Source organism: Chryseobacterium sp. HNCC26DJ241, from assembly GCF_057180505.1.
Genome location: NZ_JBXUGL010000003.1, coordinates 1 through 57,671, shown reverse-complemented (window position 1 = coordinate 57,671; position 57,671 = coordinate 1). Strand labels below are relative to the sequence as shown.

Below are 57,671 nucleotides of genomic sequence, written 5' to 3'. Positions count from 1 at the left end.
GTGTTTCAAGAACATCCAAATATTCTTCTTCCGTTAAGAATTCCATTTCATCGAAATCGGAACCGTCTGCTTTTTTAGCAATACCTTGCTGAACAACCACATATCTTTCGTAGTAGATAATCATATCCAATTTCTTGGAAGGTAATCCTAAAAGATATCCGATTTTGTTTGGCAAAGAACGGAAATACCAAATGTGTGCAACCGGAACTACAAGATTGATGTGTCCGATTCTTTCACGACGCACTTTTTTCTCTGTAACTTCCACACCACAACGGTCGCAAACAATACCTTTATAACGGATTCTCTTATATTTTCCGCAGGCGCATTCGTAATCTTTTACCGGACCGAAGATTTTTTCACAGAACAAACCGTCTCTTTCAGGTTTGTGCGTTCTGTAGTTAATGGTTTCAGGTTTCAACACCTCACCTCTGGATTCCTGAAGAATGGATTCCGGCGAAGCTAACCCGATTGAGATTTTACTAAATCTACTTGATTTATTTTTATTTGACATTTGTTAGATTTTAAATTTTAGATTTTAGATTTTAGATTAATTTCCGAATGTTTCCATTCAACATTTATAATTTAAAATTTAAAATTATTCCTCTAGTCTTACGTCTAATCCAAGACCTTGCAATTCGTGAAGTAATACATTGAAAGATTCCGGAATACCAGGTTCTGGCATTGCTTCACCTTTTGCGATTGCTTCATACGTTTTCGCTCTACCAATCACGTCATCTGACTTCACAGTCAAGATTTCTCTCAAGATATTGGACGCTCCGAATGCTTCAAGAGCCCAAACCTCCATCTCTCCAAATCTCTGACCTCCGAATTGTGCTTTACCTCCTAATGGTTGCTGTGTAATCAATGAATATGGGCCGATAGAACGTGCATGCATTTTATCATCAACCATGTGTCCTAATTTCAACATATAGATTACCCCAACAGTTGCAGGCTGAGTAAATCTCTCTCCTGTTCCACCATCATAAAGGTGGGTATTTCCAAATTTTGGAAGACCTGCCTGATCTGTGTACTCCGTGATTTGCTCTAAACTTGCTCCATCAAAGATTGGCGTTGCAAACTTCAATCCTAACTGTTTACCTGCCCATCCAAGAACAGTTTCATAAATCTGACCGATGTTCATACGGGAAGGTACACCAAGCGGATTCAGTACGATATCTACCGGAGTTCCGTCTTCCAAGAATGGCATATCTTCTTCACGAACGATTCTTGAAACGATACCTTTATTACCGTGACGACCCGCCATTTTATCTCCTACATTTAGTTTACGTTTTTTAGCAATGTAAACTTTAGCCAATTTCATAATTCCGGCTGGAAGCTCGTCTCCAATAGAAACCGCAAATTTTTCACGATTTTTGATACCGGCAAGATCGTTATACTTGATTTTATAATTATGAATCAATTGCTTGATCAATTCATTTTTATCATTATCAACTGTCCAGTCAGAACCATTGATATTTACATAATCTTCTACAGACTGAAGCAACTTCAATGTAAACTTAGCACCTTTACTGATTACTTCTTCTTCAAGGTCATTTTGTACACCTTGAGAAGTTTTACCGTTTACTAACGTATTCAGCTTTTCAATCAAAGTATTACGAAGATCATCGAATTTTGCTTTATAATTATTCTCGATTTCTTCCAGCTTCAGTTTTTCTTCTGCTCTCTTCTTTTTATCTTTAATATTTCTTGAGAATAATTTTTTGTCGATAACAACCCCTCTCAATGAAGAGTCTGCCTTCAATGAAGCATCTTTCACATCACCGGCTTTGTCACCGAAAATTGCACGAAGAAGTTTTTCTTCAGGAGTAGGATCAGATTCACCTTTTGGAGTAATTTTTCCGATCATGATATCTCCAGGCTTCACTTCAGCACCAACTCTGATCATACCGTTTTCATCCAAATCTTTTGTAGCTTCTTCAGAAACGTTTGGAATATCTGCTGTCAATTCTTCCATACCTAATTTGGTATCACGAACTTCAAGAGAATATTCATCTACGTGAATGGAAGTAAACCAGTCTTCACGAACTACTTTTTCGTTGATTACAATTGCATCCTCAAAGTTGTATCCTTTCCAAGGCATGAACGCAACCACAAGATTTCTACCAAGAGCCAATTCTCCATTTTCAGTAGCATAACCTTCACAAAGAACCTGACCTTTTTCTACAACATCTCCAACTCTTACAATTGGCTTTAAAGTAATGGTCGTACTCTGGTTTGTTTTTCTGAATTTTGGAAGTTTATACGTTTTAGTAGCAGATTCAAATTGTACTAAATCTTCATCTTCGCTTCTATCATATTTAATTGTAATTTTAGAAGCATCCACATATTCTACAACTCCGGAACCTTCTGCATTGATCAAAATTCTAGAATCAGCCGCAACTTGTTTTTCAAGACCAGTTCCTACAATCGGAGCCTGAGCTTTCAACAATGGAACAGCCTGACGCATCATGTTGGATCCCATCAATGCACGGTTCGCATCATCATGTTCCAAGAACGGAATCAAAGAAGCGGAAATACCGGAAATCTGGTTTGGAGCTACATCGATAAGGTCTACCTGATTTGGTTCAACTACAGGATAATCTCCATCTAATCTTGCAATAATTCTGTCTGTTTCAAATTCTCCGTTATCACTCAATTCAACGTTTGCCTGAGCAATTACTTTGTATTCCTCATCTTCAGCATTTAAGTAAATTGGATCAGCAGTTAAATCTACTTTTCCATCGGTTACTTTTCTATATGGAGTTTCAATGAAACCTAACGTATTGATTTTTGCATAAATTCCTAAAGAAGAGATCAAACCGATGTTTGGACCTTCCGGAGTTTCGATCGGACAAATTCTTCCGTAGTGTGTGTGGTGAACGTCTCGAACTTCAAAACCTGCTCTTTCTCTGGAAAGACCACCAGGTCCTAAAGCGGATAATCTTCTTTTATGCGTGATCTCAGAAAGTGGATTGGTTTGATCCATGAACTGAGAAAGCTGGTTGGTTCCGAAGAATGAATTGATAACGGAAGTCAATGTTTTAGCATTCACCAAATCTACCGGAGTAAAGATTTCGTTATCACGAACGTTCATTCTTTCACGAATCGTTCTTGCAATTCTTGAAAGACCAACTCCAAATTGTCCTGCCAATTGCTCACCAACTGTTTTGATTCTTCTGTTAGAAAGGTGATCGATATCATCAACCTCTGCTTTAGAATTTGCTAATTCAATAAGGTGTCTTACAATTGCAATAATATCTTCTTTTGTTAAAACCTGAATATCTTCAGTGATGTTAAGGTTTAACTTTTTGTTCAATCTATAACGTCCTACTTCACCAAGAGAATATCTTTGCTCTGAGAAGAATAATTTTTCGATAATTCCTCTTGCTGTTTCTTCATCTGGTGGATCTGCGTTTCTTAACTGACGATAGATATATTCTACCGCTTCTTTTTCAGAATTGGTAGGGTCTTTTTGTAATGTATTTTGGATGATAGAGAATTCATTTGAATTTTCTTTGTGAATCAAGATTGATTTCACACCTGCATCCAAAATCATATCAATATGTTCTTTTTCAAGAACAGTTTCTCTATCCAAGATGATTTCATTTCTCTCGATAGAAACTACTTCACCTGTATCTTCGTCTACGAAATCTTCGAACCAAGTGTTCAAAACTCTCGCAGCCAAAGTTCTTCCTTCTACTTTCTTCAATGCTGCTTTAGAAACTTTCACTTCTTCCGCAAGGTCAAAAATCTGAAGGATATCTTTATCGGATTCGTAACCGATAGCTCTCAACAATGTTGTTAAAGGTAATTTTTTCTTACGGTCGATATACGCATACATCACGTTATTGATATCCGTAGTAAATTCCATCCAAGATCCTTTGAAAGGGATAATTCTGGAATAATACAATTTGGTACCGTTTGCGTGATACGTTTGTCCGAAGAATACACCCGGAGATCTGTGCAACTGAGTTACGATAACTCTTTCTGCACCGTTGATAATGAATGATCCACTTGGAGTCATATAAGGAACCGGACCTAAATATACATCCTGAATTACAGTCTGAAAATCTTCATGTTCAGGATCCGTACAATACAATTTAAGTCTGGCTTTAAGAGGAACCGAATACGTCAATCCTCTTTCCACACACTCATCGATGGAGTAACGTGGAGAATCCACCAAATAGTCTAAAAATTCCAAAACGAACTGATTTCTGGAGTCCGTAATTGGGAAATTTTCCTGGAAGGTCTTGTAAAGCGCTTCCTTTTTTCTGTCTTCCGGCAAAGTGTCTAACTGGAAAAACTCTTTGAATGATTCTAACTGAACATCCAAAAAGTCCGGCGAAACTACTTTCCCTTTTGCAGACGAGAAGTTAATTCTTTGATTTTCTTGAGCTTTTGTTTTTGTACTCATAAAATGTTTAGAAAAGGGTTAAAAAATATTTTGATTTCTAAAAAATATCAGAAAGAAGAAAAAGAAAAGAATAAAAAAGAAGACTTTCGATTTTTGGCGCTATCAGAAGTAGTCTTAATCTTTGATTCTTGATTCTAAAATCTAATTTCTAACTGCAACGCCGGTATATCTTTTCACGGAGTAGTGCAAAATATCTTTTATATTTCTTTGACAATAAAATTACTTATACAGATATAAACACGAAATCCCTTTCAAACTTTGAAAGAGTTGATATTCAATATTTTACTGATTTACAAACAATTATTAGCGCCAAAAGAGCGGCAAATGTACGAATTTTATATTTTAAATGCAACAAAAGTTATGAATTAAAGAGTTAAATTACTCTTAAAAAAACTATTACATAGTTTGATTTGAAAAAAGCTAAAAGTTTGTGATTTGTCTTAATAAAAACACCTATCTATTTCTTCAGCAGGCTTTCTATCAGTTTATTTTGCATTTCTATAAGCCTTGAGATCTGTTCTTGATTTTGTACTAAATTTTCTAAAATATCTTCTGAAACATTATTATTTATAGTAACCCCATACATATTTCCGATTGCAGAGTTATGACTAGTTTCAATATCGTTGATTACAGTTTCCCCTCCTAAAAAATAATCAGAATCCACTTTAAAATAATCACAAATTTTCTGCATAAAAAGAAAATCTATTTTTTCTATTGTTCCGTTTTCTATTTTGCTGAGATTGCTTTGTGAAGTATCTAAATGAAATGCAAGTTCTTCCTGAGAAATTTTTCTTTCTTCTCTAAGTCTTTTTATTTTATAGCCGATACTGTTATTCATAATACTAAATTGAGTATGTAAAGATAATTTTTTTTGGAATAAAATAGTATTTAATTTTTATTCCAAAAGGAATATTATTTTATTCTTTTTGGAATTGTTGGCATAGAGATGATTTCACATTTTTGTGAAAAGTTTTTGCAAAAACGTAAATGTGTATTAAAATTTTATTAATTTTAAAAATTTAAAAAAAATGAAAAAGTTAAATGTATCGCAAATGGAGAATTTGCAAGGTGGAAGTAATAGACAATGTTTAATTGATGGACTACTTGGTGTTCTTGGAATGGCAGTAGGAGCTGCAACGGCTGGACCTTGGGGAGCAGCTGGAGGTTTAGGAGCTGCAATTGGGGCAGCAAACTCAAATGGTTGTTTCAGTTAATCTTAAAAATTAGTTATGAAAAAATTAGATAGCAATAATATGCAAAATATAAATGCAGGATCAAGTGGAGGTAGATGTTTTGCTACAGGACTTTTATTTGGTGCAGCTTTGGGATCTGGGCAAGTTCTATTGGCGAGCACTATGATAGGATATGTTGCAGATTGTTGGAATACGTAGATTTAAGATATATGAGATTACTGTACGACAAAAGTTATAAGTACATTTTAGTAATGTCGCTTTTAATATTAGGTGTCGATATTATTTTCAATATATTAGGAGATCTGTCAAAAAAGTATCTGTTTTATTTTATTTTATTTTCGACAATAGTATATGTAATGAATAAAAAAATAATTAAGAATGTTTAATTAAAGAGAGGCTTAAAAACCTCTCTTTAGTCTATAATTTAATAAAAATTACAATTATGAAAACCATGACATTAATAAAAGATAAAAGAAGTTTAGCAATTCTTCCATATATTGCTGCTATTTATGCGGCATACTCTGTAAATATGTTATCTGATATAGCAATACCCTTATTATTAATTGTAAGTTCTTTCTATGGATTCTTTTTACTTCTATCGAAAGATACAAATTATAAAAACATTGCAATGTCATTAATTTTAGTTTTATCAATGTTCTTTTTTGGCTTTTTCCTTTACGGCCTATAATCGATATAGAGAGTATTAACCTCAATTTTTTACTGTATAAATACAAAAATGAAAAATTTTGCATTTTTCATAGGTATTGTCTTGTGCTATATCGGGCTTACCTATTTAGATAAATCATTCATTACCACAGATTCTAAAATCTTTGATTTCCTTGCTAAAGAATATCCCAATGAAGTGGTGCAAAACTATATGGAAAGCCAGAAAAAATGGTGGTGGATTTCATACGCTGTAATGCCGCTGCTTATTGGTATAAAGATACTTTTAGTGGCTTTTTGTCTTAATTTTGTAAAACTTTTGGATTTGGCAGGCTTGGAGAAGGTAAAATATTCGGATTTTATATTTCTTGCTCTTATTGCAGAATGTATATTCATCATAGCAGGATTCTATAAGTTTGTCAATTTTCATTGGATCAATACAGATTATACATTAGAGGATATTCAAACCTATTATCCAATTTCTCTTATCAACCTTCGGGAATCTATTTCTACGGAAAAATGGTTGGCTTATCCGCTTCAACTGGTCAATCTTTTCGAATTTTTTTATTTTGGAATCTTAGCTTGGGGAGTTTGGGAACTTTCTGATAATAAAGTAAAATTTCTAAAATCTTTTGGATTGGTAATGCTTACTTATGGAATTGGGCTGTCGTTTTGGGTAAGTATTGTAAGTTTTTTAATTCTTAATGCTCAATATTAAATGTAAAGTTTGTCATTCCGTAGGAATCTAAATTTTGTAGAGATTCCTACGGAATGACAAGCATACTGTTAAATAATTTCATCCATGAAAAACAAAAAATTGTTGAAAATATCAATTGTTATTGCCCCAACCTTATTGATAGGAATTATCATTTATCTGTTCTTCAATTTCCAGAAAAAGAAAGAAAAAATTAAGGCTTTAGAAAACATTCCTTCTTTTTCTGTAAAAGACATCAATGGAAATACTATTACCAATGATAATTTGTCAAAAGGAAATAAGTTCTTGGTTTATTTCAATCCCGAATGCGAATATTGTCAAGCGGAAATGGAAGAGCTTTCCAAAATTAACGACGGATTTAAAAACATTCAATGGATTATGTTCACCGATAAATCTTTGGAAGAGATACGAAAATTTGCAAAAAAATATCACCTCGAAAATGAGAATAATATAAAATGGTGTAATGATCCTGAATCTAAGGTTTATATAAAATTTGCAATGACAGGAATCCCTTACTTTCTTGGATATAATTCTAAAAATGAATTGGTACACAGAAGTACAGGAGCAATAAAGATTGAAAAATTAGTAAAAGATTTTGATGAAAAGCAATAAGCTCATAAAAAAAACATTTTCTTTACAAAAAGACCTCACGGATTGTGGAGTTGGTTGTCTCCAATCTTTAGTAAGATATTATGGCGGAGATATTTCTTTAGAAAATTTACGAAAAAAAAGCGGAACTTCTAAAACAGGTACTACATTACTCGGTCTATATCAATGTGCTAAAGATATTGGCTTCGATGCAGAAGGATGTGAAGCGGATATTCCTGCTTTAATAGAACATAAAGAGCCTGCAATTTTGCATGTAATTATTGACCAAAAACATGAACATTATGTCATTTGTTATTCTTATCATAATTCTAAATTTATTATTGGAGATCCTGCAACAGGTATAGAAAACTGGTCAAAAGAAGATTTGGAAAAAGTATGGATTTCCAAAACCTGTCTTACTCTGAAACCGAACGAAAATTTCAAAAAAACATCACAAACCAACAAAGAAAAAACAAAGTGGTTGAAAGTTTTGATTCAGGAAGACAAAGAATCTATTTATATTGTAATTGTTTTAGGATTGATTTTTACATTGTTGGGAATGTCAATGTCTATTTTTTCTCAAAAGCTAATTGATGATATTTTGCCGAAAAGAAAATTGAATGTCTTACTTCTAAGTATTGCTTTTCTTGGATTGCTTTTGTTAGGAAGAGTTGTAATTCAGGCATTACGGGAATTATACATTATTAAGCAAACCAAAACTTTTAATGAAAGGATAAACCAAAAGTTCTATTCTTCTTTGCTACATCTTCCGAAATTATTTTTTGACAGCAGAAAAACAGGAGATTTTGTGGCAAGATTGAACGATACACAAAGAATTCAAAATGTTATAAAACATTTAATCACTACTACTTCTACTGATATTTTGGGAGTAGTAATTTCAATTGGATTCCTTTTTTATTATTCATGGAAATTAGCATTATTATGCATTATTGTTTCACCGATTATTTTTTATTTAATTCTCAGATTCAATAAACAAATTATTGACTCCCAAAAAAATGTAATGCAGGCATATAGCATTAATGAAGCTAATTACATCGACAGTATCAGAGGAATTGATGCAGTGAAAGGATTTTCAAAGCAAAATTTATTTTTGAAAAAAAATAAAATCATATTCGAGAATTTTCAAAATAAAATATTTGAATTAGGAAAGCTCAATTTGAAAATAACTTTATATTCAGGAGCTTTACTGGTTTTTGTGCTACTTGGAATTTTAAGTTTTTCTTCCTATAATGTTTTGAATGACCAAATAAAAATTGGAGAACTTATGGGAATTATAGGAATTTCAAGTTCGTTATTTTCTTCCATCACTAATTTAGGATTAGCAGCTATTCCTATTCAAGAAGCGAGAGTAGCTTTTGACAGAATGTTTGAATACTCTTCACTAGAAAAAGAAAAAACTGATGGAGAATATATATCGGAATTAAACTCTGTTGAAATTCACAATCTTGATTTTAGGTTCAATGGAAGAAGCCTTCTGTTGCATAATGTATCTCTAAGTTTTGAGACAGGAAAAATAGTCTGTATGCTTGGAGAAAGTGGGAGTGGAAAAACAACTTTAACCGAAATTTTACAAAAAAATTATTTCCCCGAAAATGGCCAAATCATTATTAATAAGAATATAGATTTAAGAGAAATTTCTATTGTCAATTGGAGAAAATATATTGGAGTACTTCCGCAACACATTCAACTTTTTAATGGAAGTGTTTTAGAGAACATAGTTTTGGATGAACAGATTGATGAACAAAAATGGCAAGATATTCTTTCTTTAGGATTTAATCATTTTATTTCTTCCTTACCACAAGGTTTCATGACATTAGTAGGAGAAGAAGGAATTAATTTATCCGGCGGACAGAAACAACTCCTCGGTTGGATGAGAGTTTTATATCATAATCCGAAATTTTTAATTTTGGATGAACCCACCTCTTCGCTTGACAAAACTAATCGAGATTTTATTTATACATTGATAAGAAAATTAAAATCAGACAAAATTATCTTTATTATCAGCCATCACTCAGAAGATATAAAAGAAATTTCAGATGAATTAGTAGTATTAGAAAAAGGCAGAATACAGGATTTACATTTGTACAGATAAAAAAATGAAAGAGACTCTTAGAGAAACAAAAAGGAGGCTGTCTCAAAAAGACAGTCTCTTTTTTGTTGATTTAATTCTTTTATAATAATTAGCATACATGCAGTTATCACGCTGTTTGTCATTAAAAATATAACGCTTATACGGAGCGCATTCACAATAGCAAAATTGTATTCTCCCCAAAAAAAGTCCATTTTATTTCAATATTCAATCTATAATTCCTGAAAAGTTAAACTGTTGCAAATGTTGAAAAACGAAAGGAATGAAAACTTAATGCAAATTTTTTTTGATTTCAATACAAAAATAAAAATCACCAATTCCATTTTTAGTGGAAAATTTCTATTTTTATTCTTTGCATGTAAAGAATAAAATTTCGCCCATGCAAAAGCGAAATATAAAAATATAAAAAATAGATAGGTGTATGCTACTGAGGTAAAATTGATACAATGCAATCTAGAAAACTACACCATTTAATAGGAAAATGAATAAAAAAATTTTACTTATAGATAGCTTAGGAGCATTAGTATCAGCAATTATTTTGTTGATTATACCTCAATTCGAGCAACAATTAGGAATATCAAAAAGTTTAACTTTTATTTTATTACCATTCCCTTTGCTATTTTCAGTTTTTTCATTCTTGTCATATAAGTTAGGCAACCAAATGTGGAAATTTTTATTAAAAATTATTGCGATAGCCAACTTATTATATTGTTGCCTTACTTTGTCTATTACATTGTCAAATTTTGCAGCATTGAAAAATTTAGGAATAGCATACTTTATTATTGAGATTTTTATTATTGTAATTTTGGCAACTATTGAATTGCAAATAGCAACAAAACGAAATGAATAAAAAACGAACCCACAACATCGGTGTATCTATATTGAGGCAGAAGTGCTTCTATTAAAACATTTGTACAAAGTTCAACAACAGTAAATAAAATCTAACGAGAAAATGACAGAAACAGACAAATTATCACTATTCTTCAGTAAAGAATTTCCTTTTAACAAAGAGGGATTAGAAGAGTTTATAAATACGTTTGTAATAAAGTCATACCCAAAAGGAGATATCATTCTAAAAAATGAAAAGGTTGAAAACGAACTTCGTTTTTTAGATGAAGGTGTTGTAAGAGAATTTTACTCGAATGATAATAAAGAAAAAAATATTAATTTCTATTTAGACAGTGAATTTATTACTGATTTTTATTCATTTGTTTCCCAAAAGCCAACCCATAAATATCAAGAATGTGTAACTGATATTAAATTGAGGGTTATTTCTAAAAGCAATTTTCAAGATTTTCTTTCAAAATATATGTGTGGTAAATTATTTATAGATGAGATTTTTCAACGCATTATTGAAAGAAAAGAAAATGATTTGATGAGACAATTTATGAATACAGCAGAAGAGAATTACAATGAACTTATTAAGCATAAACCGAATTGGTTACAACAAATTCCTCAGTATCACATTGCTTCTTATTTAGGAATTACACCTGAAACTTTGAGCAGGATTAGAAAACGAAAATGATTTATTGATTTCAATCAATAAGAGTGACTTTATCATTTCCCAATTTTGCACTTTCGGTATAAATTAAAATTTAGAACAATGAAAGTACATCATTTAAGAAATGCTACTTTAGTATTAGAAACATCAGATAAGGTGATCTTAGTTGATCCAATGCTTGGAAAAAAAGGAACAGCAGGTCCTCCGTTTACACTATTTCGTTTTAAACCAAAACGTAACCCTATTGTTAATTTGCCAAATAATGCAATGAGTATTATTGAAAAAACAACGCATTGCTTAATTACCCATTTACATCCAGATCACTTGGACAAAGAAGGTGAAAATTTTCTTCGTACAAAGCAAATTCCGATTATTTGCAGTGTAAAAGACGAGCCTATTTTGAAAAAAAGAGGTTTAAATGTAACTCAAACTGTTGATTATTGGAAAACAACTAATTTTTTAGGCGGAAAAATTCAAGGAATACCCGCAGTTCACGGTTACGGATTTGTAGCAAAACCAATGGGAAATGTAATGGGCTTTTATATTGAATTTCCTAACGAAAAATCTATTTATTTGAGTGCTGATACGATCTACACAGACGACGTTCATAAGACATTAACACATTTAAAACCGGAAATTTCAGTAGTCGCTTGTGGAACAGCTCAATTGGATATATTTCAACCTTTATTGATGCGGATGGATGATATTCTAAAATTTATACAAAATGCACCAAAACAAGTAATTGCAAACCATTTAGAGGCCGTTAATCATTGTCCTACGACAAGAGAACAATTAAAAATGGAAGTATCAAAAATTGGACTTTCTGACAAAGTATTTATCCCAATAGACGGAGAAAGTAGAACGTATTAAAATACTCCCATTAACAAGGGTAACCGTTGCGAAACTTTCTAGTTTTTTTTAAAAAAAAGTGACCATTTTTAAGATAATATATTTTAATCCTGCTTTTAAAATAGCTTATTTCAAGTATAGAGATGTAGGTTCTGCCCTTTTCCAAAAAGGTCAAAACTTCTCTTTGCGGAGATTTAAGCAATTTACAAATTTTGCCTATTTTTGAGTTATGCAATAAAAACATCCGTTTGGCAATATTGCAACTGAAGTGCTTCTATGAAAATTTGCGCAAGGTTCAGTAATTTTTTTAACATTTATGCTAAAAATATATTGCTACACAAAGTTGAAAAACAATAGCAGTCATTGCAGAGTGATACCAAAATAAAAATAGATAACAAAGCCTCAAATTCAATTTGAACAATGAAAAAAATCTTTCAAATACAATTTTTCATTTTCCTGATCATACTACTTTTTGGGATAGCCTCATGCAACGGTTCAAATAAAAAAGATTGGCCAAAAGAAAAAGATCATCCAAAACTTATAAAAACTATAGGTGATCCTAAATATGGCAATGTACAATGTATCATGCAAGACAAAACCGGTAATCTTTGGTTCGGTACATCAGAAAACGGGCTTTATAAATATGATGGAAAATCATTCAGACAATTTTTAGTAACAGATGGGCTAAACAATAATGACATTTATACTCTTTTGGAAGATAAAGAGGGCAAAATTTGGATAGGTACTCGTGCAGGAATTTGTATTTATGATGGTAAAACATTTACCGAAATCAAAATTCCATTACCTAAAAACCTGCCTCTCAACAAGAATTCTTACTATCACAACTCGCATTGGGTTTACAATATCATGCAAGCTAAAAGCGGAAAAATATGGTTCGTAACGATAGATGGTGTTTATATCTACGACGGAAAATCCTTTACTCAGTTTATAATTAATGAGGCTGCAAATGGCTTTTTGACCAATAACGATAAAGTGGAACGTATTTTAGAAGATAAAGAAGGTAACATTTGGTTTGGAGGGCGAACTAACCAAGGAGTGTATCGTTACGATGGAAAATCTATAACCAACTTAAAACTAAATGAACTGTTTCAAAATGGACCAAAGCCTAAACCTCATAATTGGGGATGGCCTCAATTGCAAGACAAAAACGGAAATATTTGGTTCAGCAATTGGGGCGGTGCTTATAAGTATGATGGGAAAACATTTACAAGTTATACAAAAAAAGATGGCTTACCCGGAATGGTTACCAAAATTATAGAAGATAAGAAAGGAAATATTTGGTTCGGTGGTGATGGACTTAGCCGTTATGATGGAAAATCTTTCACTAATTTTACAATAAAAGATGGACTAACCAATCCATGGGTTTGGTCAATTTTGGAAGATAAAAGTGAGAATCTTTGGGTGGGAACGAGAGCAACAAGTCTCTATCTTTACGATGGAAAAACATTCATTCCTTATTCAGAATATAAAGAATAGTACTTCCGATTTTTACATCACAAACCGAAAAGCTATTTCGTTCATGGACACATTACAAACAGTCTGGTAAATTTCATTAATGATGGAAAAGACAAGTCACAATAGTTGCTACATCTAGACTACACCATCAAACTACTTTCTTTGTTATACTTCAGTTTATACTCCAAAGGTGACAAACCGGTTATACGACAGAATACATCACGAAACGCTTTTGCGTCATTGTAACCCACTTCATACATGATTTCATTGACCGTTTTCCGAGTAGTTTCAAACATTTTCTTAGCCGCTTCCATTTTTACTCTTTGTAAATAATCAAGTGGTGTAAAACCGGTTGCCTTGATGAACCTTCTGTCAAAATTTCTTCTGCCAATGTTAAAATCTGATGCCAATCTTTCAATGGAAATTTTATCATGATAATTTTCTTCCAGAAATTGTTGGGCTTTCAGGATATCATCGTCATTATGTTTTTTATGTCCATTAAAAATAGAAAATTCGGCTTGCAGGTTTCTGTCTAAATCTATCTGAAAATATTTGGCACAATGAATGGCGGTTTGCCTGTCGTAAAATTTTTCTACCAAATACATCAACAAATGCAAAAACGAATAAGCGCCACCATTGGTGTAGATTCCGTTTTCGTCTGTAATCAACTGGTCGGTTTGTAACTGCACATCAGGATACAATTCCCTGAAATTTTCGGATAAAGCCCAATGCGTGGAACAATTTTTCCCTGTAAGAATTCCGGTAGCAGCCAACATAAAACTTCCGGCACACATACTAGCAATTTCTGCACCTTGTTTGTACTGTTTGGCTACCCAGTCTATTAACCGTTTATTATTTTTAGAAGCCGTTTTATAACTGCGAATTAAGGAGGCCGGAATGATGATAAGGTTGGTATTGCCTATTTCATTGATGGTAACCTGATGCTTTACAGAAAACAGGTTGTCATTCAAAAAATCATCTTTTGAAGCGCCCACCAGCTCCACTTTAAAAATGGGTCTTTCAACTTTTTTTGCCAGATAATTATTCGCTTCGCCAAATACTTGATACGCACCTACAATACAAGCAATGGTACTCATATTGGTTTGTTCGTCCGGAACCAGGATACTCAGATGCTTCATTTCTTTTTTGATACAAAGCTATTTAAAACAATTGTCTAAATCAACCCTTGATAATGTCTAAATTGCACAATATAAGTACATGTTTTAGACACTACCTTTGTAAAATAAAATTTAAAAAAATGACAACAACAGCATTATTGGTAAAAATGGTTATGGACAGATGGAATGGTTCTATTGAAAATCTCAACAAACACTTAAACGCATTGACAGATGAGCAATTGCAAAAAGAAATTGCACCGGGCAAAAACAGGGGAACTTATTTGCTTGGGCATCTAATTGCGGTACACGATGATATGTTAAGACTTTTGGATATGGGCGAAAAATTATATCCGGAACTGTTTGAGCCTTTTATTACGCAAGCAGATAAAGTAGCTGTTCAAACACCTACTGCTGCTGAGTTGAGAGCAATGTGGGAAAAGCAGAATGCTTATTTGCAGGAAAAATTTGAACAAATGACACCAGAAGAATGGTTTGAAAAACACACGGCAGTTTCTGAAGAAGATTTTGCAAAAGAACCGCATCGAAACAAGCTCAATATCATCATTACAAGAACCTCGCATTTACAGTACCATTCAGGCCAAATTGTGTTACTCCACTAAAAATAAACAGCGATGATAAATCAAAGTTTTCAATACAGTTTTACCACGTCAAAAGACACCAGTGAAGTGTTTGCTCATTTGATAAATCCTAAAAATTGGTGGGTAGGTTTATTTGGCGAAGCGATAGAAGGAAAAAGTGAAGCCATTAACGATGAATTTTCTTTCCGTGCTGGCGACGGTGTGCATTATTCCAACCAAAAATTAACAGAACTTGTTGCCGACAGAAAAATAGTTTGGCTGGTTACCGTAAGTAATCTGTCGTTTTTGAAAAACACGAATGAATGGGCGGGAACGAAATTTGGTTTCGACATTGAAAAGGTTGGTAACGAGACCAGAGTCACATTTACACACGATGGTTTAATTCCGCAAATAGAATGTTATGGTGGCTGCTCCAAAGCTTGGACGCAATATCTGCAAAATCTTCAGAAAGAGCTTTCGTGAAATATTGAATTCTTGTGGTGAGGTATTTTTTAATTAACAGTTTTTTACTCAAACATAAAAGCAGACATAGAAAGATTTTTCCACTGAAAGGCTTCGTAAATTTTGGTAGCTTTTTCTCCAAAAACACTTGCAAATACCAAAGGTAAAAAATGTTCGGAAGTAGGATGAGATTTGGAAAATAAAGGATGGCGGTATGCTGCAATCATTTTTTCGGAATGAGACAAATCGGAGGTTTCAGCTAATTCGTTTGTAATAAAATCATCAAATTCTTTCGCCCAAAAGTCGGGTTCGATTTCGTGCCCGCCAAATTTTTGGATTTCATTTCTGTTGTGTACCAAACCACCGCTGCCTATGAAAAGAATATTCTCCTCCCGAAGCGGACTTAGAGTTTCTGCCACTTTTTTATGAAAATTCGGGTCGAGCAAATATTGTTGTGAAATTTGCACAACCGGAATTTTTTCATCAGGGAAAAGCAATAGCAACGGAATTAAAGCACCGTGGTCTAACCCACGATGCTTATTGGGTTTGGCATTTATTCCATTATTGATGAGCATTTCCAGCATACGATTTCCTAATTCGGGATGTCCGTTGGTGTGGTAATCTGCCTGAAATTCAGCAGGAAAACCTTCGTCCAAAGGTGTCATTTCCGCATTGATGGTTACAGCAATAGTTTCCGTTTGCCAATGCCCCGAAAAGACAACAATAACATCTGGAACCTGTTTTATATGTTCCTTACGAATTTTCAGGAAGTCAGATTGCAACCGAACACTTTTGAAGGCTTCATACATAGTGCCATGGGAAATAAACAGGCTGGGTTGTCTCATTTTCCTAAAGAATATTTTTTAAAGGATTCCTCCGTTTATTTGGATTACTTGTCCGTTTACCCAGTTCATTGCAGGAGTACATAGTTGTACGGTAGCGTGGGCTACATCTTCCACAGTGCCTAATCTTCCTAGAGGTGTTTGTGCTACCAACATATCAATCATTTCTTTCGGAGCAACCAATCCGTCGGTTTGGGTAACACCTGGAGAAACCACATTTACGGTAATCTGTTGAGCTCCTGTTTCTTTCGCCAAAGACAATGCAAATTTTTCTATTGCCGATTTTGCTCCTGCATAAGCACCACTCGCTGGTTGTGGCATTACGGCTGCACCGCTACTGAAAACAATTATTTTACCACCGTTGTTTAAACTTTGTGCTGCTTTTTGCAAAGTAAAATAATGACCTTTTACGGCGTTAAACATTCCATCATAAGCCTCGTCCGTAAACATTGCCGTAGGCATAAAAACTGCAGGAGAAAATGCTACTCCAATATAAATGTCTGCCTTGCCTCCGAAATTTTTTTCAGCCAAATCAAAAACATTGCTCATTTCTTCTTTGTTGGCAATATCGGCTTTTACTGCCGTTACCGAAGGCTGAATTTGTTTGGCTTCTTCTTCGGTAGCTTTTGCAGCAGCTTCGTTACCAGCATAGGTAAACAAAACCTCTGCTCCTTGTCTTGCCAGTTCTAAAACTATTTCTTTACCAATACCACGACTTCCGCCTGCAACAATGGCTTTTTTTCCTTGTAGATTGTTACTCATTTTTATAATTGTTTAATTGAGTTTGCAAAAATAATTATAGTGCTATATATTTGCAAGTAGTTACCACTAAGTATATTAATATGCTTTAGGAAAGTATTGTTTAAAATCAATGATTTAGCAATGAAAAAAGAGGACAAAAACAGATGTGCAGTAAGTCATGCGATGTCTATCATAGGCGGAAAATGGAAAATTGTGGTTGTCAATAGTTTGGTGCTGAAAGGAACGCTTCGCTATAAAGAATTAGAGAGAGCCATTCCGGAAGTAACGCCCAAAATGCTGGTAAAAGTGCTGAAAGAATTAGAAGAAGAAAAACTGATTACCCGAAAAGTATATGCGGAAGTTCCACCTCGTGTGGAATATTCGGTTACGGAATTGGGACTCTCCCTCAACCAACTTATTACTGAAATTAATAAATGGGGAGAGTATCATCTGTCGCATATGTAAACACAAAAAAATAATGTCAAAAAAGTATTTTGAATAGATGGCAAAGGAATATCAATAACTATTTCCCAACCACCGTTTCCCGAAAATGAATACCCCAAATAAGCAATTCCTCCAATAATTTGTGTAAAGAAAGTCCCAATTCCGTTAAAGAATATTCTACCGTTACAGGCATACTGTCGTAAAGAGTTCGGGTAATAATTTTATTTTCTTCCAAGGCTTTTAGCTCTTGTGATAACATTTTTGGAGAAATATCCTGAATATCTCTACTGATTTCCCCAAAACGTTTTTTTCCATACGTTAAAGATATAATAATTGGGATTCTCCATTTCCCTTGTATTACTTCCAAAGCATCTCGGGATGCTCTTAATCTTTGCGGACAAGCCACTTCTGATATTTCTTTTGCCATCTGATTTTCAATTTACTTACTTCAAGGTAACTACTTACCAATAGGTAACAACTATATTTTAGAAAGTAAAAATACGTAATTTTGCATTGTAATTAATTAAAATTTATAAAAAAATGACAAAAATTTTTAAAACTGCGTTACTATTTGTAACAACAATGCTTTCAATAGTAACTTTCGGTCAAACAAAAACAGTTTCTGTAAAATTCACTCCACAAAATTCGGCTATTCTTTTGGTGGATCATCAAAAAACAACAATGGATTGGATTTACAGTCAAGATAAAAAAACGGTAGAAAACAACCTAAGAATGCTCGCAAGAGTGGGAGCAGAAGTAAATGTTCCGCTTTTGATTACCACAACAATGGAAGAACAAGTAGGCTTAACGTGGGAAGGAATTCAGCAAGCTGCACCTAAACAATATGCCGCAAGAATTAAAAGAGGCGGAACATTAAACTGTTTTATTGATCCCAATTTCAAAACCGCAGTAAAAAACTTGAATAGAAAAAACCTTATCATTTGCGGATTAACAACTGATATTTGTTTATTGCACACCGTAACTTCCGCTATCGATTTGGGATACAACGTAATTGTAGTTGCCGACGCAAGTGGAAGTATGAGCAAAATGGCAGATGAAACCTCTTTCGATTATTTCAGACAAATTGGTGCAAAAGTGTTGTCTGCCAATGCTACCGTTACAGAATTGTTCCAAGATTTCAGCACTCCGGACGGACAAAAAGTAATGCAAATTAACCTGCAAGAAGTAGTTTCAAAATTGGGTAAATAGATTTTTAAACTCAATTTCAGAATAATGAAATAGCAATTTATATTTTATTTGGGCAGCTATTTCCGCCTTCCACTCCCGCTTTTTTTCTTTTTTGTCTCCTAAAGCACAAAAAAGAAAAAAGAGCTCCGTTCAAGTCGGGCTGCGAGAGATTCTACAAAACAACCCTTTCAGGATTTTGAATCCTGAAAGGGTTGTAGAAAAATGATTGATAAAAATATTGGAACAACAATTAGAAATTAGAAATTACAAATGATACAAATACAAAAAAAATCAGATCAATTTAATACCACCATTTTCAATGGAAATTTTTTGGTAAACAAACCCGTTGCATCGGGAACAAAATCTACGGTAAAACCTTACTCCAGCTTATTTTATTGGAGTCACGCAGTAGCACTTGAAGATTGCGAGTTTGGATTACATCCGCACGAAGGCTTCGAAATTATGACGTTTATTTTAGAAGGAAACGTAACCCATTACGACACCGCTACCAAAGTTTGGACTCCTTTAGAAACGGGCGATTTTCAGGTTATTCAGTCCAATAGTGGAATTCAGCATCAGGAAAGAATTTCCAAAGGAACCAGCAGTTTCCAAATTTGGTTCGACCCTAATTTTTACGAAGCCATTCAGCAAAAACCTGCTTATGTAGATTACCACAGCAAAGATTTCGCTCCCGAAATAGAAAACGGAATAAAAACCATTACCTACATTGGACAAAAAAGCAACGCTTTTGCAATGACCCCGAATTTAGCCATCAAAAAACTAATCTTCGACGTGCCTACAAAAACCCGCTTGACTTTAAATGAAAACAGCAGTTACACTTTTTATGTGATTAATGGAAATGGCTTTGCCGACAATAATAAAATTGAAAAAGATGACGCTATCAGAATTTCCAACACAAAAAGCCTCGATATAGATTTTCAAGGCGAACTTTTTTATATAGAAACACCTACCGAATTGAGTTATAAAGCTATTTGGTTGTAAAATTCCAATCAGATAATTTGATATAAATAAAGCTGGAGTCTTTGCTTCGGCTTTTGTGTTTTATAAAAATTTTGTACATTAGTTAAATAGTAATGTTTCAATTTTTCGCCTGAATGAAAGCTCTAAACTGTTGCAATTAAACAAGAGCAATTTTTCTTATTAACAAGAGACGATTAAACCCGCCCATAATTTTGTAGTTAAACCTTGTTTGATAAACTAATAATTATTATTTTTGCGAAGTAACTATCATAAACTGATACTTACTTCAAAATATGGCTAAACAATTTTACAAAGCAATTTATTTCAGCGACTATCCGTCTGACGAAACAAAAGACAAATCTGTAACATTGGCTTTTAGTGAGCCTGAAGTTCCTTATTACTCAAAGGTTAAGGATATGTCCACACAGGAAATAAAGGAGCTTATCGGTATCAATACATACAAACAACTTTCTTTATACGCAGAAAAACAAGAACGTTCAATCAATCAAGCAGTAAAGAGGTTAATAAAACAAAACTTATCAGAAGTCGACCAAGTAAATGGAATGACAAAAAAAGACGTAACCTTTATAAAAAGCAAAGACACACCTTTTCAGCGTTGGTATCCATATATTGAAGGCTATTCAACTGACTTTGTAAAATCACTAATAGAGAACTTTGAAATCAAAGACACTTTGATTTATGAGCCTTTTGCAGGAACAGGTACTACCCTTTTTGCTTCTGACCAAGTAAATTTATCTACTGTTTATTCCGAAGTAAATCCTTTGCTTCAATATCTCATTCAAACCAAATTGACTGTTTTAAAAGCAAAAGAACAACAACGAAAAAAATTATCAAATGACTTAACAAATATTTCAAAATCTATCATAAAAAATATAGATAAGTTTGAAGAAGATAAATCGTTAAGAGAAGGGTATAAATTAATATTTGCTAACAGCAAATATTTTTCAGAAGAAACATTATCACAAATACTAAAGCTTCGTTCTTATATTGACATTGTAAGACTAGAAGATGAACTATTAGCTGACACTTTAACGATTTCTGTTCTGTCGTGTTTGTTGCCTGTTTCCTATTTAAAGAAAGTAGGTGATGTCCGATTTAAAACTCAAAAGGAAATTGAAAAAGAGTTAAAAACTTTTGGCGAAATTCTGCCTCAAAAAATCGCAGACATTGCAGAAGATGTGTTGAACTTTGATTATTCTTTAAAAAATGAACACGAACTTATTTTATCAAACGCAAAAAATATAAGCAGAGTTAATGGATTAAAAATCGGTGCAATCATCACAAGTCCACCATATTTAAATGGAACAAACTATTTCAGAAACACCAAAGTTGAATTGTGGTTTCTTCGCTATTTACAATACGAAAATGATTTGCGTTTTTTCAGAGACCAAGTATTGACAAGCGGTATTAATGACGTAAAAAAAGAATATGCTTTTGTGAACGGATTAGACATTTCCACAAAAAGCAAAATTCTAAAATCAACACTAAAAGAATTGAACGAAAATGCTTATGATTCAAGAATTCCGATAATGGCGAAAAGCTATTTTGAAGAAATGTATCAGGTTTTTAACGACTGTAAAACTCATTTAGAAAATAACGCCAAACTTTTAATTGACATTGGCGATTCAATTTTTTGCGGTGTTCATATCAAAACAGACGAAATTTTAATTGAAATATTAACAGGACTTGGTTTTAAACTTATTGATAACAAAATATTGCGTAAAAGACGGTCTAAAAACAAGGAAATTCTTACGCAATCATTGCTTGTTTTTCAATATGCTTACAAAAACGGCAAACACATTATCGATTCAGAACCTGCATTTTGGGACACGTATTGGAAAGAATTTAAAACCATTATTCCACATCAACAAGAGCCATTTTCAAGTAGAAATTGGGGACACAATAATCATTCACTTTGCTCATATCAAGGCAAATTAAAACCTGCAATAGCTCATCACTTAGTGAAAACTTTCATTCCCAAAAATGGCTCAATGCTTGACCCGTTTTCAGGAGTTGGAACAATACCATTTGAAGCGGCATTAGCAGGAAAAATGTCTTATGGAATAGACATTAGTTTACCAGCTTATTATATTTCACAGGCAAAAGTTTCTGCACCGATAGCCGAAGAAAGCTATAGTTACATCAATGCGTTACAACATTTCATTGCAAAAAATAAATGCACAAAAGACGAATTAAAAGAAGTGCAAAATTTCGGTTTCAACAAAACACTCGCTGAATATTACGAAGAAAACACTTTGAAAGAAATTTTGCTTGCTCGAAGATTCGTAAAAGAAAATTATCCAAAAACACCAAGCGAAATGTTAGTAGTAGCTTCGCTACTTCACATTTTACACGGAAACAGACCTTATGCTCTTAGCCGTAGGTCGCACCCTATTGTGCCTTATGCTCCAACAGGCGAATTTATTTATAAAAATTTGATAGAGAAAGTTACTGAAAAAGTTGATAGAGTAATTAAAGAAGAATTATCGATAAACTTTAAGAATGGAAAGATATTCAATCAAGATACGACCATAATTTGGCCACAAGAAATAAATAATTTAGACGCTGTAATTACATCGCCACCATTTTTTGACAGTACGAGATTTTACTTGGCAAATTGGATTCGTATTTGGTTTTCGGGATGGTCTGACAAAGATTTTAAACATCAACCTAATTCTTTCGTTGATGAAAGACAAAAAAAAGATTTTACTATTTATGAAAGTATTTTTCGCCAATCAAAAGAGAGATTGAAAAAAGACGGAGTTTGTGTTTTACATTTAGGGAAAAGTGTTAAATGTGATATGGCAGAAGAATTACAGAAAATAAGCAAACGTTGGTTTAAAACAGCAGACTTATTTGATGAAAGCGTTGAACATTGCGAATCACACGGAATTAGAGACAAAGGAACTGTAACTTCTCACCAATATTTGGTGCTCGTTTAAGTTATTTGAAGCCTAATAGCTTTTTGTTTGCTAATGAAAGTTTATTAACCAAATTATAGTCCGTAAGTATCTTTACTAACTCACCAATTCGTTTAGGTAAATGCGATTTTTCTCTAACTTGTAAATATCTTTTTACACAAGCATCTACGTCAATATTTGTGTTAATTATTGGCGTTTTACTTGAAATTAGTGTCAAATCAGCACCTGTTATTTTTGCAAGCTCAATCAGTTCGTTATTGGTGTAAAATTCACTTGGCCACTTTCCTTTTTTGTTTCCATTTGCATCATTTGATAACAAACAAGCATTTTCTTTCTTCAATGGATATAACCATTTTGAAGGTAAAATGTGGTCAATCTCGTAAGAAGAACGGCTTTTAATATCAAGTTTTATTCCTGTTTTGAAACACTTACCGTCAAATCGTTTAAATAATTCTTCAATGTCTATAAACTCATTTTCCCCTTCAACCAACAAATCTGCAATTCTTCGTCTAACAGATGATTCGTGAAGTTGTTGCTTTGTACGTTTGGGGTTTAGAACTGCATTAATTGCACCTTTACAGCTTCTACATTCCATTTGTCTTTCAAGTGGCCCCCAACCAGAATGTTTGCTGAACGAAGCAAATGGTAAAACTCGACCACAAGTATTGCATTGTTTCCAATAGGCATCAGAGTTTTCGGTTGCAATCCTAAAGAATGCTTCCCAAAAACGTTTGGCTTTTATTGACTCTGACAATGTAAAATCTTCGTCCCAGTGTTCAAATGGTAAATCGGAATCTTTTGAATGGACGTATTCGCATTTTGAACATTTCCATTCACAAGTTTCAAAAGCAGTTTTGGTGTCTAACAACTCACTGCCAATTTTGATATTGTTTAGTTCCTTGCAATTCAGACAAATGAAACCAACCCAAGCATCGTGATATGGAATACCCTCAATTCTTGACAGACCTGTTTTATTTACCGTTTTTCTTCTTGACATTGTTGATTAAAGATTTACAAATATATAAATTTATCTGTTGGCGTTAAATAGGTAAAATAACTAGAGCAGAATCTACAATAGCAATGATACTAATCACTAAAATGCCATCTATAAAAAGTTATTCCCAAAAAGCGAAGCTAAATGAATTCTATTGAATTTTAAAATCCCCATTTAACGTCACAAAACACCCTTCTAAAAACTTCAAAAAACAATTTCACTATCTTTACAAAATGTTCAGAACCATATCCATTGCCGACCTTATTAATCAATCTGATAAACAGATTGATTTTTTGGTGGACAAATTTGAAGATATGGCTGAACCTGAAAATGTGGTGTTTCCGCATAAACACAATTTTTACGAAATTTTGTGGATTGCAAAGGGCAAAAGCAGTCAGAATATTGATTATAAAACGTATTCCGTTTCGGCAGATACCTTGTTTTTTATTTCGCCGGGACAGTTGCATTTATTTGAAGAATGGGAAGATATCGAAGGTTTTGCCATATTATTTACCGAGCAATTTTTCCTGCAAATATTTCAGAATAAAAATATCCTTTTTGAGCTTTCTTATTTAGACAATCTATACGAAAATCCTTTTTTACAACTGAAAAACGAAGACAAAAAAGCAATAGCACCTATTGTAGATTTATTATACCAAGAATCTAAAAACAGCGAACAATCTACCGAAACCATACAAGCATTATTATTGGTTTTGCTAAGGCGAATCCAAAAAATATTTGCTGCAAAAAACAACCTGAATAACAACAAACATCAAATCGTAATTTTCAAGCAGTTTAAACATTTGGTCGAATTAAATTTTGCCAAAAATTTACCCGTTGCAGAATATGCTTCGCAACTCAATATTTCCACACATCATTTGAATACATTCGTAAAAGCAACGAGCGGAAAAACAACCACCGAAATCATCAAGGAACGAATTATTTTGGAAGCTCAACAATTACTGCATTTTTCCGAATTAACGGTAAGCCAAATCGCCGACCAACTGGGTTTTGAAGACAGTAGTTATTTTGCACGTTATTTCAAAAAACAAGTCGGACTTTCGCCGCAGGATTTCAGAAAAAACATTTCCTAAAAGTACCGATAAAAACAGTTTTTGTCCTAACAAATTTCTTTGCTTTGTTCCCATCTTTGCATCATCAAATAATGTAAAAATGATGAGCGAAACAATATCTCAATCCAATACCATTCAAGATTTCTTACTTCAACAACGAAATCGTTGGACAGATTACAACGTGCCTTTTGAAGACGGACAGGAATTAGAAAAACTAATTCTTGCCAACAATTGCAAAAACATTTTAGAAATTGGCACATCAAGCGGACATTCTACCATTTGGTTGGCAAAAGCGGCAGAAAAAACAGGTGGCAAAGTAATCACCATCGAAATAGATAAAGGCAGATTCGAAAAAGCCAAAAAAAATTTTGAAGCAGCAAGCGTTTCCCATTTAATTGAAATGAAATTCGGCGATGCAATGCAAATTATCCCGACACTCAACCAAACTTTCGATTTTGTTTTTTCGGACGCAACGTGGAGTACGCAACCTGCGGAAGGTTATACCAATTTTTTTAAATTATGCGAGCCGAAACTAAAAACAGGCGGATTGTTTACAATGCACAATGTAACCGATGGTTATGGCGATGATGGCAGGTTTTTCAAATATTTGGAAAATTTAGGCACTTATCAAACATCCATTATCAATGTTTCGAACAACGGAATTTCAGTGAGTAAAAAATTAAAATAAAATTAATTTTTTGGGCAGCTATTCCGCCTTCCGCTCCCGCTTTTTTTCTTTTTTGTCATCCTGAGCGGAGTCGAAGGACAAAAAAAGAAAAAAGAGCTCCGCTCAAGTCGGGCTGCAATAAAAGAGCAACAACTAAATGATGTTTTTCAACTTGTACAAAATCCAATAGAAATAAATAAATGAAAAAAATAATTTTAACAACGCTAATAATTCTGCTATCCATTTTCAATAATGTAAAAGCTCAAACCAACCAACAATTTATTGGAAAAACATTTGATTATCAGATTGATAATTTCCACTTAAATTTAGAAATCTTATCCGAAAAACAAGCAAAATGGACATACATTTCCGCTCCCAATAACCAAACTGGCAAAACGTCCATTGAAAATTGCACTATTGAAGAAATTGCCAATGGAATTTATAAAATTTTTTGGACGGAGAAAGATGGGTCTAATGTGGTGGATATTTTTAATTTAAACACCAATGAAGTTTTTGTGGCGTTTACGTTACCCGATAACAAACTGTATAACTACAAAACTTCATTTAAAATTGTTTCAGAAAAGAGAATAGTTTCAGAAAAGAATAAAAATAGGATGAATATAGAAAAAGTGAATTTCAAAAGTAACAGCCAAAATGTGGTGGGACTTTTGTGCAAAAATGATGATAAAAAGAAGAAACCGGCGGTAGTTATTTTAGGACCCATATGTTCGGTAAAAGAGCAATCGCCTATTCAATACGCAACACGATTAGCCGAAAATGGTTTTGTGGCGTTGTGTTTCGATGCAAGAAGCTATGGCGAAAGCGAAGGACAACCACGACAATTTGAAAGCCTGAAAAATAAAGAAGAAGATGTAAAAGCTGCGATTGATTATTTAGTCTCAAGAAATGATGTGGATGCCAATAAAATTTTTGTGATAGGCATCTGTAACGGCACCAATGAAATGATGCAGGTAAGCATTGACGACAAGCGGGTAAAAGCAGTAGCATTGGTTTCGGGAAATTATCTGATAAAAGAAAATATGGAGCATCTTTTAGGCGATGAAAAAACCTGGAATACCCATTTGCAAAGAGCAAAATTGGCGAAAGAAAAATTTGAAAAAACAGGCAAGGTTGAATACATCAAAATAATTGACAACAAAGGAAACGAACAACTTTTGCCTCCATTACCAATTTATGAATGGTATCATCCTTGGGAAAATAAAGCTCCGTATTTTACGTATCGTGGCGGTTGGCAAAACAAAGTAACCGCAATGAGCGAATGGGAAACTTTGAATTTTGATGCCTTGTCTGTGGCAAAAAAAATATCCAAACCTACATTGCTTATTCACGGAGAAATGAGCGATGGCGGTTATGAATGTGCTAAACAAATTTTCAGTGCCATTCCTACACAAAACAAAAAATCCGTTTGGGTGGACAAAACCGTACACTTTCAGTTTTACGACGACCCAAGAGTAATCGGGCAGGCTGCAAATGAAATTGCAAACTGGTTTAATCAGATTGTTGAATAAGTCTGTTTAAGAAAGGAGCAATGTAGGGGAAAGACTCGGCAATATCATGATTTTGATTTAGCGCTGTCCTTAATAATCTTTTGCCGATGCTTTTTCCCCCAATCCTGAATATGTTCTAAAACAGGTTTTAATGTTTTACCGTATTCGGTCATTTCGTATTCTACCGTTACCGGAACGGTTGCAATGGCAGTTCGGGTTATCAGTCCATTTATTTCCAAATCTTTAAGTTCGAGGCTCAGCATTTTGGGAGTTATTTTTTCAATATCTTCCTGTAAATCTTTAAATCTTTTTTTACCGCTGCATAAACTGTACAGAATAGGGAATTTCCATTTTCCACCGATGACTTCCAACGCATCCATCACAGGTTGAATTTCTATTTTATCTTGTTTCATTTTTTATTTGATATTAAATATACAAAAGGATATTAATATACTTATTATATACTTATTGCAAAAGTATAGTAACTATTTTAATTTTGCAACTCATTCTAAAAAAAATAATAAAATGAGTAAGACAAAATTCACGTCAGAAAATACAGCATTATTGCTTATTGACCACCAAGTGGGAACTATGAAATTAATTAAAAACATCCCTTTGGAAGAAGTACAAAAGAAAACCTTGGCTTTGGCAAAAATGGCAAAAGTGCTGAATATACCTGTTATATTAACCAGTGCCGCACAAGGTCCATTGCTACCAGAACTGGCTGAAATTCTACCCGATGCTTTCGAAAAAAGAATAAAAAGAGAGGGAATTGTAAACTGTTGGGAACATAAAGATTTCCGTGACGCAGTATTGGCAACAGGAAAAAAGAATTTGATTATGGCAGGTGTAACCACAGATGTTTGCTTAGTTTACCCAGCTATAAGTGCTGTTGAAGAAGGGTTTAATGTTCAGGCGGTAATGGATGCTTCAGGTTCGCCATTTGATTTGAGCGAAAATTTAAGCCAGCAAAGAATGGCAAAAGCCGGAGTAGTTTTAACTGCAACCAATACATTGATGGCAGAAATTGCACAAGACTGGGCAAGACCAGAAGGTGGAGAGCTGTTAGGGATTTTGTTCACCGATGTTTTACCATCAATGGCATAAATAAAATGTTTCAGGCATTGTTAATAAGGCTTGAAATATTTTAAAAAATAAGAGACTATGTTTATTATTAACAAAGATTCGGAAAGGCAAAAAGCAGGGCACGGCAATTTCAGCATAAACATTGTAATACCGGGACGGAATACGGGCAATGACGATTTAGGCTTTTATAACCTGGGCAGATTTGATGATGCTCATTTGAAACCCGGCGCATTTATCGGTATGCATCCGCATCAAAACGACGAAATACTCACGTTGATACGTAGTGGTACAATGCTTCATAAAGACAGCACAGGCAAAGAAATTGCTGTAACTCCCCAAAATATAATGTTGATGAATGCCGGTAGCGGTATTTATCACGAAGAAAGTATTCCTGCCGATAGGTATAAAGACGATGTACGGTTGTTGCAAATTTTTATTCGACCTGAAAACGAAAACGATGCCCCTCAAGTGCAGTTTGCGAATGCAGGCGAACTAATTCCCAATCAATGGCGGCTTGTTGCAGGACCAAAAAGTAGCAATGCTCCGCTTGAAATCAAAAGTAATATTTTGGTATATGACATTGAAACGGAGGATAATAGTATTATAAATTTACCCAAGCCATTTTTTAAGGACACCATTTATTTTATTTATGTATTTAGTAGTGAAATAAATATCAACCAAACACAATTAGAGAAAGGCGATAGCTTTATTACGGACGAGGGAAATTTAACAATCAAATCCAATTCAAAAAGTACGATTGTATCTTTTATGATTGACAAAAAAGCCACTTATACAACAAACGGGATGTATAGTGGAATGAGAAGGTAAATTCTAATTGAATCTTAGATTTGTTCTTCTGTTAATGCCAGGAAATTAAACCGAACAATATTTTGTACGTTATGCTAATCACCATCTTGCTCCTCTAAATCACTATCAACAAACTGCTTTCCCCATTCGCAAATTTTGTCCAGTATGGGCAGCACAGACTTACCAAAATCAGTCAATGAATATTCAACTCGTAGCGGAACTTCATCAAACTGTTTACGGATGATAAGACCATCATCAGCCAACTCTTTCAATTGTTGCGACAAGACTTTTTTAGAAATCAGAGGAACAATCGCTGCTAACTTCCCAAATCTTTTGTTTCCGTTAGACAAATAGAATAAAATAATTGGCTTCCAGCGTCCGCCAATTTTTGCAATAGCTGCTGTTAAAGGACAATTATAGGGATTTTCCGTATGCTTCTTTTTTTGAGTGGTTACCATTGGGTAAGTAGTTTATGATAGTATCATTTTGATACCAAGGTACAAATTTATACCTTTGTACGATGATAAAAACAAAAAAAAATTTCATTTTTTCTTTCGTTGCTGTGTTGCTGCTGAGTACAACGGCTTTTGCACAAACTAAGGAAATACAAAAAACTAATTCCGCTAACAAAAAACTACTATTGCACATCGTTGATAACCTGTTCAACAAAGGAGATACCACAGTTGCCGACAAGTATTTTGTGCCGGAATTTGCTACAGAAGAAAAAGCATTTACACAGCTCATCCGCACCGCATTTCCTGATTTGATAATAACCGTAGATATTATGGTTGCCGAAAATAATATGATTGCCGCAAGATGGATCGCCACCGGCACACATAAAGGTGCATTTCTTGGTATAAACCCGACAAACAAAAAAGTATCCTGGAAAGGCTCATGGTTTTGGACTTTTAAAAACGGAATCGTTACAGATGGCATGGGCAAAGGTTCATGGGACGCACTGGGATTAATGAAACAACTACAATCAAAATAACAACTATGAATAAGATATATTCTCTAATAGACAAAACATCTAAAAAACCGTTCATCTTCATTTTAATTGGGCTTTTAATTGTTTTCAATGTATTGATGAATGCCCCCGGTTTACCGACCAGCACACCGTCTATGCAAAAAATTTCACCCACATTTACACCTTTCGACTTACAGGCCAAAGGTTATACTGTTGAAAGTTTTACCAGCGACCTGAACAACTTAGGAACGGAAGGGAGAAGCATCTATAAGAATTTCATGCTTTGCGATATTTTCTTTCCCGCCATTTATGCCCTAACATTTTCATCACTTATTTTTTTAGTATTCCGCAATCGAAAAAATGGGTTGAAGTTTTTGTTCCTGGTTCCGCTGCTCACAGGGCTTGCAGATTATGTTGAAAATATTTTTATCACCCTATCATTTTCAAGCTACCCTTCTTCCAGTCATTTAGCGGTTTCATTAGCAAGTATCGCTACACAGGTAAAAATGTTCTTCAATATCTTATTGATTTTATCATTGCTATTAACGCTTGGTGCATGGATATTCAGTTTGTTCAATAAAAATAAACAGGCACACACAACGGCGTAGGGACAAAATCCTCATTCTATCAACGCTGATCTGCTAAATTTAAATTTTTAAAAAAACACATGGGAACTACCAACGGCATAGCTTTGCAAAAAATCTTCCGCTAAAGAAATGTACGAAGAGATTAATCAATATTTCCAAAACTGCATCCAGTTAAACCAGGAACAGCTCTCCATTGCCAATAAACATTTTGAAAGAAAAGTATTTCCCAAAAAAACTTTCTTACTGCGCCAGGGCGAGGTCTGTAGGTTTGAAGCCTTTATTGTAAAAGGGCTTGTAAAAACGTACTATATCGACAATAATGGTTTTGAAGTGATTTTAACCTTTGCCTGCGAAAACTGGTGGGTAAGCGACATCACCAGTTTTCACGAACAAACGCCCGGCAAAATGTTTATCGAAACCTTAGAAGAAACCGAGTTGTTGATGCTCAATCTTTCAGGCAAGGAAATATTGTTACGAGAAATTCCGCTTATGGAAAGAATGTTCCGACTGATGGTGCAGCGGCATTTAACCGGCTTGCAGGAACGGTTGTACAACTACATGGCGCTCTCTGCCGAAGACCGTTATGATTTATTTTTAGAAAAATACCCCACGCTTCCGCAACGTATTCCCCAACACCTTATTGCAAGCTATGTAGGTGTGTCTGCCGAGTTTTTGAGCCGAATCAGAAAGAGAAAATTGAAAAAATAATGTAGCCGTTTCATTTCTTGAACCAGGTCAATGTTTTTCTCCTATCCTCCATACTAATTTTGGGTCATCAAATCATTTCAGAAAAATGGACAGAAAAGATTTCATCAAGAAGGGTTTTTTAGGTTCAGTAATTTTTGCTTCCACAGGAGCTTTGGCCAATGTTGTTAAGAACAATATTGATGAATTACAGGAACTGGAGCTCATCGGTTTTAATCACATTAAAAATACAAATTCAACAATTATGGCAAATACAGTTTTGCACAAAGCCGCTACAAGAGGCGTTGCAGACCACGGTTGGCTCAACTCTCATCATACATTCAGTTTTGCAAACTACTACAATCCGGAGCGGATGCACTTTGGCGTACTCAGGGTTTTAAACGATGACATTGTGGATAATGGAATGGGCTTTGGCACACATCCGCACGACAATATGGAAATCATCAGTATTCCACTGGAAGGAGATTTGGAACATAAAGACAGTATGGGAAATACCGCCGTCATAAAACACGGCGACATACAGGTAATGAGCGCAGGAACTGGTATCACGCACAGCGAGTACAACAAGAACAAGGATAGAAAAGTAAAATTCCTACAGATATGGGTGTTCCCCAACAAAAAGAATGTAACGCCACGCTATGATCAAATCACTTTAAATGTAGCCGACAGACACAACAAACTACAACAAATTCTCTCGCCCAATGAAGCAGATGGAGGTGTTTGGATACACCAAGATGCCTGGTTTCACCTGGGTAAATTTGATTCCGGGTTTTCTACCGGCTACCAATTAAAAAACAAGGACAATGGCGTATATGCTTTTGTAATAAAAGGAAGTTTTACCGTAAACGGACAAGCTTTGGAAGAAAGAGACGGGTTGGGCGTTTGGGATATTGATGCGTTGGATATAAGAGCCGATTCGCAAGACGCAGAAATTTTATTGATGGAAGTACCAATGACTTTATAATTAAACAACATAGCAACAATGAAACTAATTGCATTTGGAGCCAGTGCAAGTAAAAGCTCCATAAACAAAGCCTTTGCAACATTTGCAGCCAGCCTGTTTGAAGACGCTGAAGCAGAAATTTTAGATTTAAATGATTTTCCGTTGCCACTTTTTACAGTTGATGCAGAGCAGGAATTGGGTATTCCCGAAAACGTGAAATTATTTTACAACAAATTGGAAGGAGCCGATTTAATCATCATTTCCGTGTCAGAACACAATGGAACTTATACCGCAGTATTTAAAAATTTATTCGACTGGGTGTCCCGACACAAATTAAAAATGTTTGAAAACAAAAAGCTACTGTTGGTTGCTACAGCCCCCGGACCAAGGGGCGGTAAAGGTGCTATGGATGCTGCATTGATTCGTTTCCCTATACACGGTGCGGAAATAATTGGTAGTTTCTGTTTGCCCAAATTCCAGGAAAATTTTGATCCGGAAAAGGGAATTATCAATAACGAACTTGATGCAGCATTTACAACAGTTATAGAACAGGCAAAACAACAATTGAATTATGAAGACAGTGTCAGCAATCATCAGGCAGGAGCATTATAAAACATTGCTTACAACAGCCACGAACCAAATCATTGCTGATGAGCCTGAAAGCAATGGTGGTAATGACCTGGGATTTTCACCAACAGAATTATTGTGTTCTGCATTGGCAACCTGCACATCGGTGACGTTAAGGATGTATGCCGACAGAAAGGGTTACCCGCTTGAAAGTGTTGAGGTGGATATTTTCTTTAGCCGTGATAAGAAAAAAAACACCACTTCACTGGAAAGAAAAATAAAACTGAACGGCAACTTATCACCGGAAGAACAAAGCAGGTTGTTGCAAGTGGCCAACCAGTGTTTTATACACAAAACACTTACCAATCCAATAGAAATTGAAACGAGTTTGGTATAGAAATTTTAATTTGGAATCTTAAAAAAGTGAGAATAAATAAAACTACTATCGTTAGCATCACATTAACTTATTGGTAATTTGTATAAATTTTGGACTCACGCTTTCTACGTTTTTTAAACCATAAGGTGTAAAAATGTTTATGTGAACATTCCAAAAGTGCTATTTGATTATTAAACCAAAAAACAAAAGCCGCTTCAATATGTGCTTGAAGCGGCTTTATTTTCTATAAATTTACTGTTTCCAAAATGACCAAACAGTTCCATTAAAAACAGCGAGCTGTTTTGCTACAGTATCATATACCATCATTCCCGGAGCAGGATTGATAATATTAAGATGTGGACTGGCTACCTTCGGCAAAACCATAGCTTTATTGGTGTCTTCCAAAACCAAAACTCCCGGTGTTGAACTCAAGACTCCTATTGCCACTTTTGCACCAGTAAGTTCTGTTTCAGAATTTTGGATGGTAACTCCGTCCACATTCGTCAATGGGTCTATGGTAGTTCCTGTAGTATCCACCGAAAGATCTTTCCAACCTGAAGCATATTTTATCTTCACTTTATGATCCGTAAGATCATAAATGATTGTTCCATCTACAACTCCTGTAACACTGGCAGTTGAAGTAACCCAAGGTAGTACTAACCCTTTATTAGCCGAGCCAAATTCCAGAGAAACCGAAGCAGAAGACACAGAAGATTTTCCTATCGCTACCTGTGAAAAAACAGAGCCTGAAAATAAACCTATTATTACTATACTTATATTTTTCATGATATCTCTAATTTTAGTCATTAAAAAATTTAGTTACGGACAAGTTTGAGTGTTGAAACAAGACCATCCTGAAGGTGTTCCGTCTGTATTGACCTGTAAACAATCCAAAGTTATATTATACACCATCATTCCTTCCACCAAATCCGAAGCCGGAATAGCATTAACTTGTGCTGTCGTAAGTCTGTTGATAACGAAACCTTTGGTTTTAGATTCCAATACAGTCCATGCTCCTTTTCTCACCATTGGCCAGTTGCCATTATTAGCTCCTGCTCTTCCCAAAGCAGTGATACCGTGTTGTGTATCCAAAACAGTTCCTGAAGTAACAGCCGGCTGATAACAGAATGCACTTGCACTAACAATCAAACTTGTAAGATAAAGTGTTGCCGTATCACATGCTTGCGGAACTCCAATATCACAGATGGTATACACTACCGGAATAGTTCCTGTGAAAGTTGCCAATGGAACAAATGTGTAGGTTCCGTTCGCATTCATAGTAACACTTCCTACTCCGGAAATTGTAGTTGCCGAACCTATTGTTAAAGGTGTTCCATTGACTGATGAACTTGTCACGCTGAAAGTATTTCCTTCAGGATCAGTGTCATTAGTTGCTATACTACCATTGATGGTTGTATTTTGCGGAGCAGCTTTAGCATCATCATTTGCAAAAATAACATTTCCGCTATCTGATGAAACCGTAATATTCAAATTCGCAGTATCCGTACCTCCGTTTCCATCTGATATAGTATAAGTTACTGTATTAATACTTCCTGTAAATCCAGCTGTAGGAACAAAAGTATAAGTACCATTGGAATTTAAAGTTAAAGTTCCAGCATTGGCCACTGTATTTCCTGTACTATCTACTCCTGAAACTACTGTTGGAGTTCCTAATGGTATTGATGCTGAGCTTACAGTAAGGGTATTTCCATCCGGATCAGAATCATTAGCCAAAACATTGGAAGATACATTCGTTCCTATTTCGGTATAAGCGGTATCATTTTGTGCTATAGGTTTGTCATTAGCTGTTGAAGATATTTGAGCTACAGTTTTTATGATAAGTATAGCAGTATCAGTACTTCCTATATTATTAACACCGGTATAATTTACAGGAACAGAACCCGTAAAAGTAGATGTCGGTATAAAGGTATATGTTCCGTTGCTGTTCAGTGTCATAGATCCAGCTAAAGTTCCGGAAGCATTATAAATATTGGTCGCAACTCCTAAAGGTAATGGGGTAACAACGTTGGAAGCATTAAGATAAGTTGCAGATTGTACACTAATTACACTAGTGTCATTAGTAATAACATTTCCATTAATTGTAGTACCCTGCGGAATCTGCTGAATATCATTTTGAGCATCTACTGAGCAAGCACTAGTTGCCGAATTATATGCAGAACCTGATCCTTGTGCCACATCTGCTCCTATATCCGCAGTTCCTCCGGAATTTACAAGATTTGGAACTCCATTAGTATTTATTCCTCCTGTTGTGGATATATTGATGCTTCCGTTAGCATTAAGCTGGCTTGTTATTACATTTTCATCTCCTTCCAACGCATCATAACAACCATCTCCATCAGAATCCAAATCCAAATAATCTGGTGTTCCGTCTCCATCTAAATCTCTACATGACTGAATGCTTATATTATCAACATGAATATCGTCATCATTAGTATTTCCTGAAGTATAAACCAAAGCAAGTGTTCCACTGGCAGGAACTGTAGACGGTAATGTAATGGCAAGATCTGTATATGTACCTATTGCACTTCCATTATTATAACTGTTAAGAACCGTAGTACTTATTGAAGCACCATTATTGGATGCAATGGTACCAAGACCATTTGCATTATTGGTGGTCATAAGAACATAATTTGTTCCTGCATAATTTACAGCTAAAGTAATTCCCGAGGTTGCAGTATTTACAATATTATCCCTGTTCTGAACTCTTATATTAATTACAGGTGAAGCTCCTGTCCATTTTATATTACTTACATTTTGTGAAAGTGTCTGAGTTGTATTATCTGTAACAAATTGTATTGAAGAATTGGAATCAGAAATGATCTGGCCTCCACTTAAAGTCCATCCAGTGACTGAACTTATATTCACATTATTACCAAGACCGTTAAAGCCTCCTGATGTTATTCTCTCAATCGAATTACATTCTACAGAATCCAGAATTCCATCATTATCATCATCCAGATCATCGGCATCAGGTACTCCGTCTCCATCTGTATCCAAACAATTAGTTACTGAAGCATTTTTGGCATTACCCACACCTTGTCCCTGATCTCCTCCTACATCCGCAGTACCTCCAGAATTTACCAAGACAGGAACACCTTGCGCATCTACTGAACTATTAATACTTCCATTACCATTAAGCTGACTTGCCGCAACATTTTCATCCCCTTCAATAGCATCAAAACATCCGTCTCCATCTGCATCTAAATCCAAATGATCCTGAGTCCCATCTCCATCTGTATCACATGTAAATGCCAATACTGATACATTATCTATAGACCAGTCATCCTGAGTTGCATTATCCCTGAATGTTAAAGTAGCTGTATTAGGAACAGAAGTATTAGGAATATTGAGTGTAAAAGTAGTAGTTGTAAAACCAGAAACATTAGCAGTGGTAAATGGTACAAAATTAGAAGTTGCGCCATTACTCAATGTTATGGTTACATTATTGACAGCAGCGTTTCTTACTGTACTGTTATCAATGGTTGCATATACAATTCCATTTAATAATATTTGCAAACTTGCTGTATTTCCGGCTGAATTACCTCCATCCTGAGCTCCCAATGTTATTGTTAACGGGATTGTGGTGTTGGTTTTTCTTAAATTAGTTAATGTTTGAGAAAGATTTGCGTTAGTTGCATTATCAGTAATGATACTTACCTCATTAGCAGCATAAGTCCATCCTCCTGCTAATGTCCATCCAGTAGCATTGCCCGTAAAAGTTCCGTTGGTAACTACTGTATTACCCGGACATTCCACATTATCTAAAATTCCGTCATTGTCATCATCAAGATCAGTTACATCAATAATTCCGTCTCCATCTGTATCTACTGGTGGAGAATCTGTATCTGTAGCTGTATTATTGGCTGTATTGGTATCTGTAAAATTGGATGGCAGCGTTACTGTTGCTGTATTCACTAAATTTCCAGTATAGCCTACAGGAACATTCACGGTTATAGTATACGTTACTGTACCTCCTATTGGAATGCTAACTGTATCATTGATAGCTCCTGTCTGAGTTCCGACTACTGAAGTAGTGGCGCCACCTGCAACAGCCGCTGTATAACTAACATTAGCAGCAAGAATTCCTGAAGGAACAGGATCTGAAACCGTAGCTCCAAATACTCCGAAAGGTCCATTGTTACTTACAACAACTGTATAAACAGAAGAAGCTCCCGGAACATATTCAGTAATACTATTCGTTTTTGTAATACCAAGATCAGTACTAAAAGTAATAGGTGCTGTCACACAATGAGCTCCATCAACTGATGCTGTAGTAGGAGAATTTGAAATTAATACTCTTTGACCATTGGTAAGATCAAATTGATAAAAACCTCCTGAATTAGAAGCTCCATAAATAGATCCTGAAGAAGAACCAAACATTGCTCCGAAAGCATTGGCTCCTGGTGCTGTACCTATTGTAGTAATTGCTCCGCCACTGGTACTAAAGGAAACCAGTTGCCCATTTGCATCATTAACAGCATATAATAATCCCGTACTTGTACTATAAGCCATATCCGAAAACACAATATTGGTTGAAAGCGGAATAGAGGTCGCTACAAGAGTAGTGAGATTAATCCTATACATTGAAGTATTTGTACCTGATAATTTTACATAGTAGTTGCCTAAATTATCTATTTCCCCCGAATTATAATAAGCTGCTGGCAATCCTGTCACTGTTCCCAGTGCATTATAAGTACCATCTGCATTTATTCGAAGTAATGTATTGGTATTTACTCGTATTGCATACATAAAACCATCCAAAGGATTGATACCGATAGCATTATACTCAAAACCAATAGCTGATCCGATTTGTGGATAAGTAAATGGATTGGTTGCTGTATTTATACTATAAAGAATTGTATTGGTTCCCTGAGAAAGATACATTGTAGAAGTACATCCGAATCCTGTTAAACACTGAATGTCCTGTATTCCGGAATTTGAAGAAGTTCCTATTCCTTGTCCTTGATCTCCGCCTACATCTGCAGTACCTCCTGAGTTTACAAGATTTGGAACACCTTGAACATTTATCCCTCCATTGGTGGTAATATTGATACTTCCATTTGCATTAAGTTGAGCTGTTGTTACATTCTCATCTCCTTCCAATGCATCATAACATCCGTCTCCATCTTCATCTAAATCCAAATGATCCTGAGTTCCATCTCCATCTGTATCACATGTAAATGCTAATACTGATACATTATCTAATAACCAGTCATCATTCGCAGTGGTGGCTCTAAATGCTAAAGTAGCCGTGTTAGGAACAGAAGTATTAGGAATATTAACGGTAAAAGTTTGAGTAGTATAACCTGTTGCACTAGCAGTGGTAAATGGTACAAAAGTAGAAGTTGCGCCATTACTCAATGCTATGGTTACGTTATTAGTAGCAATATTTCTTATTGTACCATTGGTGATAGTAGCGTATATAATACCGTTTAATACTATATCTAAAGATGCTGTAGAACCTGCTGCATTAGCATTATCCTGAGCTCCTAAAGTAATAGTTACCGGAATTGTGGTGTTGGTTTTCCTTAAATTAGTTAAACTTTGAGAAATATCTATATTCGTTGCATTATTAGTAGTGAAAGTTACTTGATTAGCAGCATAAGCCCACCCTCCTGCTAATGTCCATCCGGTAGCATTTCCTGTAAAAGTTCCGTTGGTAACTACTGTATTACCCGGACATTCCACATTATCTAAAATTCCGTCATTGTCATCATCAAGATCGGTTATATCGATAATTCCGTCTCCATCGGAGTCTATTGGTGAGGTATTGGTATCTGTAGCTGTATTATTGGCTGTATTGGTGTCTGTAAAATTGGATGGTAGTGTTACTGTTGCAGTATTTACTAAATTACCAGTATAACCTAAAGGGACGCTTACAGTTATAGTATATGTTACTGTACCTCCTATTGGGATGTTAACCGTATCATTGATAGCTCCTGTCTGAGTTCCGACTACTGAAGTAGTGGCGCCACCTGCAACAGCTGCTGTATAACTAACATTAGCAGCAAGAATTCCTGAAGGAACAGGATCTGAAACCGTAGCTCCCAATACTCCGAAAGGTCCATTGTTACTTACAACAACTGTATAAACAGAAGAAGCTCCCGGAACATATTCTGAAACGCCATCCGTTTTTGTTATAGCAAGATCTGTATTAAAAGTAATAGGTGCTGTCACACAATGAGCTCCATCGTTTACTCCACTTGAAGGAGAGCCAGAAAGCAATACTTTTTGACCATTGGTAATGTTAAATTGATAAAAACCTCCAGAATTTAAAGCACCATATATTTCTCCTGTGCTTGAGGCAAACATTGCCCCAAAATCAAGAACTCCCGGTGCTGGTCCAATTGTCGTAATAACTCCTGAAGAAGGATTAACTGAAACCAGTTGTCCATTTGCTGCATTTACACCGTACAACAATCCTGTATTAATATTATAAGCAAGATCGGGTATATTCATAGTACTTGTAAGGGTAACAGTAGTTGTTGTGAGAGTAGTAAGATTTACTTTGTATAGCAAATTATTAGTACCTGGTGTTTTCACATAATAATTTCCTAAATTATCAAATTCTCCTGCATTAGGACCAGAAGGTAGCCCTGTTACTGTTCCAAGATTGTTAAATGTACCATCAGATTCTATACGAATTAACGAATTTGAAGTAATTCCGTATATAAATCCATCAAGCGGATTGATACCTATTGCATTATAAGTAATACCAGAATTACTTCCAATCTGCGGATATGTAAACGGATTTGTAGATGTATTTATATTAAATAAACCAGTATTCGAATTCTGAGAAAGATACATGGAAGAAGTACATCCAAATCCGGTGAGACACTGAATATCCTGTATTCCGGAATTGGTAGAAATTCCTACTCCTTGTCCTTGATCTCCACCTACATCTGCGGTACCTCCGGAATTCACTAAAGTCGGAACTCCCTGAGAATCTATAGTACTGTTAATACTTCCGTTTCCATTGAGTTGAGCAGTTGTCACACTTTCATCCCCTTCTATAGCATCAAAACAACCATCTGCATCACTATCTAAATCCAAATGATCAGGAATACCATCTCCGTCTGTATTAATAGTAATACAATCATATCCACTAAGCTCATAAATAGAATATGAACCACTTGCATCTGTGTCATAATATTGAAATAGTATTCGTGATACCGTGAATCCTGTAAAATTAAGATTAACCAATCCCGGAGTTCCTGTTGTATTACTAGAACTACCGGTAAATCTGTTAGACCCTGAAAACGTAACCTGTGTACCTGCTGCAAAAGAATACATAGAAGAAGTAATGGTAATCAAATTATTGTTCTGGTCATACGCATTTACAATTACATTGTCTCCGGCATCAATATCTAAAAGTCTGAAAGTAAGTTGATTTATAGGACTCTGAAAAGTAAGATTAGCTTCTATTCTTTCATTAAAATTGGTAGCTGTGCCAATTTGCCCGATATTAATTGCATTACCCGTAAATCCTGCATCTGTAACATGACCCCCGCTAATTCTCTGGTATTCAAGCGATCCAGGTAAAGTTTCTATAACAGAAAGTGTCATATAATTATCTCCAATAGCAGCCTGAGCATTACTTCCCGTAAAAACAGCTGTTGCAGAAGCATTAGTAGTAGTAAGTGGTACCTGAGAAACCGAACAAGTCATTTCAGAGGAATCAGGAATACCATCATTATCATCATCTATATCCAGATAATTTGCAATTCCATCACTATCTGTATCCGAAAAATCCGGTGTTACGGTAACACTTGCTGTATTATTTGTACTATTAGCTTCCCCATTATCACCAGAAATTGTGGCTGTATTCGTATAGCTTCCTGTAGCTTTTACAGTTGCTATTATATTAAGCGTTGCACTCGAACCTGAATTCAGATTTCCTATTGTCCAAACTCCTGTTGCGCTATTATAAGAACCTACAGATGCTACAGAATTGATGTATGTAAATCCTGAAGGAAGTAAATCATTAACAACAACATTAGTATCATTAGAAGGTCCGGTATTACTCGCTGTTACTGTAAAATTTACGTTTGTTAAAGGAGTAGGTGATGCAATATCTACTGTTTTTGTAACTGCAAGATTGCTCTCCAAAGTGCTTACACCTATTGTAAAAGTATCTCCTCCATTTGAGCTAGTAGTAGAAGAGTTCCAAGTAGCACCGCCACCATTCCCTCTCATATACATTCTTAAAGTAATAGTAGTAATGCCTTGTCCCGTAAACAAAACTGAACCTTGAGCCGTACCGGCACCTGTAGCTGTAGGATTTGCGGCACTGTTATTAATTTGGGATCCTGATACTGAAAGAGGTGTTGTGCCTGATAACAAAGAAAGCGTAACAGGTACATTAGAAGAGACCACATCAAATTCTGTTGAAAATCCTAATGTCCCGCTAATACCTCCTAAACCAGCAAAATGCAGTATTGGGTTATTTACAGCCCTATCAAATCCAATAACTAAGTCTGCCATTCTATACCTTCCTGTAGTAGAAACTCCGGCAGCTTGAAGAGGAGCAGAAAAAGCAGTAATGGCCACCGAATTATTATTGGCAACGTTTATACCATTTCCAGATGTAGCACCTGAAGATGTAAAGTTAGCCGCAGAAGGAGCTCCATATGTATTCATAGCAGGAAAAATAGGGCCAGCTGCTCCAGCCGTGTGTCCTATAGCTACACCTGTATTGGTAGAAACCGTAGACAAGGTATATTGCTGACTATTCAATGTATAACTCACATTAATTGCTGGTGTATAAGTAGCAAACGTATTTCCGGTAGGATTATTAGTATTATTTCTAAACCTTATAGATGTCGAAATTACCGGACCATTTCCGGTGGGATTTCCATCACCGGATGCCATTTCCAGAGAAGCATTTTGTGCTTCTGCATAAAAAACAAAAAATAATCCTATGAGCAAAAAAAGTTTTTTTTTGATAAAAAATTTTGGATTATTAACGGTAGTAATTTTTTTTACTTTCATAGATTCTATGGTTAGTTAGTTTTAGATATCCTTTAAAAGCACAAACATAATTCAATTCAAAAATAATTAAATTACCTAACAAAAATAATAAATTAAATTAATTATTGTTTAATTAAATTTAACATTTTTTAATTACAAAAGTATTGTAAATAAAAAAAGACCGTATTTAACGGCCTTAGACATAAATTCCTTACAAGAATTATTTTATAATCATACTATCTTATTTTGTTATCATCTCATTAAATTCAATTGAATAATTTAACTTCCTCATTTATAATTAAAAATTTTTCTTTCTAACAAAAAAAACCGCCTTAATTACAAGGCGGTTTCTATCATGTTTTTACTAAAATCTATTTTACTATGATTTTGTATGATTTAACAGTAGATCCTGTTTCTACTTTAATGATATATAGACCAGTCGATAATGAATTAGTCAAAATTTCAGCATTACCTGTAAATTTGCCCGTTTTCACTAATTGTCCCTGAACTGAGAAAATAGTATAATTACTTTCTTTATCATCACTTGATAAAATATGAAGAACTTCTCCTGCTTTCAATGGATTAGGATATACGTTCACCTCTTTAACTTCCGGCTTTTCAACCTTTGCAAAAACTCTATTAAGAGCATTTGGAGCAACTGGAGAATTTGGTGCTCCTCTCTTTGTAATATCTGTATCAGCTGGATTACTTACACCAGGTGCCGGATCCATAATACCATCTTTATCAGCATCCAATAATGGAGTAATGAAACCTCCACCTAATTCATCCAGATTTGATTTTCCTATTAAATATAAATCGAAGTCAATACCATTAGATTTTAAATCATAGAAATTCGGCTTATCATCTCCATCTGTATTTTTAACAGTATAATTGATAATTCCAGAATCTGGGAAAGTTTCCAATATATCTGCCAAACCATTCTTACCTAAAGGAACATTTGGATCAATAACACCATCGCGATCAGTATCTATTTGTACCAATATAGAGTTTGGAATACCTGATTCAAATAAATCCAAAATACCATCATTATCTGAATCTAAATCTAAATAATTAGCAACACCATCTCCAATAGGATCAAAAAATAAAACATCACCATCTACATCGTCGTCTTCAAAAAGTCCGTTATTATTGATATCTTCTTCCATTATATCCGGAATACCATCATTATCAGAATCAGCATCGCAAGCATTCGGAACTCCATCTCCATCCGTGTCTATAACCGCACTCTTATCGCTATTAGAAACACATCCTGAAACCTCATCACAAGCATCTGGAATTCCATCTCCATCAGTATCGATATTATCATCTCCTGTTGGACAAATATCATTACAATCCGGAACTCCATCTCCATCCGTATCCGTTTCTACAAAAACGTTATAGATGTAATACGTTACACATGTACAAAGACTTACTTTTTGCTTGATGGAAATTCTTATTCTATTGAAAGCGACTGTAGATTCAAAACCAGCAATAACTTTTCCTCCTGAAACCGAAATAAGTTTCAAATCACCATTTGCAGTACTCTTTTGCTCTACTAAAGTATTTCCATTATATAATTGAACAGTAACAATTGCTAAAGAATTCCAATCCGTTGAAACATTTTTATCAATCGTAAATCCGGCATAAGTACCAGCCGGATAAGTTGTACCTACTGATTCTACAGCTATATTCCCTTTGATATTACATGCATAAGATGGTACTACAAAATGTGCATAACTGCATGGATCACAATCAACAATATTATTCGCATTGTAAACTCCTTTATATGAAGATCCAGGATACCAAGTACCTGTCCAAGGCTCATACTTACCACAATAAGATTCTCCATTTGGCAAATTTCCATAAAGCACCGAACCTTTGTATGGAGCATCCTTACAGCATTCAAGGTATTGCTTACATTCACAAGTTTTAGGCTCTTCAAAGCAATAATATATTCTAACACATCCCATGTTGTAGCATGAAGAGTTTTGAACAAACTTGATTCTTACTTCATTAAAAGGTTTAGTAGTAGTAATAGAAATTTTTTGCTTATTACCTCCAAAACTTAAAGATTCAATATTTAATGAATTATAAGACTGAGACTCTTGTAATTTTCCATACAAATATGTTTCTATTACCATATTATTAAGCTGACTCTCTGTGAAAACAGCACTTGAATTATCTGGAGAAATCACAAATCCGGCCTTATTTCCAGCAGGGTAAACTTCATTTTTGCTAAAAACCCCTACTGAATAACTTCCTGAAAAACCTGATGGCAAACAAACTTTTCCATAAGAGTTTTTATCACCATCGGATATTTTTTCTCTATCCGTGATATAAGATAAAGGAGAAGCACAACTACCACTATAAGAAATATTGGTATCTACATCGGTAAGAGCACCACCTATAATATCATTACAAAGCATATTATTTTCTTCACTCATCTCACTTGGATCGAAAGCATAAGCATAATATACATTCAAAGCATTACAAGAAGTACCTGTACTTGATCTTGTCAATCTTACTTCATTAAATTCCTTTGTTGTTTTCAAGTGCAAAAATGTTCTCATCTTCTGTCCACCAAAAGCAGAAGCACTTGGTGTAGTAGATTCCTGAAGCACACCATTTTTATACGTTGAAATGGTAAGTTCATTTAAAACAGTGGAAGTAACAGGAATGTTTCCCATATCAACATTAAAACCGGTAACGCAACCTGCAGGATAGGTTACAAACTTATTATTTACCGCTACTCCATTAGATCCATTTGTAGATGACAAATTACCCAGATTAATGTAATTATTCAAATTAGCATCAATCAAATTTTTAACGCAACTTGCGTCATTAAGACATGTTCCATTTTTTGTAGGATACACCCTCATACCTCCACCTCTTGCCGGTCGATATCCTTGAGCAAAAAGCATAATGGAAAATAGCATAACTGCTATAAAAGAAAAAATTTTCCTCATTTTCTGATTTTTTTAGTTTAATTATTTAATTTAGGTCTAACATGATTTCAATAGAATACTAAACTCAGTCGCCGAAGCGGCTAAGTTTTTATAATTTCAAAAAATTGTGATGAATTTTAATAAGACAGAGATGCCTTATTATAGCAATTTAAATATGATTTACTTTTATTTTAAAGTCCTTGCCAAGTATAGGTTCCAGCTCCTGTTTGCTTACAACCATAAAAAGTACCCACACTTCCAGCTTTTCCGTAAACAATTGTACCTTCATTTTGAGCATTACAAGTTACTGAAGGAGGACTACTTGCAATAGGCTTTATTAAAATACCTTTACTTATTTCCAAATCAGGGAAGTTTGCAGTATCAGGTATAGTATTTACTCCAACATCTGTTATTGCAGTACCAACTACTCCTTGTCCTGAAAAAGCATGCATTGTATTGGCATATTGAGATAAGGCGGGTGTACTATTAACAGCACTAAAACCCAAAGCCATAGAATCAGCACCACTCACATTATTGCTACTACCAAAAGCAAAGTTATTTGTAGTAGTAGTATTACCTGAACCTATTGCATATCCATTTGAAAAATTTCGATGACCCACTGCTACACCTACACCATAATTATTATTTCCTAAAGCAACCGCCGCAGCACCGTCAAGATTTTGTACACTGGAATCACTAAACCTAATCCCATTATTATTTCCAATTGCTTTAGCTCCATTAATAACATTATTATTATAACCTATTGCCACACCTGGAAAATTAGCTCCCTGAGCTGCTACCTTATTATTTCTTCCTAATGCCACGTTAGATGACAGATTATTATTTAAAACATTGCCGTTACCCCATCCTATAGAAGCATAATTTGTAGTCCCTGAATTTCCACCTGTAAGTGTACCATTCATATCCAAAACCCCATGGACAGCATTACCTGTAACTAAAACTAAATCATCGGAAGCTCCTTTTGTTCCTAAATAATTGGTAGATGCTGGTGCATTCCCTATTATTTCAGCTACTGTAGCAATTTCTGCATCTGTATTACCCGTAACATGCCAATCTGTAGGTGATGAAGCAGGCGTGGAAGGAACCCAATTTGTACCATTAAATGTTAAAACCTGCCCATTAGTAGCCGTAGTTGTAGTACCTAATGGTGAACCATTAATCTTTACAACTGTATTATTCCCTAAAGTACCAGTAACATCACCAGCTAAAGCTAAATTTGAAGCTGAAAAATAAGAAGGTGCTGTTGAAAAGCCTAAGTTATTACCAAAAATAGTATTAGCAGGTGCATTAGATAGGTTAAAATCAAGTGTCGGTGTAGTAGACGCATTTGATACAGATGTTGTAAAAAGCGGTATCAAATCTCCTGCAGAAAAATTTGTTACAGTTCCTGAGGAAGTACCAGATGATACTTTTACCCATTTTGCTCCATCATTATAATATGTACCTGGTGTCACATCACTAACAGTTGCAGTATTGTACACAAACATTCCTTGTACATGAGCTCCTAAAGGCGCTGCATTTGTTGTACCCGTTAAAGCTACCCTGTTTAATAGCAAGCCTTTATTAGTAGAACCTAATGTAAGATCTGAGTTGATATTCGGTTGACTAATCTTAATACCAACCTGCGCAGTTGCGGCAGAAAAATTAATACTTAAAATAATAAGTGGTAGTAATTTTTTTTTCATGCTTTTATTGTTTTTTACAGTTTATAGTTTAATATTCTTAATGTCATTACAATGAATGATAAAATACTAAGAACATCTTGCAAATTTTTATTTCTAGAATCTGATATTATATTATCCTACACAATAATGAGTCATATAAAGCTAAACTATATCATTAAAGAGTAAGAAATAATCCTCTCATAATCAATCCAGAATTGTATATTTTTTTTGCTCGCGCAAATATATATATATATTTTTTTAATCACAAATTGCTATTTAAAATAAAAAATATACACAATAAATTAATTTACAAAAAATTAAAAACAAATAAAAATTACAATATTAATAGTTTATAAAAAGGTATATCATTAGAAATTATCAAATAATAACCATTTATATTAAAAAAGATAAAAATATGTGCAAAAAAATAATCACGAATATTTGAAATATTCAAAAAAAAAGCTACAGTTATAAAATCAATAACAATAAGAAACTATTAAAAAAATAAAAACCACTATAAAATTAATTTCCAAAAAAATTCTTAAAAAAAAATAATAAAACTTAAATCTTTTAAAAATGATAAAAAAATAAATTAACAATCTTTTTTTCAACAAAAGTGAAAAATAAAAAGAAAAAAATAAAATATATAATTGATAAAAAAATAGAAAATATTATAAAACAAATAGAAAATATTATAAATATCATCTATCTATATAAAAAATCCATGTAAATTTTATAAAAATTAATTCCAAAATTCGCTTCCAATCTATACAAAATAACCATCCCATATTATAGATATAATAAAATTTATTCTTTTGGAATGTAAAAAAAGTCTGAGTAAAAACTCAGACTTTTAACATATTTCGAGAAAATTGTTATTTTAACTCTACTTCAGCACCAGCTTCTTCTAATTGCTTCTTAAGAGCTTCAGCTTCATCTTTTGGAACACCTTGCTTAATTGGAGCAGGAGCACCATCTACCATATCTTTAGCTTCTTTAAGACCAGCACCTGTTAAATCTTTTACTAATTTAACGATAGCTAATTTAGAAGCACCAGCTGATTTAAGAATTACATCGAATTCTGTTTTTTCTTCAGCAGCTTCAGCAGCAGCTCCACCTGCAACTACTACAGCAGCAGCAGCTGGTTCAATTCCGTACTCATCCTTAAGGATAGCAGCTAATTCGTTTACGTCTTTTACAGTTAAGTTTACTAGCGTTTCAGCTAAATTTTTTAAATCTGACATTGTTGTAATGTTTTTGTTGATTATTTATTTAATTTTTTGAGTGTAATTATTCAGCACTTGGAGTTTCTTCAGTGCTTTCTGCAGCAGGAGCTTCTGGAGCTTCAGCAGCAGGTGTTTCTTCTACAGCCGGAGCAGCTTCTTCAGCTTTAGCTTCTACTGTTTCGGATTTATTTTGAAGAGCAGAAACAACTCTCTGAATTGGAGACTGAAGTAATCCGATGATTTCACCGATCATTTCTTCTCTAGACTTGATGTTAGCCAATGCATCTAGATTATTGTCACCAACGTAGAAAGTTTCCTGAAGATAAGCTGATTTTAAAGCAGGCTTTTCTTCTTTCTTTCTGAATCCTTGAATTAATTTCGCAGGAGCATTTGCAGTCTCAGAAATCATTAGAGCTGAATTTCCTTTGAAAGATTGGAACATTTCAGAATAATCTACTCCTTCGATTTGCTCCATAGCTTTTTGCAAAAGTGTATTTTTTACAACTTTTACTTTAATATTTTGCTTGAAAGCCTGTCTTCTGAATTCTGAAGACTTTGCTGCATTCAATCCTTCAAGATCCGCTACATAAACTACTTTTGCATCTTGCAACAAATCCTTAATTTCCTGTATTACTAATACTTTTTCTTCTTTTGTCATTGTCTTTCAGATTTTAGTTAACAGATTTAGTATCAATAGCAATACCCGGACTCATTGTAGAAGACAAGTAGATGCTTTTCACATAAGTACCTTTAGCAGCAGTCGGCTTCATTTTAATTAATGTCTGGATCAATTCCTGAGCATTTTCTTTCAATTTAGCAGCATCAAAAGATACTTTACCGATACCTGCATGGATAATACCATACTTATCAACTTTGAAATCAATTTTACCTGATTTTACTTCAGAAACTGCTTTACCAATTTCCATAGTAACAGTACCAGATTTAGGATTTGGCATTAAACCTCTTGGTCCTAAAACTCTACCTAATGGTCCTAATTTACCCATTACAGCCGGCATCGTAACAATAACGTCTACGTCTGTCCAACCGTTTTTGATTTTATCTAAATATTCATCAAGACCTACATAATCAGCACCAGCTTCTTTAGCTTCTGCTTCTTTATCTGGAGTTACTAAAGCCAAAACTTTAACATCTTTACCAGTACCATGAGGAAGAGATACTACACCTCTTACCATTTGGTTTGCTTTTCTTGGATCTACACCTAATCTTACAGCGATATCTACAGAAGCGTCAAACTTTGCAGTATTCACTTCTTTTACAAGAGCAGAACCTTCTTCAAGATTATAGAATCTACCTTTTTCTACTTTGCTTAAAGCTTCTTTTTGCTTTTTCGTTAATTTTGCCATTTCAATAAGTTTTAAGCGTTAAAAGTTGGTTTAGTTCCTGTTACTCTTAATCCCATAGATCTTGCAGTACCTGCTACCATAGAAATAGCTGAATCCATTGTAAAGCAGTTAAGGTCTGCCATTTTATCTTCAGCGATTTTTTTTACCTGATCCCAAGATACAGAACCTACTTTGTTTCTGTTTGGTTCTCCGGAACCTCCCTTGATCTTAGCCGCATCCATCAATTGGATTGCTGCAGGTGGAGTTTTAATAACGAATTCAAAAGATTTGTCTTCGTATACTGTAATAACTACAGGCAAAACTTGACCTGGCTTGTCTTGAGTTCTTCCGTTAAATTGCTTACAAAACTCCATGATGTTCACACCCGCAGAACCTAAAGCAGGACCTACTGGTGGAGAAGGGTTAGCTGCGCCACCTTTCACCTGAAGTTTTACCATTTTAAAGACTTTTTTAGCCATTTTTTGTTGTTTAAATTTGAATACTAAATGAATTTGGAAGCATTTATTATTCAGTAGGCTACACTTCTCACATTTTTGTAAACCTACTTTTCGGATTGCAAAAGTAAAAAATATTTTTGAAATAGCAAACGGAAATTGCTGATTTTTAGAAAGATTAAAATTTCTATAACTGTAGAAATCGAATGAATAAAAAAAGACTGCTAAAAAGCAGCCTCATATTTTATTTTGTAATAAGTAAACTTATATTTTCTCAACCTGCATATAGCTAAGTTCCATAGGAGTTTTTCTTCCAAAAATAAGAACTGAAACCTCCAACTTTTTCTTATCCTCAAGTATTTTTTCAATAGTTCCGTTAAACCCATTGAAAGGTCCATCAATAACTTTCACATTTTCTCCTACTATATAAGGAATAGCCATATCCTGAGCAAATTCTGAAAGTTCATCAGCTTTACCAAGCATCCTGTCTACTTCAGATTTTCTCATAGGAACAGGATCACCTCCTTTAGTAAGACTTAGAAAGGAAATTACTCCCGGTAGATTTTTGATGATATGCGGAATTTCACCAATGAGATTAGCTTCAATCATAAGATAGCCAGGATAATAAGGTCTTTCTTTAGGAACCTTTTTTCCATTTCTCATTTGGATAACCTTTTCCATAGGAATTACAACCTGAGTAACATAAGATTCAAAACCAAGACGTTTCATCTCGTTCTCAATGTAATTCTTTACTTTATTTTCCTGTCCGCTGATTGACTTCAGCACATACCACTTCAAATCGCTCATGGAAAATTATTTAATTGAAAAGGTTAATAAATAAAGATAAAATATTTGAGATTGCTTTACTAAACAAAGAATCTACTCCGAAAGTAAATAAAGCAAGAATAACAGTAGAAATTGCAACTACAATAGTAGAAGATTGCAAGTCTAACCATTTTGGCCACTCCACTTTATTTCTGAATTCGTTATAAGAACCTTTTAAAAATTCAACTAAGCTCATTATTTTTTATTTGCACGGGCACAAGGATTCGAACCCTGATCAACGGTTTTGGAGACCGGTATCCTACCATTGGACGATGCCCGTAGATTAAAAAGTTCCGTAAGATTCCTTACGGAACTTTTATATTGATTTAGATTAATCTAAGATTTCAGTAACCTGACCAGCACCTACTGTTCTACCTCCTTCTCTGATCGCAAATCTAAGACCTACGTTAAGAGCGATTGGTTGTAACAATTCTACAGTGATAGTTAAGTTATCTCCAGGCATTACCATTTCTACACCTTCTGGTAAGAAGATTTCACCTGTAACGTCAGTAGTTCTTACATAGAACTGAGGACGATATTTGTTGTGGAATGGAGTGTGACGTCCACCTTCTTCTTTAGAAAGGATATAAACCTCAGCTTTGAATTTTTTGTGAGGAGTTACAGATCCAGATTTAGCAATAACCATACCTCTTCTGATATCAGTTTTTTCAATACCTCTCAACAATAGACCTACATTATCACCAGCTTCACCTCTGTCAAGGATCTTTCTGAACATTTCTACTCCAGTTACAGTTGAAGTTAATTTTTCTTCACCCATACCTACGATATCTACAGCATCACCAGTATTGATAACACCAGCCTCGATTCTACCAGTTGCTACAGTACCTCTACCAGTAATAGAGAATACGTCTTCGATTGGCATCAAGAATGGCTTATCTTGATCTCTTACTGGCTGCTCGATCCAAGAATCAACAGCAGCCATCAATTCGTCGATTTTCTCAACCCATTTTGGCTCACCATTAAGACCTCCAAGAGCAGAACCTTGGATTACTGGAGAGTTATCTCCATCATATTCATAAGAAGAAAGAAGATCTCTTACTTCAAGTTCTACAAGTTCTAATAATTCAGGATCATCTACCATATCCACTTTGTTCATGAAAACAACAATTCTTGGTACATTTACCTGACGGCAAAGAAGAATGTGTTCTCTTGTTTGAGGCATTGGTCCATCAGTAGCAGCAACTACCAAGATAGCTCCATCCATTTGAGCAGCACCAGTTACCATGTTTTTTACATAGTCGGCGTGACCTGGACAGTCTACGTGAGCATAGTGTCTGTTTTCAGTTTCATATTCTACGTGAGCTGTGTTAATAGTAATCCCTCTTTCTTTTTCTTCCGGAGCGGAGTCAATTGCAGAGAAATCTTTCTTTTCAGCTAATCCTTTGTCTGACAATACTTTTGTAATAGCAGCAGTCAAAGTAGTTTTACCATGGTCAACGTGACCAATAGTACCAATGTTCAAGTGCGGTTTGTTACGATTAAACGTTTCCTTTGCCATGATTTTAAATTATTTGTTTTTTATTAATTATTTTAAAATTTCGGTTTGCAAATATAGTGAATTTTTGAATATCAAAACCTTTTTAATGAAAAAAGTATCAATATTCAATCCAACTACATGAAAGCCGAACTTCTTCTGTAATTTGGTCTGCAAATTTATGAAAATAATTATTCAGATAAAAATTTTATAAATCCAAATTTCAAAAGAAAAATCTCCTGTATCCCAGAAGATTTTTTCAAACAAGAATTTGAGAGCCAATATCGGGACTTGAACCCGAGACCTCTTCCTTACCAAGGAAGCGCTCTACCGCTGAGCTATATCGGCTTAAACAAAAAAATCACGACCAAAATAAAGGTGTGATTTTTTTTAGAGCGGAAGACGGGGGTCGAACCCGCGACATTCAGCTTGGAAGGCTGACGCTCTACCAACTGAGCTACTTCCGCATTTTTTCTACCTTAAAAGGCTGTTGGTAATTAGGTTTGCAAATTTAATAAAATATTTAAATCCTGCAAATTTATTTTTTATTTTTCTATAAAATGTGGGGAGAGCAGGATTCGAACCTACGAAGCCGAAGCAACTGAGTTACAGTCAGTCCCATTTAGCCACTCTGGAATCTCCCCAATTTTACAAAAATGAGCCTCCAGAGGGATTCGAACCCACGACCCCGAGATTACAAATCACGTGCTCTGGCCAACTGAGCTATGGAGGCAAAATAGATTTCAAAATGAACGCTGTTCCGTTTTTGCGAGTGCAAATATAACATTGTTTTTTTGAAATCTACAAATTTTTGGGAGATTTTTTTTAATTTTTTTTCAGATTATTTTCTAAGCTAATTCTTTTTTCTTGATTAACAGCTTTTTAGCTGCATCAGCACAAAGGTCTAAACTTTCCTCAAAACTCGAACTCGTTTTCTTCACTACAATATCATCACCAGGAACAACCAATTTGATCTCTGCTGTTTTATTATCTTTAGATGACGCGTTCTCGACTTTCAAATAAACTTGACATTCTATTATTTTATCATAAAAAGTATCTAACTTACCGATCTTTTTGTTTAGAAATTCTTCTAGTGGTTCATGAGGAGTCAAACCCATTGACTGAACTGTAATTTTCATAATAAAAGGAATTTAATCATTAAACATCTGAAGTTCTAGCTTCACTTTTCTTCGTTTTTGTTGATTGCTCTTGGATGAGCACTGTTTAATACTTTTTTTAATTGCTCTATATTGGCATTCGTGTATACTTGTGTACTTGCAAGACTGGAATGTCCTAATATCTTTTTTACTTTAGAAATTTCAGCCCCATTTTCCAAGACATGCGTAGCAAAGGTATGTCTGAGAATATGAGGGCTTTTTTTCTCTTTAGAAGTAACAAGACTAAAGTAAGAATTTACTACTTTATATACAAATTTTTCATTCAGTTTTTTTCCATTTTTATTTATGAAAAAATATTTTGAATCTTTAAAGGTTGATTCTCTTTCTTTTAAGAAATTTTTCAAACTTTCCATTAATTTTGGAGCTATAGGAATCACCCTTTCTTTATTTCCCTTACCGCTAATTTTGATCTGCTCCTGAGAGAAATCTACATTTTCTAACAAAATATTGCAAAGCTCCGCTTTACGAATTCCGGTCTGATAAAGCAGTTCTATGATGAGCCTTTCAAGAGAATTTTCTTTTTCACTCAGAATTTCTTCAATATGCATCATTTCCTCTTTTGAAAAAGGAATTTGTTTTTCGGGATAGAATTTAAGAGAATTAATTGTTTCCAGCGGAGATACTTTAATTTCTCCGATTTTTAGAAGAAAAAGGTAGAAACTGCGAAGTGATGACAATTTCCGATTGATACTTCTTTTCGAAATTTTATTCTCACTGAGGTGAACCATAAAATTCCTGACAACTTTTTTGTCGATATTTTCTAATTTTTCATGACCTTCCGTATCCATAACAAAGATTAGAAAATCTTCTAAATCCTTTTTATAGCTCGTTACTGTATGTTGAGAATATCGACGCTCTACATCAATATATTCCAGAAACTTTTCAATCATAAAAAATAAAAATCACTTCCCAAAGTTACACATTTAGGAAGTGATTTTCAATATTTTCGTAAAGAAAAAAACAGATTTTTAAGCCTGCTCTTCTTTGCTTTGTTGTCTTTGCTTGTGAGCTGCTTTTAGTTTACCTTGTCTTAAAGTTACAGAAGGCTTTGTGAACTGCTGTCTTGATCTTAGCTGGCGAACAACACCTGTTTTATCAAATTTTCTTTTGTACTTTTTAAGAGCTCTATCGATAGACTCTCCATCTTTTACTGGAATAATTAACATAATTTACATCTCATTTTGGACTGCAAAAATAGAAATAATTTTTATAACAGCAAAATATTTTCTTTTCTTTTTAAATTTCTGTAAATTGCTGTAAAATTTCAGAATGCCTAAACAATATACGGTCATCAATGCTTCTGCCGGTTCCGGAAAAACGTATGCTTTAGTGCTTCGTCTTCTTGCCATTTGTTTGAAATATCCCAACCAACCGGATGCAATTCGTCATATTCTTGCGCTTACTTTCACCAATAAAGCAGCCAATGAAATGAAGGAAAGAATATTGAACTGGCTAAAAGTTTTCTCTTCCGAAAATTATTCCGAAAATCAAGACCTCAAAAATATTCAGAAAAAACTGGAAGAAGAAAAGATCAGGGTTTCTCTTGAAGATCTGCATGAACGTGCAAAAAAAACTCTGGATTATATTCTTCACCACTACTCCACTTTAAATATCGGAACCATTGATAAATTCAATTCACGATTGGTTCGGAGTTTTTCATACGAATTAGGACTTGCTCAAAATTTTAATCTGGAAATTCAGGCAGAACCATTCTTGATTGAAGCTGTGGATAAAATGCTGGACGAAATTGGTGAAAAAGAGGAAATTTCCGAAGCATTTATGGATTTTGTAAATTACAGTTTGGACAATAACGAACGAATTAGCCTGAATGAAACTCTTTATCATTCTGCAAAGGAATTTGTGCAGGACAAACATTATTTCCAATTGAATGAAAATAAAGAATTCTCTTGGAATGCCTATGAAAATAACAAACTAAAATTCCGTACAGAAATTCGGGAATTAAAAAAAGAAAATCTGGAAATTGCAAAAAATGTTCTCAAATTACTGAATGAAAAAGATTTGGATATTTCAGATTTTTCCGGAGGAAGCCGAAACAGTATTGCTAAATTTTTCCACGAGACCGAAAAATTCTACAATAAAGAACGAGATTCTTTTCCTTTTCCAAGTAATGAAGATTCTGCCATTTCTACTTTTCTGAAAGGATTTTCCGCAACAGGAAAAAAGAAAGAATCTGAAATTTTTGAAATCCTGGACTTTCTCTTAGAAAACCGCAGAAAAATCATCAGCAATTATATTCTTTCCCAGAAAAAAGAAAAAATTCTACGTGCCATTCTTCCTTTGAAAGTAAATAAAGAAATCCAAGATAAACTTGCCGAAATAGAACAAGAAAATGATCTAGTGCTTCTTTCCAAATTTAATATAATCATTCATGAAAATCTTCGGGAAGAACCATCATCATTCATTTATGAAAAAGTGGGAACTAAATTTTTTCATTATTTTTTTGATGAATTTCAGGACACCTCCAAACTTCAGTGGCAAAATTTCCTTCCGCTTCGTGATCACACCATTACTTCGGAAAATATGAGTTTTACTTTGGTGGGAGATCCGAAACAAAGTATCTATCGTTTTCGTGGTGGAGACAGCCAAATGATGCTTGATATCATTCACCAAAAAGAAAATACACCCATAAAAGCAGTGGTAGAACCTTTGGAAATCAACTGGAGAAGCGCAAAAAATATTGTAGAATTCAATAATCGTCTTTACAGATTTTTATCTCAAGAGATGAATGAAGAACATTTTGATATTTTCGGAAAAGGTTCTCAGCAAAAAGCAAATGCAGATTTTGAAGGACGAGTGAAAGCTCACTTTTTGGAAAATGCTAAAAAGCAAGATTTTTTTCAAGAAGTGGCCGAAAAAATGAAGCAGGATATTCAGGAATGTCTGGATAATGGATTTCAGTTTTCGGATATCACGATTCTTTGTCGGGGAAATTTTGAAATTTTCAGCTATACTCAGCTTTTGGGTACGATGAAAGTGAATTATAAAGGAACAGAAACCTACATCAAAACGATTTCGGATAAAGGATTAACACTGGAACTTTCACCAACCATCCTTGCTGTTGTAGAATTTCTAAGATGGGAAATGAATCCTAAAAACGTTCAGTTTCTTGTGAAAATGATGTACTTTTTGAACATTTCCGGAAGGATAAAAATTGAGGACTTTACTTCTGAAATGATGGCCGTTCTGGAGAATGATTCCAAAGAAAAAATAGAAGACTTTATTTCGGAAAAATATGATCTGAAATTAAGGCAAACCGATATTCCCCATCTGAATCTCTATCATTTTATCGAATATTATCTTCAGGAATTTTCTGTGAAAAATAAAGAAACGGATTTCCTTCTGAATTTTTTGGAAACTTTATATAATTTCAGTCAAAATACGGGATTCACACTAAAAGATTTCCTGAAATATTGGGATGAAGAAGCTCACGAAATCAGCATCCAAACTTCGGAAAATATTGATGCCATACAAATTATGACGATTCATAAAGCGAAAGGTCTCGAATTTCCGGTTGTTTTTCTACCAATGGAAAATGAGAATAAAGACGGAAAATTTTCCGGATGGATTTCTACGGAAGAAGAAGGTTTGCAGTCGGTAATTGTATCTCCTTTTGAAAAAGCTCTGGAAAATTATGACAAAGAAATGCTGAAATTCAACCAAAATAATATTTATCAGAATAAGATTGATCGCTTTTGTCTTCAATATGTTGCCACAACAAGAGCAGTGGAACAGATGTTTTTCTATATCGAAAAACCGAATAAATCTTCCAACAATCTGGAATTGTACACTTTTTTGGAAAATACCCGGAATGAACAATTTCAAAACAAGGAAGAAAAACCCGATTCATTTGATGTTTTTGAAACTAATGATTCTATTCTCTTAAAGCAAAAACAAAAAGAAGAAAAAATCATTAAAACCAAAAGCATAGAATCTCTGGGAAGAAACCATGAAAAAACCACCTCTATAAAAATTGCCACTCCTTCTAAAAATTATCAGGAACGAAACGAAAAAGTAAGACAGGGAATTTTCACCCACGAAATTCTTTCTAAAATAAATTCAGAAAAAGATATTGCAAAAGTGCTGAAATCCTATCTTTTGGAAGGCAGCATTACTACCGATGAAGAAAATACTATTTCAGAGAAAATATTAGAAGTGGTGCAAAAATATTCTTCCTATTTTTCAGAAAATCTGAAAGTGATTAATGAAAAAGAAATCATGATTTTCGAAAATGGAAAAATCATTCTTTATCGCCCTGACCGAATTATTGAGACCGAAAACGGCTATATCATTATTGATTTCAAGACCGGAGATGAAAAAGAAAAATATGAAAAACAAATCGGTTCTTATAAAAATGTTCTTGAAAAACTGGGAAAAAAAGTTTCGGCTACTGAGATTATTTATCTTTAGAAAAATCAGAAATTG

52 protein-coding genes and 5 tRNA genes (1 of these 57 running past the window's edge) are annotated in these 57,671 nt (G+C 34.4%); 28 read left to right on the top strand and 29 right to left on the bottom strand.

Features of this window, described 5'->3' with window-relative positions; translation table 11 throughout:
- The 3 genes from rpoC to AC2A1C_RS03475 all read right to left on the bottom strand — a co-directional run.
- Positions 1–511 carry the 5' portion of a DNA-directed RNA polymerase subunit beta' gene (gene rpoC / locus AC2A1C_RS03485; RefSeq protein ID WP_484023504.1) on the bottom strand. Its footprint begins 3,755 nt before the window's first position, so only the first 511 of its 4,266 coding nucleotides appear in the window; it begins with the start codon at positions 509–511; its stop codon lies off the left edge, out of view.
- A gap of 84 nt (positions 512–595) precedes the next feature.
- Positions 596–4,414 (bottom strand): DNA-directed RNA polymerase subunit beta, encoded by a 3,819-nt coding sequence (gene rpoB / locus AC2A1C_RS03480; RefSeq protein ID WP_484023502.1) that lies wholly within the window; start codon positions 4,412–4,414, stop codon positions 596–598.
- A gap of 457 nt (positions 4,415–4,871) precedes the next feature.
- Positions 4,872–5,252: a helix-turn-helix domain-containing protein gene (locus AC2A1C_RS03475; protein ID WP_484023500.1), complete on the bottom strand. Its 381-nt coding sequence runs from the start codon at positions 5,250–5,252 to the stop codon at positions 4,872–4,874.
- A 190-nt stretch (positions 5,253–5,442) separates the two neighbouring features.
- On the opposite strand from AC2A1C_RS03475, the gene AC2A1C_RS03470 reads away from it, so the two are divergent.
- The 10 genes from AC2A1C_RS03470 to AC2A1C_RS03425 all read left to right on the top strand — a co-directional run bounded on the left by AC2A1C_RS03470 (position 5,443) and on the right by AC2A1C_RS03425 (position 13,530).
- Positions 5,443–5,628 carry a hypothetical protein gene (locus tag AC2A1C_RS03470; RefSeq protein WP_484023498.1) on the top strand — a complete coding sequence of 62 codons (186 nt, stop codon included), beginning with the start codon at positions 5,443–5,445 and terminating at the stop codon, positions 5,626–5,628.
- Positions 5,629–5,667: 39 nt separating this feature from the next.
- Positions 5,668–5,805, top strand: a complete 138-nt coding sequence (locus tag AC2A1C_RS03465; protein WP_484023497.1) for a hypothetical protein — start codon at positions 5,668–5,670, stop codon at positions 5,803–5,805.
- A 244-nt stretch (positions 5,806–6,049) separates the two neighbouring features.
- Positions 6,050–6,295 (top strand): hypothetical protein, encoded by a 246-nt coding sequence (locus AC2A1C_RS03460; protein WP_484023495.1) that lies wholly within the window; start codon positions 6,050–6,052, stop codon positions 6,293–6,295.
- A gap of 48 nt (positions 6,296–6,343) precedes the next feature.
- Positions 6,344–6,988, top strand: a complete 645-nt coding sequence (locus AC2A1C_RS03455) for a hypothetical protein (RefSeq protein ID WP_484023494.1) — start codon at positions 6,344–6,346, stop codon at positions 6,986–6,988.
- An 84-nt stretch (positions 6,989–7,072) separates the two neighbouring features.
- The gene (locus tag AC2A1C_RS03450) at positions 7,073–7,597 is read left to right on the top strand and encodes a redoxin domain-containing protein (RefSeq protein WP_484023492.1); all 525 of its coding nucleotides are present in this window, start codon (positions 7,073–7,075) and stop codon (positions 7,595–7,597) included.
- Entirely contained in the window at positions 7,584–9,686 is a 2,103-nt protein-coding gene (locus AC2A1C_RS03445) for a peptidase domain-containing ABC transporter (RefSeq protein WP_484023490.1), read from the top strand. The genes AC2A1C_RS03450 and AC2A1C_RS03445 overlap by 14 nt, the downstream gene beginning before the upstream one ends.
- Before the next feature lie 478 nt (positions 9,687–10,164).
- Complete coding sequence (locus tag AC2A1C_RS03440; RefSeq protein WP_484023488.1) at positions 10,165–10,533, top strand: hypothetical protein; 369 nt, start codon at positions 10,165–10,167, stop codon at positions 10,531–10,533.
- Positions 10,534–10,635: 102 nt separating this feature from the next.
- Positions 10,636–11,208 carry a Crp/Fnr family transcriptional regulator gene (locus tag AC2A1C_RS03435; protein ID WP_484023486.1) on the top strand — a complete coding sequence of 191 codons (573 nt, stop codon included), beginning with the start codon at positions 10,636–10,638 and terminating at the stop codon, positions 11,206–11,208.
- A 78-nt stretch (positions 11,209–11,286) separates the two neighbouring features.
- Positions 11,287–12,054 (top strand): MBL fold metallo-hydrolase, encoded by a 768-nt coding sequence (locus tag AC2A1C_RS03430; protein ID WP_484023484.1) that lies wholly within the window; start codon positions 11,287–11,289, stop codon positions 12,052–12,054.
- Between the two features lie 399 nt (positions 12,055–12,453).
- The gene (locus AC2A1C_RS03425) at positions 12,454–13,530 is read left to right on the top strand and encodes a ligand-binding sensor domain-containing protein (RefSeq protein ID WP_484023482.1); all 1,077 of its coding nucleotides are present in this window, start codon (positions 12,454–12,456) and stop codon (positions 13,528–13,530) included.
- 119 nt (positions 13,531–13,649) lie between these two features.
- Here the strand turns inward: AC2A1C_RS03425 and AC2A1C_RS03420 are convergent, their stop codons facing one another.
- Positions 13,650–14,648, bottom strand: a complete 999-nt coding sequence (locus AC2A1C_RS03420) for a GlxA family transcriptional regulator (RefSeq protein WP_484023480.1) — start codon at positions 14,646–14,648, stop codon at positions 13,650–13,652.
- Positions 14,649–14,767: 119 nt separating this feature from the next.
- Between AC2A1C_RS03420 and AC2A1C_RS03415 the strand changes: the two genes are divergently transcribed.
- Together AC2A1C_RS03415 and AC2A1C_RS03410 are read left to right on the top strand one after the other, a co-directional pair.
- Entirely contained in the window at positions 14,768–15,247 is a 480-nt protein-coding gene (locus tag AC2A1C_RS03415) for a DinB family protein (protein ID WP_484023478.1), read from the top strand.
- 12 nt (positions 15,248–15,259) lie between these two features.
- Positions 15,260–15,688: an SRPBCC family protein gene (locus AC2A1C_RS03410; protein ID WP_484023476.1), complete on the top strand. Its 429-nt coding sequence runs from the start codon at positions 15,260–15,262 to the stop codon at positions 15,686–15,688.
- 44 nt (positions 15,689–15,732) lie between these two features.
- Here the strand turns inward: AC2A1C_RS03410 and AC2A1C_RS03405 are convergent, their stop codons facing one another.
- Together AC2A1C_RS03405 and AC2A1C_RS03400 are read right to left on the bottom strand one after the other, a co-directional pair.
- Complete coding sequence (locus AC2A1C_RS03405; protein WP_484023474.1) at positions 15,733–16,512, bottom strand: DODA-type extradiol aromatic ring-opening family dioxygenase; 780 nt, start codon at positions 16,510–16,512, stop codon at positions 15,733–15,735.
- 18 nt (positions 16,513–16,530) lie between these two features.
- Entirely contained in the window at positions 16,531–17,271 is a 741-nt protein-coding gene (locus AC2A1C_RS03400; protein ID WP_484023472.1) for an SDR family oxidoreductase, read from the bottom strand.
- A gap of 120 nt (positions 17,272–17,391) precedes the next feature.
- Here AC2A1C_RS03400 and AC2A1C_RS03395 point away from each other — a divergent pair, with 120 nt between their 5' ends.
- Positions 17,392–17,715, top strand: coding sequence for a winged helix-turn-helix transcriptional regulator (locus AC2A1C_RS03395; protein WP_484023470.1), 324 nt, complete (start codon positions 17,392–17,394; stop codon positions 17,713–17,715).
- A 58-nt stretch (positions 17,716–17,773) separates the two neighbouring features.
- On the opposite strand, the gene AC2A1C_RS03390 is transcribed toward AC2A1C_RS03395, so the two are convergent.
- Positions 17,774–18,121 (bottom strand): winged helix-turn-helix transcriptional regulator, encoded by a 348-nt coding sequence (locus AC2A1C_RS03390; RefSeq protein ID WP_484023468.1) that lies wholly within the window; start codon positions 18,119–18,121, stop codon positions 17,774–17,776.
- Positions 18,122–18,234: 113 nt separating this feature from the next.
- On the opposite strand from AC2A1C_RS03390, the gene AC2A1C_RS03385 reads away from it, so the two are divergent.
- The 3 genes from AC2A1C_RS03385 (at position 18,235) to AC2A1C_RS03375 (ending at position 22,826) form a co-directional block, all read left to right on the top strand.
- Positions 18,235–18,903, top strand: a complete 669-nt coding sequence (locus AC2A1C_RS03385; protein WP_484023466.1) for an isochorismatase family protein — start codon at positions 18,235–18,237, stop codon at positions 18,901–18,903.
- A gap of 249 nt (positions 18,904–19,152) precedes the next feature.
- Positions 19,153–19,884 carry a pirin family protein gene (locus tag AC2A1C_RS03380; protein ID WP_484023464.1) on the top strand — a complete coding sequence of 244 codons (732 nt, stop codon included), beginning with the start codon at positions 19,153–19,155 and terminating at the stop codon, positions 19,882–19,884.
- A gap of 272 nt (positions 19,885–20,156) precedes the next feature.
- Positions 20,157–22,826, top strand: coding sequence for a DNA methyltransferase (locus AC2A1C_RS03375; protein WP_484023462.1), 2,670 nt, complete (start codon positions 20,157–20,159; stop codon positions 22,824–22,826).
- Position 22,827: 1 nt separating this feature from the next.
- On the opposite strand, the gene AC2A1C_RS03370 is transcribed toward AC2A1C_RS03375, so the two are convergent.
- Positions 22,828–23,802 carry a hypothetical protein gene (locus tag AC2A1C_RS03370; RefSeq protein ID WP_484023460.1) on the bottom strand — a complete coding sequence of 325 codons (975 nt, stop codon included), beginning with the start codon at positions 23,800–23,802 and terminating at the stop codon, positions 22,828–22,830.
- A 230-nt stretch (positions 23,803–24,032) separates the two neighbouring features.
- Here AC2A1C_RS03370 and AC2A1C_RS03365 point away from each other — a divergent pair, with 230 nt between their 5' ends.
- From AC2A1C_RS03365 to AC2A1C_RS03355, 3 genes are all read left to right on the top strand, one after another.
- Positions 24,033–24,893 (top strand): AraC family transcriptional regulator, encoded by an 861-nt coding sequence (locus tag AC2A1C_RS03365; protein WP_484023458.1) that lies wholly within the window; start codon positions 24,033–24,035, stop codon positions 24,891–24,893.
- Between the two features lie 82 nt (positions 24,894–24,975).
- Complete coding sequence (locus tag AC2A1C_RS03360) at positions 24,976–25,560, top strand: O-methyltransferase (protein ID WP_484023456.1); 585 nt, start codon at positions 24,976–24,978, stop codon at positions 25,558–25,560.
- 179 nt (positions 25,561–25,739) lie between these two features.
- Entirely contained in the window at positions 25,740–27,068 is a 1,329-nt protein-coding gene (locus AC2A1C_RS03355) for an alpha/beta fold hydrolase (protein WP_484023454.1), read from the top strand.
- Positions 27,069–27,112: 44 nt separating this feature from the next.
- Here the strand turns inward: AC2A1C_RS03355 and AC2A1C_RS03350 are convergent, their stop codons facing one another.
- Complete coding sequence (locus AC2A1C_RS03350; RefSeq protein WP_484023452.1) at positions 27,113–27,460, bottom strand: winged helix-turn-helix transcriptional regulator; 348 nt, start codon at positions 27,458–27,460, stop codon at positions 27,113–27,115.
- Between the two features lie 112 nt (positions 27,461–27,572).
- Between AC2A1C_RS03350 and AC2A1C_RS03345 the strand changes: the two genes are divergently transcribed.
- Together AC2A1C_RS03345 and AC2A1C_RS03340 are read left to right on the top strand one after the other, a co-directional pair.
- The gene (locus AC2A1C_RS03345) at positions 27,573–28,154 is read left to right on the top strand and encodes an isochorismatase family protein (RefSeq protein WP_484023450.1); all 582 of its coding nucleotides are present in this window, start codon (positions 27,573–27,575) and stop codon (positions 28,152–28,154) included.
- Positions 28,155–28,211: 57 nt separating this feature from the next.
- Positions 28,212–28,961 (top strand): pirin family protein, encoded by a 750-nt coding sequence (locus AC2A1C_RS03340; protein WP_484023448.1) that lies wholly within the window; start codon positions 28,212–28,214, stop codon positions 28,959–28,961.
- A 74-nt stretch (positions 28,962–29,035) separates the two neighbouring features.
- Here the strand turns inward: AC2A1C_RS03340 and AC2A1C_RS03335 are convergent, their stop codons facing one another.
- Positions 29,036–29,398, bottom strand: coding sequence for a winged helix-turn-helix transcriptional regulator (locus AC2A1C_RS03335; protein WP_484023446.1), 363 nt, complete (start codon positions 29,396–29,398; stop codon positions 29,036–29,038).
- 62 nt (positions 29,399–29,460) lie between these two features.
- Here AC2A1C_RS03335 and AC2A1C_RS03330 point away from each other — a divergent pair, with 62 nt between their 5' ends.
- From AC2A1C_RS03330 to AC2A1C_RS03305, 6 genes are all read left to right on the top strand, one after another.
- Positions 29,461–29,931, top strand: a complete 471-nt coding sequence (locus AC2A1C_RS03330; protein WP_484023444.1) for an ester cyclase — start codon at positions 29,461–29,463, stop codon at positions 29,929–29,931.
- Between the two features lie 5 nt (positions 29,932–29,936).
- Positions 29,937–30,515, top strand: a complete 579-nt coding sequence (locus tag AC2A1C_RS03325; protein ID WP_484023442.1) for a hypothetical protein — start codon at positions 29,937–29,939, stop codon at positions 30,513–30,515.
- A gap of 108 nt (positions 30,516–30,623) precedes the next feature.
- Positions 30,624–31,202, top strand: a complete 579-nt coding sequence (locus AC2A1C_RS03320) for a Crp/Fnr family transcriptional regulator (protein WP_484023440.1) — start codon at positions 30,624–30,626, stop codon at positions 31,200–31,202.
- Positions 31,203–31,443: 241 nt separating this feature from the next.
- Positions 31,444–32,163 (top strand): pirin family protein, encoded by a 720-nt coding sequence (locus AC2A1C_RS03315; RefSeq protein ID WP_484023646.1) that lies wholly within the window; start codon positions 31,444–31,446, stop codon positions 32,161–32,163.
- 18 nt (positions 32,164–32,181) lie between these two features.
- Positions 32,182–32,754 (top strand): NADPH-dependent FMN reductase, encoded by a 573-nt coding sequence (locus AC2A1C_RS03310; protein ID WP_484023439.1) that lies wholly within the window; start codon positions 32,182–32,184, stop codon positions 32,752–32,754.
- Positions 32,714–33,106, top strand: coding sequence for an OsmC family protein (locus AC2A1C_RS03305; RefSeq protein WP_484023437.1), 393 nt, complete (start codon positions 32,714–32,716; stop codon positions 33,104–33,106). Before AC2A1C_RS03310 ends, AC2A1C_RS03305 begins: the two co-directional genes overlap by 41 nt.
- Before the next feature lie 231 nt (positions 33,107–33,337).
- Here the strand turns inward: AC2A1C_RS03305 and AC2A1C_RS03300 are convergent, their stop codons facing one another.
- The 19 genes from AC2A1C_RS03300 to rpsU form a co-directional block, all read right to left on the bottom strand.
- Positions 33,338–33,871 carry a hypothetical protein gene (locus tag AC2A1C_RS03300; RefSeq protein WP_484023435.1) on the bottom strand — a complete coding sequence of 178 codons (534 nt, stop codon included), beginning with the start codon at positions 33,869–33,871 and terminating at the stop codon, positions 33,338–33,340.
- A 33-nt stretch (positions 33,872–33,904) separates the two neighbouring features.
- Entirely contained in the window at positions 33,905–42,097 is an 8,193-nt protein-coding gene (locus AC2A1C_RS03295; RefSeq protein WP_484023433.1) for a beta strand repeat-containing protein, read from the bottom strand.
- Positions 42,098–42,447: 350 nt separating this feature from the next.
- Positions 42,448–45,042, bottom strand: a complete 2,595-nt coding sequence (locus tag AC2A1C_RS03290) for a T9SS type A sorting domain-containing protein (protein ID WP_484023431.1) — start codon at positions 45,040–45,042, stop codon at positions 42,448–42,450.
- A 170-nt stretch (positions 45,043–45,212) separates the two neighbouring features.
- Positions 45,213–46,727, bottom strand: coding sequence for a hypothetical protein (locus tag AC2A1C_RS03285; RefSeq protein WP_484023430.1), 1,515 nt, complete (start codon positions 46,725–46,727; stop codon positions 45,213–45,215).
- Between the two features lie 854 nt (positions 46,728–47,581).
- Positions 47,582–47,950: a 50S ribosomal protein L7/L12 gene (rplL, locus tag AC2A1C_RS03280; RefSeq protein ID WP_484023428.1), complete on the bottom strand. Its 369-nt coding sequence runs from the start codon at positions 47,948–47,950 to the stop codon at positions 47,582–47,584.
- A 46-nt stretch (positions 47,951–47,996) separates the two neighbouring features.
- Complete coding sequence (rplJ, locus tag AC2A1C_RS03275) at positions 47,997–48,590, bottom strand: 50S ribosomal protein L10 (RefSeq protein ID WP_484023426.1); 594 nt, start codon at positions 48,588–48,590, stop codon at positions 47,997–47,999.
- 13 nt (positions 48,591–48,603) lie between these two features.
- Positions 48,604–49,296 carry a 50S ribosomal protein L1 gene (gene rplA / locus AC2A1C_RS03270; RefSeq protein ID WP_484023424.1) on the bottom strand — a complete coding sequence of 231 codons (693 nt, stop codon included), beginning with the start codon at positions 49,294–49,296 and terminating at the stop codon, positions 48,604–48,606.
- Between the two features lie 11 nt (positions 49,297–49,307).
- Entirely contained in the window at positions 49,308–49,754 is a 447-nt protein-coding gene (gene rplK / locus AC2A1C_RS03265) for a 50S ribosomal protein L11 (protein WP_484023422.1), read from the bottom strand.
- A 240-nt stretch (positions 49,755–49,994) separates the two neighbouring features.
- On the bottom strand, positions 49,995–50,537 hold the full coding sequence (nusG, locus tag AC2A1C_RS03260) for a transcription termination/antitermination protein NusG (protein WP_484023420.1): 543 nt from the start codon (positions 50,535–50,537) through the stop codon (positions 49,995–49,997).
- A gap of 10 nt (positions 50,538–50,547) precedes the next feature.
- Positions 50,548–50,751 carry a preprotein translocase subunit SecE gene (secE, locus tag AC2A1C_RS03255; RefSeq protein ID WP_484023418.1) on the bottom strand — a complete coding sequence of 68 codons (204 nt, stop codon included), beginning with the start codon at positions 50,749–50,751 and terminating at the stop codon, positions 50,548–50,550.
- A gap of 13 nt (positions 50,752–50,764) precedes the next feature.
- Positions 50,765–50,835, bottom strand: a tRNA-Trp gene (locus AC2A1C_RS03250).
- A gap of 51 nt (positions 50,836–50,886) precedes the next feature.
- Positions 50,887–52,074: an elongation factor Tu gene (tuf, locus tag AC2A1C_RS03245; RefSeq protein WP_484023416.1), complete on the bottom strand. Its 1,188-nt coding sequence runs from the start codon at positions 52,072–52,074 to the stop codon at positions 50,887–50,889.
- A gap of 252 nt (positions 52,075–52,326) precedes the next feature.
- Positions 52,327–52,398 (bottom strand) — tRNA-Thr (locus AC2A1C_RS03240).
- A gap of 46 nt (positions 52,399–52,444) precedes the next feature.
- Positions 52,445–52,517, bottom strand: a tRNA-Gly gene (locus AC2A1C_RS03235).
- A gap of 96 nt (positions 52,518–52,613) precedes the next feature.
- Positions 52,614–52,694: transfer RNA gene (locus tag AC2A1C_RS03230), tRNA-Tyr, on the bottom strand.
- Positions 52,695–52,709: 15 nt separating this feature from the next.
- Positions 52,710–52,783: transfer RNA gene (locus tag AC2A1C_RS03225), tRNA-Thr, on the bottom strand.
- Positions 52,784–52,898: 115 nt separating this feature from the next.
- Positions 52,899–53,189 carry an HPF/RaiA family ribosome-associated protein gene (locus AC2A1C_RS03220; protein ID WP_484023414.1) on the bottom strand — a complete coding sequence of 97 codons (291 nt, stop codon included), beginning with the start codon at positions 53,187–53,189 and terminating at the stop codon, positions 52,899–52,901.
- Positions 53,190–53,230: 41 nt separating this feature from the next.
- On the bottom strand, positions 53,231–54,118 hold the full coding sequence (locus tag AC2A1C_RS03215) for a tyrosine-type recombinase/integrase (RefSeq protein ID WP_484023412.1): 888 nt from the start codon (positions 54,116–54,118) through the stop codon (positions 53,231–53,233).
- 78 nt (positions 54,119–54,196) lie between these two features.
- Positions 54,197–54,394, bottom strand: coding sequence for a 30S ribosomal protein S21 (gene rpsU, locus AC2A1C_RS03210; protein ID WP_484023411.1), 198 nt, complete (start codon positions 54,392–54,394; stop codon positions 54,197–54,199).
- 103 nt (positions 54,395–54,497) lie between these two features.
- Here rpsU and AC2A1C_RS03205 point away from each other — a divergent pair, with 103 nt between their 5' ends.
- Entirely contained in the window at positions 54,498–57,656 is a 3,159-nt protein-coding gene (locus AC2A1C_RS03205; protein ID WP_484023409.1) for a UvrD-helicase domain-containing protein, read from the top strand.
- Positions 57,657–57,671: the final 15 nt, after the last annotated feature.

Bases quoted from the DNA above. Each gene is read 5' to 3' on its own strand.
- rpoB (WP_484023502.1), bottom strand. From the start codon at position 4,414: ATGAGTACAAAAACAAAAGCTCAAGAAAATCAAAGAATTAACTTCTCG.
- AC2A1C_RS03475 (WP_484023500.1), bottom strand. From the start codon at position 5,252: ATGAATAACAGTATCGGCTATAAAATAAAAAGACTTAGAGAAGAAAGA.
- AC2A1C_RS03470 (WP_484023498.1), top strand. From the start codon at position 5,443: ATGAAAAAGTTAAATGTATCGCAAATGGAGAATTTGCAAGGTGGAAGT.
- AC2A1C_RS03465 (WP_484023497.1), top strand. From the start codon at position 5,668: ATGCAAAATATAAATGCAGGATCAAGTGGAGGTAGATGTTTTGCTACA.
- AC2A1C_RS03460 (WP_484023495.1), top strand. From the start codon at position 6,050: ATGAAAACCATGACATTAATAAAAGATAAAAGAAGTTTAGCAATTCTT.
- AC2A1C_RS03455 (WP_484023494.1), top strand. From the start codon at position 6,344: ATGAAAAATTTTGCATTTTTCATAGGTATTGTCTTGTGCTATATCGGG.
- AC2A1C_RS03450 (WP_484023492.1), top strand. From the start codon at position 7,073: ATGAAAAACAAAAAATTGTTGAAAATATCAATTGTTATTGCCCCAACC.
- AC2A1C_RS03445 (WP_484023490.1), top strand. From the start codon at position 7,584: ATGAAAAGCAATAAGCTCATAAAAAAAACATTTTCTTTACAAAAAGAC.
- AC2A1C_RS03440 (WP_484023488.1), top strand. From the start codon at position 10,165: ATGAATAAAAAAATTTTACTTATAGATAGCTTAGGAGCATTAGTATCA.
- AC2A1C_RS03435 (WP_484023486.1), top strand. From the start codon at position 10,636: ATGACAGAAACAGACAAATTATCACTATTCTTCAGTAAAGAATTTCCT.
- AC2A1C_RS03430 (WP_484023484.1), top strand. From the start codon at position 11,287: ATGAAAGTACATCATTTAAGAAATGCTACTTTAGTATTAGAAACATCA.
- AC2A1C_RS03425 (WP_484023482.1), top strand. From the start codon at position 12,454: ATGAAAAAAATCTTTCAAATACAATTTTTCATTTTCCTGATCATACTA.
- AC2A1C_RS03420 (WP_484023480.1), bottom strand. From the start codon at position 14,648: ATGAAGCATCTGAGTATCCTGGTTCCGGACGAACAAACCAATATGAGT.
- AC2A1C_RS03415 (WP_484023478.1), top strand. From the start codon at position 14,768: ATGACAACAACAGCATTATTGGTAAAAATGGTTATGGACAGATGGAAT.
- AC2A1C_RS03410 (WP_484023476.1), top strand. From the start codon at position 15,260: ATGATAAATCAAAGTTTTCAATACAGTTTTACCACGTCAAAAGACACC.
- AC2A1C_RS03405 (WP_484023474.1), bottom strand. From the start codon at position 16,512: ATGAGACAACCCAGCCTGTTTATTTCCCATGGCACTATGTATGAAGCC.
- AC2A1C_RS03400 (WP_484023472.1), bottom strand. From the start codon at position 17,271: ATGAGTAACAATCTACAAGGAAAAAAAGCCATTGTTGCAGGCGGAAGT.
- AC2A1C_RS03395 (WP_484023470.1), top strand. From the start codon at position 17,392: ATGAAAAAAGAGGACAAAAACAGATGTGCAGTAAGTCATGCGATGTCT.
- AC2A1C_RS03390 (WP_484023468.1), bottom strand. From the start codon at position 18,121: ATGGCAAAAGAAATATCAGAAGTGGCTTGTCCGCAAAGATTAAGAGCA.
- AC2A1C_RS03385 (WP_484023466.1), top strand. From the start codon at position 18,235: ATGACAAAAATTTTTAAAACTGCGTTACTATTTGTAACAACAATGCTT.
- AC2A1C_RS03380 (WP_484023464.1), top strand. From the start codon at position 19,153: ATGATACAAATACAAAAAAAATCAGATCAATTTAATACCACCATTTTC.
- AC2A1C_RS03375 (WP_484023462.1), top strand. From the start codon at position 20,157: ATGGCTAAACAATTTTACAAAGCAATTTATTTCAGCGACTATCCGTCT.
- AC2A1C_RS03370 (WP_484023460.1), bottom strand. From the start codon at position 23,802: ATGTCAAGAAGAAAAACGGTAAATAAAACAGGTCTGTCAAGAATTGAG.
- AC2A1C_RS03365 (WP_484023458.1), top strand. From the start codon at position 24,033: ATGTTCAGAACCATATCCATTGCCGACCTTATTAATCAATCTGATAAA.
- AC2A1C_RS03360 (WP_484023456.1), top strand. From the start codon at position 24,976: ATGAGCGAAACAATATCTCAATCCAATACCATTCAAGATTTCTTACTT.
- AC2A1C_RS03355 (WP_484023454.1), top strand. From the start codon at position 25,740: ATGAAAAAAATAATTTTAACAACGCTAATAATTCTGCTATCCATTTTC.
- AC2A1C_RS03350 (WP_484023452.1), bottom strand. From the start codon at position 27,460: ATGAAACAAGATAAAATAGAAATTCAACCTGTGATGGATGCGTTGGAA.
- AC2A1C_RS03345 (WP_484023450.1), top strand. From the start codon at position 27,573: ATGAGTAAGACAAAATTCACGTCAGAAAATACAGCATTATTGCTTATT.
- AC2A1C_RS03340 (WP_484023448.1), top strand. From the start codon at position 28,212: ATGTTTATTATTAACAAAGATTCGGAAAGGCAAAAAGCAGGGCACGGC.
- AC2A1C_RS03335 (WP_484023446.1), bottom strand. From the start codon at position 29,398: ATGGTAACCACTCAAAAAAAGAAGCATACGGAAAATCCCTATAATTGT.
- AC2A1C_RS03330 (WP_484023444.1), top strand. From the start codon at position 29,461: ATGATAAAAACAAAAAAAAATTTCATTTTTTCTTTCGTTGCTGTGTTG.
- AC2A1C_RS03325 (WP_484023442.1), top strand. From the start codon at position 29,937: ATGAATAAGATATATTCTCTAATAGACAAAACATCTAAAAAACCGTTC.
- AC2A1C_RS03320 (WP_484023440.1), top strand. From the start codon at position 30,624: ATGTACGAAGAGATTAATCAATATTTCCAAAACTGCATCCAGTTAAAC.
- AC2A1C_RS03315 (WP_484023646.1), top strand. From the start codon at position 31,444: ATGGCAAATACAGTTTTGCACAAAGCCGCTACAAGAGGCGTTGCAGAC.
- AC2A1C_RS03310 (WP_484023439.1), top strand. From the start codon at position 32,182: ATGAAACTAATTGCATTTGGAGCCAGTGCAAGTAAAAGCTCCATAAAC.
- AC2A1C_RS03305 (WP_484023437.1), top strand. From the start codon at position 32,714: ATGAAGACAGTGTCAGCAATCATCAGGCAGGAGCATTATAAAACATTG.
- AC2A1C_RS03300 (WP_484023435.1), bottom strand. From the start codon at position 33,871: ATGAAAAATATAAGTATAGTAATAATAGGTTTATTTTCAGGCTCTGTT.
- AC2A1C_RS03295 (WP_484023433.1), bottom strand. From the start codon at position 42,097: ATGAAAGTAAAAAAAATTACTACCGTTAATAATCCAAAATTTTTTATC.
- AC2A1C_RS03290 (WP_484023431.1), bottom strand. From the start codon at position 45,042: ATGAGGAAAATTTTTTCTTTTATAGCAGTTATGCTATTTTCCATTATG.
- AC2A1C_RS03285 (WP_484023430.1), bottom strand. From the start codon at position 46,727: ATGAAAAAAAAATTACTACCACTTATTATTTTAAGTATTAATTTTTCT.
- rplL (WP_484023428.1), bottom strand. From the start codon at position 47,950: ATGTCAGATTTAAAAAATTTAGCTGAAACGCTAGTAAACTTAACTGTA.
- rplJ (WP_484023426.1), bottom strand. From the start codon at position 48,590: ATGACAAAAGAAGAAAAAGTATTAGTAATACAGGAAATTAAGGATTTG.
- rplA (WP_484023424.1), bottom strand. From the start codon at position 49,296: ATGGCAAAATTAACGAAAAAGCAAAAAGAAGCTTTAAGCAAAGTAGAA.
- rplK (WP_484023422.1), bottom strand. From the start codon at position 49,754: ATGGCTAAAAAAGTCTTTAAAATGGTAAAACTTCAGGTGAAAGGTGGC.
- nusG (WP_484023420.1), bottom strand. From the start codon at position 50,537: ATGAGCGATTTGAAGTGGTATGTGCTGAAGTCAATCAGCGGACAGGAA.
- secE (WP_484023418.1), bottom strand. From the start codon at position 50,751: ATGAGCTTAGTTGAATTTTTAAAAGGTTCTTATAACGAATTCAGAAAT.
- tuf (WP_484023416.1), bottom strand. From the start codon at position 52,074: ATGGCAAAGGAAACGTTTAATCGTAACAAACCGCACTTGAACATTGGT.
- AC2A1C_RS03220 (WP_484023414.1), bottom strand. From the start codon at position 53,189: ATGAAAATTACAGTTCAGTCAATGGGTTTGACTCCTCATGAACCACTA.
- AC2A1C_RS03215 (WP_484023412.1), bottom strand. From the start codon at position 54,118: ATGATTGAAAAGTTTCTGGAATATATTGATGTAGAGCGTCGATATTCT.
- rpsU (WP_484023411.1), bottom strand. From the start codon at position 54,394: ATGTTAATTATTCCAGTAAAAGATGGAGAGTCTATCGATAGAGCTCTT.
- AC2A1C_RS03205 (WP_484023409.1), top strand. From the start codon at position 54,498: ATGCCTAAACAATATACGGTCATCAATGCTTCTGCCGGTTCCGGAAAA.